This is a genomic window from Paracidovorax oryzae ATCC 19882, from assembly GCF_000687165.1.
GTDB lineage: Bacteria > Pseudomonadota > Gammaproteobacteria > Burkholderiales > Burkholderiaceae_C > Paracidovorax > Paracidovorax oryzae.
In genome coordinates this window covers 1-57671 of the sequence record NZ_JMKU01000001.1, presented here as the reverse complement: position 1 = coordinate 57671, position 57671 = coordinate 1, and the positions used below count along the sequence as shown (strand labels likewise).

The 57671-nt window shown below is 67.4% G+C and carries 50 protein-coding genes and 1 tRNA gene (1 of these 51 running past the window's edge); 42 read left to right on the top strand and 9 right to left on the bottom strand.

The window, feature by feature from the left end:
* The 11 genes from T336_RS0100255 to T336_RS0100205 form a co-directional block, all read left to right on the top strand.
* On the top strand, window positions 1-359 hold the end of the coding sequence (locus tag T336_RS0100255; RefSeq protein WP_026431067.1) for a 3-(methylthio)propionyl-CoA ligase. It extends 1282 nt beyond the left edge of the window; only the last 359 of its 1641 coding nucleotides appear in the window; the start codon falls outside the window, past its left edge; its stop codon occupies window positions 357-359.
* Window positions 360-505: 146 nt separating this feature from the next.
* Window positions 506-1741 carry a branched-chain amino acid ABC transporter substrate-binding protein gene (locus T336_RS0100250; RefSeq protein WP_019703489.1) on the top strand — a complete coding sequence of 412 codons (1236 nt, stop codon included), beginning with the start codon at window positions 506-508 and terminating at the stop codon, window positions 1739-1741.
* A 121-nt stretch (window positions 1742-1862) separates the two neighbouring features.
* Window positions 1863-2816: a branched-chain amino acid ABC transporter permease gene (locus T336_RS0100245; protein WP_019703490.1), complete on the top strand. Its 954-nt coding sequence runs from the start codon at window positions 1863-1865 to the stop codon at window positions 2814-2816.
* A 4-nt stretch (window positions 2817-2820) separates the two neighbouring features.
* A complete protein-coding gene (locus tag T336_RS0100240) occupies window positions 2821-4143 on the top strand; it encodes a branched-chain amino acid ABC transporter permease (RefSeq protein WP_019703491.1) in 1323 nt (440 codons plus the stop codon).
* The gene (locus T336_RS0100235; protein WP_019703492.1) at window positions 4140-4934 is read left to right on the top strand and encodes an ABC transporter ATP-binding protein; all 795 of its coding nucleotides are present in this window, start codon (window positions 4140-4142) and stop codon (window positions 4932-4934) included. Before T336_RS0100240 ends, T336_RS0100235 begins: the two co-directional genes overlap by 4 nt.
* A gap of 1 nt (window position 4935) precedes the next feature.
* Entirely contained in the window at window positions 4936-5631 is a 696-nt protein-coding gene (locus tag T336_RS0100230; RefSeq protein ID WP_026431066.1) for an ABC transporter ATP-binding protein, read from the top strand.
* 144 nt (window positions 5632-5775) lie between these two features.
* A complete protein-coding gene (locus T336_RS0100225) occupies window positions 5776-7008 on the top strand; it encodes a SpoIIE family protein phosphatase (protein ID WP_026431065.1) in 1233 nt (410 codons plus the stop codon).
* A gap of 40 nt (window positions 7009-7048) precedes the next feature.
* Window positions 7049-7609 carry a SiaB family protein kinase gene (locus T336_RS0100220; RefSeq protein ID WP_013594777.1) on the top strand — a complete coding sequence of 187 codons (561 nt, stop codon included), beginning with the start codon at window positions 7049-7051 and terminating at the stop codon, window positions 7607-7609.
* A 33-nt stretch (window positions 7610-7642) separates the two neighbouring features.
* On the top strand, window positions 7643-8032 hold the full coding sequence (locus T336_RS0100215; protein WP_019703496.1) for a DUF1987 domain-containing protein: 390 nt from the start codon (window positions 7643-7645) through the stop codon (window positions 8030-8032).
* A 3-nt stretch (window positions 8033-8035) separates the two neighbouring features.
* Window positions 8036-8788, top strand: a complete 753-nt coding sequence (locus T336_RS0100210; RefSeq protein ID WP_019703497.1) for a GGDEF domain-containing protein — start codon at window positions 8036-8038, stop codon at window positions 8786-8788.
* The gene (locus tag T336_RS0100205) at window positions 8785-11034 is read left to right on the top strand and encodes a putative bifunctional diguanylate cyclase/phosphodiesterase (protein ID WP_035225038.1); all 2250 of its coding nucleotides are present in this window, start codon (window positions 8785-8787) and stop codon (window positions 11032-11034) included. Before T336_RS0100210 ends, T336_RS0100205 begins: the two co-directional genes overlap by 4 nt.
* Here T336_RS0100205 and T336_RS0100200 read toward each other — a convergent pair.
* On the bottom strand, window positions 11007-12293 hold the full coding sequence (locus T336_RS0100200) for a glycoside hydrolase family 5 protein (protein ID WP_051647008.1): 1287 nt from the start codon (window positions 12291-12293) through the stop codon (window positions 11007-11009). The genes T336_RS0100205 and T336_RS0100200 overlap by 28 nt on opposite strands.
* Before the next feature lie 399 nt (window positions 12294-12692).
* Between T336_RS0100200 and T336_RS0100195 the strand changes: the two genes are divergently transcribed.
* From T336_RS0100195 to T336_RS0100150, 10 genes are all read left to right on the top strand, one after another.
* On the top strand, window positions 12693-14792 hold the full coding sequence (locus tag T336_RS0100195; protein ID WP_026431062.1) for a 3-hydroxyacyl-CoA dehydrogenase NAD-binding domain-containing protein: 2100 nt from the start codon (window positions 12693-12695) through the stop codon (window positions 14790-14792).
* Between the two features lie 43 nt (window positions 14793-14835).
* Window positions 14836-16011, top strand: coding sequence for an acetyl-CoA C-acyltransferase (locus tag T336_RS0100190; protein WP_019703501.1), 1176 nt, complete (start codon window positions 14836-14838; stop codon window positions 16009-16011).
* Window positions 16012-16018: 7 nt separating this feature from the next.
* Entirely contained in the window at window positions 16019-16480 is a 462-nt protein-coding gene (locus T336_RS0100185) for a PaaI family thioesterase (protein ID WP_237711538.1), read from the top strand.
* Window positions 16481-16588: 108 nt separating this feature from the next.
* Complete coding sequence (locus tag T336_RS0100180) at window positions 16589-18484, top strand: acyl-CoA dehydrogenase (RefSeq protein ID WP_019703502.1); 1896 nt, start codon at window positions 16589-16591, stop codon at window positions 18482-18484.
* 88 nt (window positions 18485-18572) lie between these two features.
* A complete protein-coding gene (locus T336_RS0100175) occupies window positions 18573-19364 on the top strand; it encodes an SDR family oxidoreductase (protein ID WP_019703503.1) in 792 nt (263 codons plus the stop codon).
* Between the two features lie 86 nt (window positions 19365-19450).
* Window positions 19451-19867 (top strand): PaaI family thioesterase, encoded by a 417-nt coding sequence (locus T336_RS0100170; RefSeq protein ID WP_026431061.1) that lies wholly within the window; start codon window positions 19451-19453, stop codon window positions 19865-19867.
* A 58-nt stretch (window positions 19868-19925) separates the two neighbouring features.
* Window positions 19926-20942 carry an NADP-dependent oxidoreductase gene (locus T336_RS0100165; protein WP_019703505.1) on the top strand — a complete coding sequence of 339 codons (1017 nt, stop codon included), beginning with the start codon at window positions 19926-19928 and terminating at the stop codon, window positions 20940-20942.
* Entirely contained in the window at window positions 20942-21412 is a 471-nt protein-coding gene (locus T336_RS0100160) for a GNAT family N-acetyltransferase (protein ID WP_019703506.1), read from the top strand. The genes T336_RS0100165 and T336_RS0100160 overlap by 1 nt, the downstream gene beginning before the upstream one ends.
* Window positions 21413-21446: 34 nt before the next feature.
* The gene (locus T336_RS0100155; protein ID WP_019703507.1) at window positions 21447-22403 is read left to right on the top strand and encodes a glutathione S-transferase family protein; all 957 of its coding nucleotides are present in this window, start codon (window positions 21447-21449) and stop codon (window positions 22401-22403) included.
* Complete coding sequence (locus T336_RS0100150; protein WP_019703508.1) at window positions 22400-23305, top strand: SDR family oxidoreductase; 906 nt, start codon at window positions 22400-22402, stop codon at window positions 23303-23305. Before T336_RS0100155 ends, T336_RS0100150 begins: the two co-directional genes overlap by 4 nt.
* A gap of 47 nt (window positions 23306-23352) precedes the next feature.
* Here T336_RS0100150 and T336_RS0100145 read toward each other — a convergent pair whose 3' ends face one another.
* From T336_RS0100145 to yedA, 4 genes are all read right to left on the bottom strand, one after another.
* Entirely contained in the window at window positions 23353-24111 is a 759-nt protein-coding gene (locus T336_RS0100145; protein ID WP_019703509.1) for a 3-hydroxyacyl-CoA dehydrogenase, read from the bottom strand.
* Window positions 24112-24239: 128 nt separating this feature from the next.
* On the bottom strand, window positions 24240-25292 hold the full coding sequence (locus T336_RS0100140; protein WP_026431060.1) for a Fe(3+) ABC transporter substrate-binding protein: 1053 nt from the start codon (window positions 25290-25292) through the stop codon (window positions 24240-24242).
* Between the two features lie 233 nt (window positions 25293-25525).
* Window positions 25526-25831: an SWIB/MDM2 domain-containing protein gene (locus T336_RS0100135; RefSeq protein ID WP_011795954.1), complete on the bottom strand. Its 306-nt coding sequence runs from the start codon at window positions 25829-25831 to the stop codon at window positions 25526-25528.
* Between the two features lie 223 nt (window positions 25832-26054).
* On the bottom strand, window positions 26055-26984 hold the full coding sequence (gene yedA, locus T336_RS0100130) for a drug/metabolite exporter YedA (RefSeq protein WP_026431059.1): 930 nt from the start codon (window positions 26982-26984) through the stop codon (window positions 26055-26057).
* A gap of 93 nt (window positions 26985-27077) precedes the next feature.
* Here yedA and T336_RS0100125 point away from each other — a divergent pair, with 93 nt between their 5' ends.
* Window positions 27078-27569, top strand: coding sequence for an Lrp/AsnC family transcriptional regulator (locus T336_RS0100125; RefSeq protein ID WP_019703512.1), 492 nt, complete (start codon window positions 27078-27080; stop codon window positions 27567-27569).
* Between the two features lie 22 nt (window positions 27570-27591).
* Here the strand turns inward: T336_RS0100125 and T336_RS0100120 are convergent, their stop codons facing one another.
* The gene (locus T336_RS0100120) at window positions 27592-28548 is read right to left on the bottom strand and encodes a DMT family transporter (protein WP_019703513.1); all 957 of its coding nucleotides are present in this window, start codon (window positions 28546-28548) and stop codon (window positions 27592-27594) included.
* 63 nt (window positions 28549-28611) lie between these two features.
* Between T336_RS0100120 and T336_RS0100115 the strand changes: the two genes are divergently transcribed.
* The 11 genes from T336_RS0100115 (at window position 28612) to T336_RS0100065 (ending at window position 38912) form a co-directional block, all read left to right on the top strand.
* Window positions 28612-29040 carry a gamma-glutamylcyclotransferase family protein gene (locus T336_RS0100115; protein WP_026431058.1) on the top strand — a complete coding sequence of 143 codons (429 nt, stop codon included), beginning with the start codon at window positions 28612-28614 and terminating at the stop codon, window positions 29038-29040.
* A 250-nt stretch (window positions 29041-29290) separates the two neighbouring features.
* Window positions 29291-30610 carry an isocitrate lyase gene (gene aceA, locus T336_RS0100110; protein ID WP_013594797.1) on the top strand — a complete coding sequence of 440 codons (1320 nt, stop codon included), beginning with the start codon at window positions 29291-29293 and terminating at the stop codon, window positions 30608-30610.
* A gap of 278 nt (window positions 30611-30888) precedes the next feature.
* A complete protein-coding gene (gene thrS / locus T336_RS0100105) occupies window positions 30889-32808 on the top strand; it encodes a threonine--tRNA ligase (protein WP_026431057.1) in 1920 nt (639 codons plus the stop codon).
* An 87-nt stretch (window positions 32809-32895) separates the two neighbouring features.
* Complete coding sequence (gene infC / locus T336_RS0100100; RefSeq protein WP_081483844.1) at window positions 32896-33486, top strand: translation initiation factor IF-3; 591 nt, start codon at window positions 32896-32898, stop codon at window positions 33484-33486.
* A 180-nt stretch (window positions 33487-33666) separates the two neighbouring features.
* Window positions 33667-33870: a 50S ribosomal protein L35 gene (gene rpmI / locus T336_RS0100095; RefSeq protein ID WP_008904041.1), complete on the top strand. Its 204-nt coding sequence runs from the start codon at window positions 33667-33669 to the stop codon at window positions 33868-33870.
* Between the two features lie 26 nt (window positions 33871-33896).
* Complete coding sequence (rplT, locus tag T336_RS0100090) at window positions 33897-34259, top strand: 50S ribosomal protein L20 (RefSeq protein ID WP_011795945.1); 363 nt, start codon at window positions 33897-33899, stop codon at window positions 34257-34259.
* Between the two features lie 114 nt (window positions 34260-34373).
* Complete coding sequence (pheS, locus tag T336_RS0100085) at window positions 34374-35426, top strand: phenylalanine--tRNA ligase subunit alpha (protein ID WP_019703518.1); 1053 nt, start codon at window positions 34374-34376, stop codon at window positions 35424-35426.
* A 73-nt stretch (window positions 35427-35499) separates the two neighbouring features.
* On the top strand, window positions 35500-37938 hold the full coding sequence (gene pheT, locus T336_RS0100080; RefSeq protein WP_026431056.1) for a phenylalanine--tRNA ligase subunit beta: 2439 nt from the start codon (window positions 35500-35502) through the stop codon (window positions 37936-37938).
* Window positions 37938-38303: an integration host factor subunit alpha gene (locus tag T336_RS0100075; RefSeq protein ID WP_020425073.1), complete on the top strand. Its 366-nt coding sequence runs from the start codon at window positions 37938-37940 to the stop codon at window positions 38301-38303. The genes pheT and T336_RS0100075 overlap by 1 nt, the downstream gene beginning before the upstream one ends.
* Window positions 38304-38415: 112 nt before the next feature.
* Window positions 38416-38808, top strand: coding sequence for a MerR family transcriptional regulator (locus T336_RS0100070; RefSeq protein WP_019703521.1), 393 nt, complete (start codon window positions 38416-38418; stop codon window positions 38806-38808).
* Window positions 38809-38835: 27 nt separating this feature from the next.
* Window positions 38836-38912: transfer RNA gene (locus T336_RS0100065), tRNA-Pro, on the top strand.
* Between the two features lie 212 nt (window positions 38913-39124).
* Here T336_RS0100065 and T336_RS25805 read toward each other — a convergent pair.
* Window positions 39125-39283: a DUF3309 family protein gene (locus T336_RS25805; RefSeq protein WP_019703522.1), complete on the bottom strand. Its 159-nt coding sequence runs from the start codon at window positions 39281-39283 to the stop codon at window positions 39125-39127.
* A gap of 226 nt (window positions 39284-39509) precedes the next feature.
* Here T336_RS25805 and T336_RS27270 point away from each other — a divergent pair, with 226 nt between their 5' ends.
* Window positions 39510-40298, top strand: coding sequence for a hypothetical protein (locus T336_RS27270; protein ID WP_244883839.1), 789 nt, complete (start codon window positions 39510-39512; stop codon window positions 40296-40298).
* A 169-nt stretch (window positions 40299-40467) separates the two neighbouring features.
* On the top strand, window positions 40468-41031 hold the full coding sequence (locus T336_RS0100050; RefSeq protein ID WP_026431055.1) for a sugar O-acetyltransferase: 564 nt from the start codon (window positions 40468-40470) through the stop codon (window positions 41029-41031).
* 49 nt (window positions 41032-41080) lie between these two features.
* On the opposite strand, the gene T336_RS0100045 is transcribed toward T336_RS0100050, so the two are convergent.
* Window positions 41081-42916 carry an ABC transporter ATP-binding protein gene (locus T336_RS0100045; RefSeq protein ID WP_026431054.1) on the bottom strand — a complete coding sequence of 612 codons (1836 nt, stop codon included), beginning with the start codon at window positions 42914-42916 and terminating at the stop codon, window positions 41081-41083.
* A 247-nt stretch (window positions 42917-43163) separates the two neighbouring features.
* Here T336_RS0100045 and T336_RS0100040 point away from each other — a divergent pair, with 247 nt between their 5' ends.
* From T336_RS0100040 to T336_RS0100030, 3 genes are all read left to right on the top strand, one after another.
* Window positions 43164-44438 (top strand): SLC13 family permease, encoded by a 1275-nt coding sequence (locus T336_RS0100040; protein ID WP_026431053.1) that lies wholly within the window; start codon window positions 43164-43166, stop codon window positions 44436-44438.
* 202 nt (window positions 44439-44640) lie between these two features.
* On the top strand, window positions 44641-47763 hold the full coding sequence (locus T336_RS0100035; RefSeq protein WP_026431052.1) for a bifunctional diguanylate cyclase/phosphodiesterase: 3123 nt from the start codon (window positions 44641-44643) through the stop codon (window positions 47761-47763).
* A 10-nt stretch (window positions 47764-47773) separates the two neighbouring features.
* On the top strand, window positions 47774-48109 hold the full coding sequence (locus tag T336_RS0100030) for a YnfA family protein (RefSeq protein ID WP_026431051.1): 336 nt from the start codon (window positions 47774-47776) through the stop codon (window positions 48107-48109).
* Window positions 48110-48157: 48 nt separating this feature from the next.
* Here T336_RS0100030 and xopAP read toward each other — a convergent pair whose 3' ends face one another.
* Window positions 48158-49318 carry a XopAP family type III secretion system effector gene (gene xopAP / locus T336_RS0100025; protein ID WP_244883838.1) on the bottom strand — a complete coding sequence of 387 codons (1161 nt, stop codon included), beginning with the start codon at window positions 49316-49318 and terminating at the stop codon, window positions 48158-48160.
* Window positions 49319-49660: 342 nt separating this feature from the next.
* On the opposite strand from xopAP, the gene smc reads away from it, so the two are divergent.
* The 4 genes from smc to T336_RS0100005 form a co-directional block, all read left to right on the top strand.
* Window positions 49661-53188, top strand: a complete 3528-nt coding sequence (gene smc, locus T336_RS0100020) for a chromosome segregation protein SMC (protein ID WP_026431049.1) — start codon at window positions 49661-49663, stop codon at window positions 53186-53188.
* Between the two features lie 66 nt (window positions 53189-53254).
* Window positions 53255-54379, top strand: coding sequence for a cell division protein FtsZ (locus T336_RS0100015; RefSeq protein WP_026431048.1), 1125 nt, complete (start codon window positions 53255-53257; stop codon window positions 54377-54379).
* 58 nt (window positions 54380-54437) lie between these two features.
* A complete protein-coding gene (gene ligA, locus T336_RS0100010; RefSeq protein WP_026431047.1) occupies window positions 54438-56636 on the top strand; it encodes an NAD-dependent DNA ligase LigA in 2199 nt (732 codons plus the stop codon).
* 301 nt (window positions 56637-56937) lie between these two features.
* The coding region (locus T336_RS0100005; protein ID WP_026431046.1) for a type VI secretion system Vgr family protein at window positions 56938-57671 on the top strand (734 nt) is incomplete at its 3' end.

The following is a 57671-nucleotide window of genomic DNA, read 5'->3' as shown; positions in this document are numbered from 1 at the left end:
CCGACGGCTACATGCAGATCACGGACCGCAGCAAGGACGTGATCAAGTCCGGCGGCGAATGGATCAGTTCGATCGACATCGAGAACATCGCCATGGCGCATCCGGCCGTGGCGATGGCGGCCTGCGTGGGCATGCCGCACCCGAAGTGGGACGAACGGCCCATCGTGGCCGTGGTGCGCCGCCAGGGCGCGGAACTCACGCGCGAGGAACTGCTGGCCTTCTACGAGGGCAAGACCGCGAAATGGCAGATCCCGGACGATGTCGTGTTCCTGGACGCGATCCCGATCGGCGCGACCGGGAAGATGCTCAAGGCCAAACTGCGCGACCAGTTGCAGGACTACCGCCTTCCCGGGCTCTGAGCGGGAAGGGGCGGCGCGGGCCATGGGGCCGGCCGCCGCGAGTCGCCTGCGGGATAGGCGCTAGGGTGAATCCCTGAACACCGCAGCGTACCTCGCCTGTACGCTGCGGCGTGTTCGGTGACCCCCAATACGCAAGGAGACAGGCGATGAGATTTGCTATCAAGCTGGTGACTGTATCTGCCATGTTGGCGACCGCAGGCGGTGCCTTTGCCCAGAAGGGCGAAACCGTCAAGATCGCGTGGCTCGACCCGCTCTCGGGGCTGATGGCCGCGGTGGGCACCAACCAGCTCAAGAGCTTCCAGTTCCTGGCCGAGGAGTTCAGCAAGAAGAACGCCTCGGGCGTGAAGTTCGAGGTCATCGGCATCGACAACAAGCTCAGCCCGCAGGAGACCACGAGCGCGCTGCGCTCCGCGATGGACCAGGGCGCGCGCTACGTGGTGCAGGGCAACGGCTCGGGCCCCGCGCTCGCCATCATCGACGCGCTGGAAAAGCACAACGCGCGCAATCCCGGCAAGGAGGTGGTCTACCTCAACTACGCCGCGGTCGATCCGGACCTCACGAACAGCAAGTGCAGCTACTGGCACTTCCGCCTGGATGCCGACACGTCGATGAAGATGGAGGCCATGACCACCTTCATGAAGGACCAGCCCGACATCAAGAAGGTCTATCTCATCAACCAGAACTACGCGCACGGACAGCAGGTATCCAAGTACGCCAAGGAGAACCTGGCCCGCAAGCGGCCCGACGTTCAGATCGTGGGCGACGACCTGCATCCCCTGGCACAGGTGCGCGACTTCGCGCCCTACATCGCGAAGATCAAGCAATCGGGCGCCGACACGGTGATCACCGGCAACTGGGGCTCCGACCTCGCGCTGCTGATCAAGGCGGCCAATGACGCGGGCCTGAACAACGTCAACTTCTACACCTACTACGGCGGGGTGACGGGTTCACCCACGGCCATGGGATCGGCCGCCGCCGGGCGCGTGTACATGGTCTCGTACAACCACCTGAACCTGCCCGGCGACATCGGCCGCGTGGTGGCCGACTACAAGAAGAAATTCAACGACGACATGTACACGGGTGCCGTCTACCATGCCTTCGCGATGCTGGACGCGGGCTTCGTCAAGGCCAAGAGCACCGATCCCGTGAAGGTGGCGCAGGTGCTCGAAGGCATGAAGTTCAACAGCTTCAACGGCGAGGTGGAGATGCGCAAGTCAGACCACCAGCTGCAGCAGGGCCTCTTCGTCTCGAAGTGGGAGAAGGCGGGCGGCAAGTACCCCTATGACGCGGAGAATACGGGCTACACCTTCGTGCCCGTGAAGTACTACGAGCCCTACGTGGCGAGCACGCCCACCTCGTGCCAGATGAAGCGGCCTTCCTGACCGCACGGCCCCGCCGCGGGGCCTTCGCATCGGACGGGCCCGGAAGACCGCCATTCCGGGTCCGGCCTCCGGCCTTTCCTTCTCCTCCCGCCTTCCCGCAGCGCCTCGCGGCCTGATCCCGATGAACCTCGAGTTTTTCGTCATCTCCCTGCTCAACGGCGTGAGCTACGGGCTCCTGCTGTTCATGCTGAGTTCCGGGCTGACGCTGATCTTCAGCATGATGGGTGTGCTCAATTTCGCGCACACCAGCTTCTACATGCTCGGTGCGTACCTCGCCTATTCGATCTCCGGCGTGGTGGGCTTCTGGCCCGCGCTCTTCATCGCGCCGCTGGTCGTGGGCGCACTGGGCGCGGCCTTCGAGCGCTATGCGCTGCGGCGCGTGCACAAGTTCGGCCACGTGCCGGAACTGCTCGTGACCTTCGGCCTCTCATACCTGATCCTGGAGATCGTGCAGCTCGTCTGGGGCCGCTCCACCGTGCCCTACGGCCTGCCGGCGCAGCTGCAGGGGCCGCTCTTCTCGCTGTACGGCACGCAGTTCCCCAAGTCGCGCTCGTTCGTGATGCTGGTGGCGATGCTCATGCTGGTGGCCGTCTGGCTGGTGCTCACCCGCACGCGCATCGGCCTCGTCATCCAGGCCGCGCTCAAGCAGCCCGAGATGGTGGAGGCGCTCGGCCACAACGTGCCGCGCGTGTTCATGCTGGTGTTCGGTGGCGGCTGCGCGCTGGCCGGGCTGGCCGGCGTGATCGGCGGCAACACCTACGTCACCGAGCCGGCCATGGCGGCATCGGTCGGATCGATCATCTTCGTGGTGGTGGTGGTGGGCGGCATGGGCTCGCTCGCCGGTGCCTTCCTCGCCTCGCTGATCATCGGGCTGGTGCAGACCTTCGCAGTGGCGCTCGACTACTCGCTGGCGAGCGCGCTGCGCTCCTTCGGCATGGCGGTGACGGACCAGACCTTCGGCTACCCCGTGCTCAAGCTCACCATTTCGCAGGTCGCGCCGATCCTGCCTTACCTGTTCCTCGTGCTGATCCTGATCTTCCGCCCGAAGGGCTTGCTCGGAACGCGGGAGGACTGACACCATGGCCATGCATCCATCTTCCGGCGTCTACCGTTTCCGGCCGCTCGACATCGGCCGTGCCGTGGTCTGGGGCGCGTTCGGGCTCGCACTCATCGTGGCACCCAAGGTGTTCACGAGCAGCCTGGCGCTCACCATGCTCGCGCAGATCGGCTACCTCATCATCATCTGCCTTTCCTACAACATCCTGCTGGGGCAGGGCGGCATGCTGAGCTTCGGACACGCCGTCTATACCGGCCTGGGCTCCTTCATGGCCGTGCACGCGATGAACTGGGCGGGCAAGGGTGCGCTGCCCGTCCCGCTCGTGCTGATCCCGCTCGTGGGCGGGCTGGCGGGCATGTTCTTCGCGGTGCTGCTGGGCTTCGTCACCACGAAGAAATCCGGCACCACGTTCGCGATGATCACGCTGGGAATCGGCGAGCTGGTGGCCTCCATGGCGCTGATGTTCCCCGAGGTGTTCGGCGGCGAGGGCGGCATCACGACCGACCGCGTGTATGGCAAGGGGTTCTTCGGCATCACGTTCGGCCCGGCCATCCAGGTGTACTACCTGATCGCCGCCTACTGCTTCGTCTGCACGGCGCTCATGTTCGCCTTCACCTGCACGCCGCTCGGCCGCATGCTGAACGCGGTGCGCGACAACCCGGAGCGCGTGGAGTTCATCGGCTACAACACCCAGCGCGTGCGCTACTACGCCTTCATCATCTCCGGCTTCTTCGCCGGCATCGGCGGCGCGCTGGCGGCGATCAATTTCGAGATCGTCACCGCGGCCGACAGCGTGAGCGTGATGCGCTCGGGCTCCTACCTGCTGTTCACCTTCCTCGGTGGCGCCACCTTCTTCTTCGGGCCCATCATCGGCGCGGTGCTGCTGGTCTTCGCCTCCGTGCTGCTGTCGGAGCTCTCCAAGGCCTGGCTGCTCTACCTGGGACTGGTGTTCCTCTTCATGGTGATGTACGCCCCCGGCGGCATCGCGAGCCTGATCATGATGAACCTGCGCGTCGCGCGCCATGGGCGGCTGAAACCGCTATTGCCAGGCTACCTCGCGCTGGCCTGCTCCGCACTCGTTGCGGTCGCGGGTGCCGCCGCGATGATCGAGATGACCTACCACCTGCAGCTCAACGCGGCGCTCGGGCCGCAGATCGGATTCCTGGGCATGACCCTCGACGCGCGCAGTGCCGCCACCTGGATCGGAGCCGGCCTCGTGTTCGCCGTGGGGCTGGGCCTGTTCGAGGTATGCCGCAGGCGCTTCGCCCGGGCCTGGGGGGCCACGCAGGAGGGCATCGAACGCGACCTGCAGTCGGGCCTCTCCGGCCGGGGAGGCCGCGCATGACGGCCATCCACAACACTTCCGGGGCACCGGCGCTGGAGCTGCGCGACCTGCGCAAGCGCTTCGGCAAGACGGAAATCATCCGCGGCGCCAACCTGTCGGTGCGGGCCGGCGAGCGCGTGGCGATCATCGGCCCGAACGGCGCGGGCAAGTCCACGCTGTTCAACCTGATCAGCGGGCGCTTCGGGCCCACGAGCGGCGAGGTGCTGCTCAACGGGCAGCGCATCGACGGCAGGGCGCCGTACGAGATCAACCGCATGGGACTGTCGCGCAGCTTCCAGATCACCAACATCTTCCCGAAGCTGAGCGTGTTCGAGAACCTGCGCTGCGGCGTGCTCTGGAGCCTGGGCTACCGCTACAGCTTCTGGCGCTTCCTTTCGCGGCTCCACGACGCGAACGCCCGGGCGGAGGAGCTGCTGGGGCAGATCCACCTGGAATCCAAGCGCGACACCCTGGCCATGAACCTGACCTATGCGGAACAGCGCGCGCTGGAGATCGGCATCACCATCGCCGGCGGCGCGAACGTCATCCTGCTGGACGAACCCACGGCAGGCATGAGCAAGAGCGAGACCGCGCGCTTCATCCAGCTGATCCGGGAGGTGACGCAAGGGCGAACGCTGCTCACGGTGGAGCACGACATGGGCGTGGTCTTCGGCCTGGCCGACCGCATCGCGGTGGTGGTGTACGGGGAAGTGATCGCCTTCGACACGCCGGAAGCCGTGCGCGCCAACCCGCGCGTGCAGGAGGCCTACCTGGGATCGGTGATCGCTGCAGAGCAGGCGGAGGGCCACTGAGATGCTGCACATCGACAATCTGCATGCCTACTATGGCAAGAGCCACGTGCTGCACGGCGTGGGCTTCGACGTGGCGCCCGGCGAGATCGTGGCCCTGCTGGGCCGCAACGGCTCGGGCCGCTCCACCACGGCCAAGGCCATCATGGGCCTGGTGCACTGGGAAGGCACGCTGGAGTGGAAGGGGCAGGGGCTCACCGGCCGCAAGCCCTACGAGATCGCGCACCTGGGCCTGGGCTACGTGCCCGAAAGCCGCGACGTGTTTCCCAACCTGACCGTGCACCAGAACCTGCTGCTGGGCCAGAAGGGCCGGGGCAAGGGCAGCCGCTGGGGCTTCGACGACATGTACGAAATGTTCCCGCGCCTCAAGGAGCGCCAGCACACCGAGGCAGGGGTGATGTCCGGCGGCGAGCAGCAGATGCTGACCCTCTGCCGGACGCTCATGGGCGATCCGGACCTCATCATCATCGACGAGCCCACCGAGGGCCTGGCCCCGAAGATCGTCGAACTGGTGGGCGAATACCTGCAAAAGATCCGCGAGCGTGGCGTGTCGGTGCTGCTCATCGAGCAGAAGCTCACCATCGCCATGCGCATCTCCGACCGGGCACTTGTCATGGGCCACGGCAGCATCGTCTTCGACGGCACGCCCGAGGGCCTGCGCGCGGACACGGCGGTGCGCAAGGAGTGGCTGGAAGTGTGAGCCCGGCCCCGCCGGCATCGCCGCCAGCGGGAAACGGTCGTGTCATTCAGGACTGTCATTCCGGCGCGGCGGGTCAGATAGTTGTCATCAAACGGAAATGTTTCGTCATTAACATTTTTTGACATCATTTCCGGCGCCGCAGGCATGTCCGAATCCCGTGCGTATCTGACCGAATTCCGCCCCCGTTTCCGTCCCCCGAGCGCCGCGGATCTCTGCACCCCGGTGCCCAGCATGACCGCCGGGCAGACCAATGAGGAGGTCATGGAGGTGTTCAGCCGCCACCGGGATCTCGCCGCGCTGCCCGTGGTGGAGGGCGAGCGGCCCATCGGCCTCATCAACCGCAACATCTTCCTCTCGCAGATGAGCAAGCAGTTCCGCATGGAACTGTATGGCCGCAAGAGCTGCATTGCCTTCATGGACAAGGAGCCCCTCGTCGTGGATGCGTCGATGGACATCGACACGCTCACCCGCCGCACGGTGGAATACGGCGAGAAAGCCCTGTCCGACGGTTTCATCATCACGCGCGAGGGCGCGTTCGCCGGCGTGGGCAACGGCCTGCAGCTGATGCGCGTGGTCGCGGACCTGCAGGCGTCGCGCAACCGGCAGATCATGCACAGCATCGAGTACGCCAGCGTGATACAGCAATCCACGCTGCGCACCTCCCGGGAGACGCTGGCGCGCGCCTGTCCGCAGGCCGACCTGGTCTGGGAGCCGCGCGACGTGGTCGGCGGCGACTTCTACCAGTTCTGCCTGGCGGGCGGCGGCTGGTTCGGCGCCGTGGCGGATTGCACCGGGCACGGCGTGCCCGGCGCCTTCATGACGCTCATCGCCTCCACCAGCCTGGGCCAGGCGATCGAGCGGCACGGGCCGCGCGACCCGGCCTGCCTGCTGGGCAGCGTGAACCAGAGCATCAAGCAGGTGTTGGGGCAGGTGGACGGCAAGGACGAGACACCGGGTTCCGACGACGGCATGGACGCTGCCTTTTTCTGGTATGAACCCACGGCCGAGCGGCTGGTGTTCGCCGGTGCCCGGCTCTCGCTCCATGTGCTCAGGCCCGGCGCCGATGCAGTGGAAACCACCGATGGCCAGCGCAAGGGCGTGGGCTACGTGGACAGCGGGATGGACTACGCATGGCAGAACCAGGTCCTGCACCTGCCGGCAGGCAGCCTGGTGTTCATCGCCACGGACGGGCTGACCGACCAGGTGGGCGGCCCGCGCGCCATCGCGCTGGGCAAGCGCCGTGTCCGCGAGCTTCTGCTGGGCCACCGGGACGCCCGCCCGGAAGACGTCAACCGCGCCGTGCGCGAGGCCCTGCATCAATGGCAGGGCGAACACGGCCGCCGCGACGACGTGACGTTCCTGAGTTTCCGCACCTGAAGCCGGCCGCCATCCACGACTCCCGCACCAAGGCCTTCCCATGATTTCCAGCAAATACGGCCCCTTCTTCAGCGTGGCCCGCGAGCACCAGGTCATTTTCTACTACGTGGGCTACTTCTCCCAGCACATCGTGGCTGCCATGGCGGACGCCGTGAAGCTGCAGCTGGAGGTGGCCGGCATCGCCGGGCCGACGCGGCGCAAGCTGTTCTCGTCCTTCATCGAGATGGCGCAGAACATCATCCACTATTCCTCCGACTCCCTGACGCCGCCCAGCCAGACGGAAGGGGAGCTGCGCCATGGCTCGGTCTGCATCCGCCGCGAGGCCGATGGCCGGTTCCTCCTGCTGTGCGCGAACCCCATCGAGGCAGCCGCGGCCGACGAGCTGCGCGCCAAGCTCGAACAGCTGTGCAGCATGACGCTCGACGAGATCAAGCAGGCCTACCGCCAGACCCTGCGCGAGGAAACGCCCTCGGGCAGCAAGGGGGCGGGGATGGGATTCCTGACCGTCGCCCGCGACGCGAGCGCGCCGCTGGAATTCGACTTCGAAGCCGCCCAGGGCGCGGCAGGCACGCCGGTCTTCTATCTGAAGGCCGCGATCTGAAGTCGCGGCGGCAGCCCCCAAGCAGAGAACACCATGGACAATCTTTACATCGCACCGACCCCCAGCTCCCCCGAGGTGGACTTCCAGTTCGACAAGCACACCCTCCACCTGCGCGGCGAGTCCTATCCCGAGAACGCCGCGGCGTTCTACGGCGACGTCATCGCGCGCCTGCGGGAATACCTGTCGCAGCAGCGGGAGCAGCGCATCGAAGTGCACATCGCGCTGGCCTACTTCAACAGCTCCAGCACGAAGATGCTGTTCAACCTCATCGACGCGCTGAACGACGCGGCGGAAGAGGGCAACCCCATCGCGCTGCACTGGTACTACGACGAAGAAGACGACACCATCCTCGAATTCGGCCAGGAACTGAGCGACGACTTTCCCGACCTTGAATTCACCAGCCATCCGGTGATGCCGTCCTGAGCCATGGACACCATGGCCACGCCCCCCGATCTCTTCGAGTCCGAAAACCGCGCGCTGCTCGCCGCCCGCGCTGCCTACGAGGCATGCCATGCGCCCGCGCACGCAGAGGATTGCCGGCAGGCGCTGGGCGGGCTGCTCGCCGCCTATGAACGGCTCCTGCGCGAAACACGCCGGCTCGTGCGGCGCAGCGACCGTGCCGAACTGGAAATGAACCAGCTCAACCAGCAGCTGACGGAACTGGCCGAGCAACTGCACTACCGGGCCACCCACGATCCGCTCACCGGCGTGCTCAACCGCGCGGCCATCATCGAGCAGGTCAACGGCCAGTTCGAGGCCGGCAGCGTCGCGCTCATCGTGCTGGACATCGACCACTTCAAGAAGGTGAACGACAGCTTCGGCCATCCCGTCGGGGACCGGGTCATCCGCGGGGTGGTGGACTGCCTCAAGAGCGTGGTGCCCGGATCGGCGCAGATCGGCCGTGTCGGCGGGGAAGAGTTCACGGTGCTGCTGCCCGACGAGCACGGGCAGGCATGCGAGCGCGTAGCCGAGGCGGCACGCGAAGCCATCGAGGGCTTCGACTTCGGCCTGCCGGACGGCAGCCGCGTCACCGCCAGTTTCGGCGTGAGCTGGCTGCCCGGCGGCTGCGTGTTCGACGATGCCTACGGGCTCGCCGACGAGGCGCTCTACGGCGCCAAGCGCGCTGGCCGCAACCGCGTCGTGTGCGCGGATCCGGCGACGCACGCGCCGGGCCCATGAGCATCCAGATCGGGATGGACAGCCTCGTCGCAGAGCCCGACTGCCCACCGCTCACGGCGCCATGCCCGGACCCGGCGTGGCAGGTGCTGGTCGTGGACTGCGACCCCGGCATGCATGGCATGGTGCGCGGGGCGTTCGAAGGCCTGGAACTGCTGGGCCGTCCACTCGCCTCCCTGCACGCGTCCACCCGGGCGCAGGCGTGCGCGATGCTGATCGCAGGTTCCGGCATCGCGGTGGTGCTGCTCGGCGCCCTCGCGGACGGAGACGCCGGCGATGGCGAAATGCTGGACTTCATCCGCCACACGGCCGGCCTGGGCGATACCCGCATCGTGCTGTGCACGGCGCAATCGGGCCAGGCGCCGGACCAGGACACGCTGCTGCGCTACGACATCAACGACTTCCGCGCGAAGGCCGAGCTCGCGCAGGGGCGGCTGCTGCCCGTGGTCCTCGCTGCCATCCGCTCCTATGATCAGCGCTGCTCCATCGAGGCCAGCCGCCGCAGCCTGGAGCTCATCGTGCGGTCCAGCGCGGCGCTGCTGGAGCAGCCCGACCTCCAGGCATTCGCCGCGGGCGTCATCACCCAGCTCGACGCCCTGCTGGACGGCGCGGCGCGGGGCATGGTGTGCATGCTGCACGGTGCCTCGGCCGACAGCTGCCGGGTGGTGGCCGCGACGGATGCTTTCGCCGCGTTCTCCGGCCGCGCCCTGGACACGCTGCCCGACAACCGCTGCCGGCAGCTGCTGGCCCGGGCGCTCAAGTTCTGCCAGAACATCCATGGAGAAGAGGGCGGCATCGCCCTGTACTTCGGCGACCGCAGCGAGCGCGGCATGGCCGTCTTCGTGGACACGCCCTATCCGCACAGCGCGCTCGACCGCCAGTTGCTGGATGTCTTTTCCATCAACATGCGGACCCTGCTGCTCAACCGCGACCTGCTGGACCGCCTGCGCCGATTCGCCTACTACGACCCGCTGGTCCGCTTGCCCAACCGCGCCCACTTCGTCGAAAAGGTGGATGACTGCGTGCGGCGCGGCGGGGCGCAGGACCACATCCTCGCGCTGATCGATATCGACGATTTCAGCGCGGCGAACGATGTGATGGGCCACACCTTCGGCGACCGGCTGCTGGAGGCCGCGGCCCGGCGCCTGGCCGATGCGCTGCCTCCGGGCGTGCTCCTGGCGCGCGTGGGCTCGGACACCTTCGGCGTGCTGGGCGAGGCCCGGCACGTGGCGCTGCCGCAATTGCTGCAGTGCATGCAGCCGCCGCCGGTCGTGGACGGCGTGCCGCAGAAAGTGTCGCTCACCTGCGGATACGTGCACCTGCCCTCGGGCGCCCAGGCCGGCGCAGACCTCGTCAAGGACGCCACCATTGCCCTGAAACGGGCCAAGCGCGACCACCGCGGCCAGCACCTGCAATACCTCGAACACATGGGCCGCGAGGCACGGGACCGGGCGATGCTGCTGTCGGACCTGCGCGCGGCCATCGACGAGGCGCAGCTGTTCCTGGTCTACCAGCCGCAGCTGCACCTGGGCACGGGCGCCCTCGTGGGGATGGAAGCCCTGCTGCGCTGGCGCCTGCCCGACGGGCGGTTCGTCTCCCCGGACGATTTCATTCCGATCGCCGAACATTCGGGCCTCATCGCGCCACTCGGGCAGTGGGTGCTGTCCACCGCCTGCCAGAGCCTGAGCGACCTGGCCCGCGAAGGCCTGGCGCCCCCGCATATTTCGGTGAACGTGTCAGTGGTCCAGCTGCAGGACCCGGCATTCCCCGACGCCGTGCGGGCGGCGCTGGCCGCCAGCGGCCTGCGCGGCAGCCAGCTGGAGCTGGAAATCACGGAGTCCGTCGCGGTGGTGCCCACCCAGCTGCTGCAGTCCACGCTGGCCTCGCTGCGCGCCCATGGCGTCAGCATCGCCATCGACGATTTCGGCACCGGCTACTCGTCCCTGAGCTACCTGGAGCGGCTGCCGCTGGACCGCATCAAGATCGACCGCAGCTTCGTGCGGCGGCCCACCGGGGCACAGGGCGCGCGCATCGCCGAAATGATCGTGCGGCTCGGGCACCAGCTCGGGCTGCGCGTGATGGCCGAGGGCATCGAGGACGCGGCCACCTGGGAGTCGCTGCTGCGCATGGGGTGCGACGAGGGGCAGGGCTACCACATCGCCGTGCCCATGGACCTGCCGCAACTGCGGACCTGGCTCGCGGCACGGCCCGCGGCGAGGGGTCAGTTCGAGCGCAGCGGCGGCAAATAGGTTGCCAGGCGTTCCTTGAAGAAGGGCTGCACCGCCGCGATGTTGCCCTTGACCGCGATGGTGTCCGCGCCGGTGTCCCGGCTCATCCCCAGCGAGTCTCCATCCGGCCAGCCCGGGCCGAAGCACCATTGCGTGCTGGGCACGTTGCTCCGCTGCAGGAGCTGCAGCATGCGCCGTGTCGCCACCTCGGCGCTCGCGTTGTTCTCCGGATAGCCGTGCTCGCCCAGGAAGCCGCGCTTGCCGTTGTCCTGCAGCCATTGCAGGAAATTCGCCACCATCTTCTCGCCGGTGTCCGGGGCCACGGTTTCCTGCGGGTTCTTCCAGGCACCGCCACCCTGTCCGTTGCTGTCCAGGTAGTTGTGGGCCTCGTACACGATAAGTCCGTACGGGTCGGGGATGGTCGCCAGGTCGTTCGAGTATTTCACCCATTCGCGGGCCGTGGCGAATTCGTTGCCGCAGATGAAGACGAAATGCTTGCGGTCGTAGTCGAAGACGCGCGCGGCCGTGCGCGTCGCGGTGCGCTGCCAGAGCGCCCGCATGTCCAGCGCGCTGCCATTGGCGGTCGTCTCCTTGCCGGTATAGGGCTCGTTCATCAGGCCCCAGCCGAAGATCGCCGGGTGGTCGCGGAACCGCTGCACGAGGCGCAGCCACAGGTCCGGCAGGCCGTCCTCGGTGTAGAGCTTGCAGCCCTGCGTGCCGATCACGCGGTATTCATAGAGCTTGAGCAACTGGTCGCGGCCGTCGAAGTAGGCGACGTACTCGAAGTTGCCCTTGGCGTAGGTGCCGTTCCAGACCGACGGCGCTGCCGGATCCGGCACGGCCCGGCCGTCCGGCCCCACGAGCTGGCCCCCCTGGATGCGGTAGCCCTGCAGCGCGGCCACCCGCGTCGGCAGGCGCATGTAGTCGTGCAGTTCCAGGATCGCGCGCTTGCCCTGGGCGGCCAGCCGGTCCAGCACGTCGCTCACTTCCTTCACGTAGGCCGCATTCAGCGGCAGGCCCTGGCCGGTACTGAAGCGCTGCGCCGTGGTCGGCAGGCGGAACAGCGGGCAGTCTCCGGCCGCGGCGATGTGCTTGTCCGAGATGTCCCGGTAGTGCGTTCCGATCTGAGCGTTCTCCACGAAACTGTTCGAGCCCAGGCCCGACAAATTCATGCCCGCCAGTGGCAGCGACCCGGTGGCGGCGTGTCCTGCCGACCAGCCGGCCGTGGCGGCCCAGGCGGCGGCACCCAGCCCGCCCTGGAGCACGGAGCGGCGAGGCATGTCTGCAGCGGATGCCGCGGATGGATCCTGCCGGGAAACCCGGCGTGGTGGAATGGCCATGGAAAAACCTTTCAATGGAGGGTGGACGGGAGACGGGGCAGCGCGCCTGAGCGGCCGTGCGGCATTGGCAGGGCGCGGCCGGCGCGCCCCGTGGGGCAAGGCGCGAGACGGCCCCTGGTGGAGGTCCTCCGCGCGAACGCCACCTTAGCGGCGGACCTGCGGCACGGCTGTAACTGCCTGTTGGCCGTGGCCTTTGCGCCACCGGTGCGCGCGGCGCGCCGTCCCTCCCGGCCAGGCTTTCTGTCCCAGCCGGGACAACCCTGGCTGGCATCCTCGTCCGGACTCTCTAGAATCAAAAAGCACGACCGTTCTTTTCCATACCAAACCAAGGGACAAGCAATGACCGCTGAATACCAAGTCCACGGCGATGTAGCCGTGATCACCCTGGCCAACCCGCCCGTGAACGGGCTGGGCCATGCCACGCGCAAGGGCATCACCGACGGGCTGGCCCGTGCGAATGCCGATGCGGCCGTGAAGGCCATCGTCGTCACGGGGGCCGGCGGCGCGTTCTCCGGCGGCGCGGACATCAAGGAATTCGGCACGGACAAGGCCATGCAGGAGCCCAACCTGCACTCGGTGATCCGCGCGGTCGAAGGCTCGGCCAAGCCCGTCGTGGCTGCCATCCACACCGTGTGCATGGGCGGCGGCCTGGAGTTGGCCCTCGGCTGCCACTACCGCATCGCCGCGCCCGGCTGCAGCATGGCGCTGCCCGAAGTGAAGCTGGGCCTGCTGCCGGGCGCGGGCGGCACCCAGCGCCTGCCGCGCGTCGTCGGCGTGGAGGCTGCGCTCAACATGATCGTGAGTGGTGAGCCCGTGAAGAGCGAGCTGATCGGCGGCATGCCCGGCCAGAAGCTGTTCGACAAGATGGCCGCCTCGGCCGAATCGCTCGCCGAAGAGGCCCTGGCCTTCGCGCGCAGCGTGGCCGACGCGCGCCCGCTGCCGCTGGTGCGCAACCTGCCGGCCAAGCACCCGCAGGGCGATGCCTACTTCCAGTTCGCCCGCAACATGGTCAAGGGCATGGCGAAGAACTTCCCCGCGCCGCTCAAGTGCGTGGACGCCGTGGAAGCCGCCACCAAGCGCAAGTTCGAGGACGGCCTCGCCTACGAGCGCGAGCTGTTCGTCAACCTGATGTGGACGCCCGAATCCCGCGCGCTGCGCCACCTGTTCCTGGCCGAGCGCGCCGCGAGCAAGATCCCCGACGTGCCGTCGGATACCCCGAAGCGCGAGATCCGCAAGGTGGGCGTGATCGGCGCCGGCACCATGGGCGGCGGCATCAGCATGAACTTCCTGAACGCGGGCATTCCCGTCACCATCCTGGAGACCAAGCAGGAAGCGCTGGACCGGGGCCTCGCCACCATCCGCAAGAACTACGAGGCGCAGGTCGCCAAGGGCAAGCTCAAGCAGGACAAGTACGAGCAGCGCATGGCCCTGCTCACCCCCACGCTGAGCTATGACGACCTGAAGGATGTGGACCTCGTCATCGAGGCCGTGTTCGAAGAGATGGGCGTCAAGGAAACCGTGTTCAAGAAGCTCGACGAGGTCGCCAGGCCCGGCGCCATCCTGGCTTCCAACACCTCCACGCTCGACGTGGACCAGATCGCCGCCTTCACGAAACGCCCGCAGGACGTGGTCGGCATGCACTTCTTCAGCCCCGCCAACGTGATGAAGCTGCTGGAGGTGGTGCGCGGCAAGGAAACCGCCAAGGACGTGCTCGCCACCGTGATGGCGCTCGCCAAGAAGATCAAGAAGACGGCCGTGGTCTCGGGCGTCTGCGACGGCTTCATCGGCAACCGCATGATCGAGCGCTACAGCCAGCAGGCCGGCTTCCTGCTGGACGAAGGCGCCACGCCCCAGCAGGTGGACAAGGCCATCGAGAAGTTCGGCTTCGCGATGGGCCCGTTCCGCATGGGCGACCTCGCCGGCAACGACATCGGCTGGGCGATCCGCAAGCGCCGCGCCGTCGAGCGTCCGGACATGAAGTACAGCCGCACGGCCGACAAGCTCTGCGAACTGGGCCGCTACGGCCAGAAAACGGGCGCCGGCTGGTACGACTACAAGCCGGGCAAGCGCGACGCCATCCCGAGCGACCTGGTGAACAAGATGATCGAGGACCACCGCAAGGAACTCGGCATTACCCCGCGCAAGATCAGCGACGAGGAGATCGTGCAGCGCCTGGTCTATGCCCTGGTGAACGAGGGCGCGAAGATCCTGGAAGAGGGCATCGCGAGCAAGTCCGGCGACATCGACATGGTGTACCTCACGGGCTACGGCTTCCCCATCCACCGCGGCGGCCCGATGCACTACGCGAGCGAAGTGGGCCTCTTCAACGTCGCGCAGTCGATGCAGCGCTTCGCGCAGAACCCGCTGGACGATGCCGCCGCGTGGGAGCCCGCGCCGCTGCTCTCCCGCCTCGCCGCCGAGGGCAAGGCCTTCGCCTGACCCGCGCCGTCCGCATGTTTGCAAAGAACCAGGGAATCCGCACATGACCTCCGCAGTGATCGTTTCCACCGCCCGCACGCCGCTCGCCAAGAGCTGGAAGGGCTCCTTCAACATGACCCACGGCGCCACGCTCGGCGGCCATGCCGTGCAGCACGCCGTCCAGCGCGCGGGCATCGACGGCGCAGAAGTCGACGACGTCATCATGGGCTGCGCCAACCCCGAAGGCGCTACCGGCGCCAACATCGCGCGCCAGATCGCGCTGCGTGCCGGCCTGCCCGTCACCACCTCGGGCATGACGGTCAACCGCTTCTGCTCCTCGGGCCTGCAGACCATCGCGATGGCCGCGCAGCGCGTGATCGCGGGCGAGGCCGACGTATTCGTCGCCGGCGGCGTGGAGAGCATCTCCTGCGTGCAGCAGGAAATGAACACGCACATGCTGCGCGACCTCGAACTCGCCAAGGCCAAGCCCGAGATCTACTGGAGCATGCTGGAGACCGCCGAACAGGTCGCCAAGCGCTACCACATCGGCCGCGACGCCATGGACGAATACGGCGCCGCCAGCCAGCAGAAGGCCTGTGCCGCGCAGGCCGCCGGCAAGTTCGACGACGAGATCGCGCCCATCACCGTCACGGCAGGCGTGGCCGACAAGACCCTCGGCCTGATCACGAAGCAGGTCACGGTGAGCAAGGACGAAGGCACGCGCGAAGGCACGACCAAGGAAGGCATCGCCGGCATCAAGCCCGCGCTGCCGGGCGGCGTGATCTCTGCCGGCAACGCGAGCCAGTTCTCCGATGGCGCCGGTGCCTGCGTGATCACGAGCGAAGACTATGCGAGCCGCAAGGGCCTCAAGCCCCTGGGCCGTTTCCTCGGCTTCGCCGTGGCAGGCTGCGAGCCCGACGAGATGGGCATCGGCCCCGTCTTCGCCGTGCCCAAGGTACTCAAGAAGCTGGGTCTGACGGTGCAGGACATCGACCTGTGGGAGCTGAACGAAGCCTTCGCCGTGCAAGTGCTGTACTGCCGCGACAAGCTCGGCATCCCGGCGGACCGCCTGAACGTGAACGGCGGCGCCATCGCCCTGGGCCATCCCTACGGCGTGAGCGGCCAGCGCCTCACGGGCCATGCGCTCATCGAAGGCCGCCGTCGTGGTGCCAAGCGCGTCTGCGTCACGATGTGCATCGGCGGCGGCATGGGTGCCGCCGGCGTGTTCGAAGTGTTCTGAGCGCGCCATGTCCAGGAGCCCGGAGGAGGCGGCCATGCCGCGCAGCGATGCCGAATGGCTCGCCCATGGACGCGACGTGCTGGCCCGGCAGCCCTTCAGCCAGTTGCTGGGGGCCGAGCTGGCCGCCTTCTCGCCGTCGCGCTGTGAACTGCGCCTGCCCGTCACGCCGCAGCTGCTTCAGCAGCACGGCTTCGTGCACGGCGGCGTGGTGAGCTACCTGGCCGACAACGCGCTCACCTATGCGGGTGGCGCGGCGCTGCAGGTCCCCGTGGTCACCTCCGAGCTCAAGGTCAACTACCTGCGGCCGGCCCGCGGCGACTGGCTGGTCGCACGGGCGGAAACGCTGCACTGCGGGCGGACCCAGGCCGTGTGCCGGTGCGAGGTCTATGCGGTCGCGGATGGGGTGGAGAAGCTCTGTGCCGCGGCGCAAGGCACCATCGCGGCGCTGCCCTCCCGGCCCGGCGGCTGATCCTTCGCTTCCCGCGCCGCGCCGGCGGGTCCGGCACGGCGTCCCACCTTCGTTCCCCGGCCGCCCGGCCCGCGTGCGGGCCCGGCCTTTCCCTGCGGAAATGCGTCCATGCCATTGCGTTCCACCCTCGACTTCCTGCTCCACGACTGGCTCGATGCCGCCGCGCTCACGCAGCGGGAGCGATTCGCCGACCATTCCCGTGAAACCTTCGATGCCGTGCTGGATACCTGCGAACGCATCGCCCGCGAGAAATACGCCCCGTTCAACCGCCTCGTGGACACCGAAGAGCCGCGCATGGAAGACGGGCGCGTCGTGCTGCCCCGCGCCACGCACGAGGCCCGCAAGGCCTACGCCGAATCCGGCATGCTGAGCGCCGCCCAGGATTACGCCATCGGCGGCATGCAGCTGCCCTACACCCTGGAGTCCGCGGCCAACAGTTTCTTCGCGGAAGCGTCGATCAGCATCGGCTCCAACCTGCTCACCGTCGGCAACGCCAACCTGCTCATGGTGCACGGCACCGGGGCGCAGCGTGAAGTCTTCGCGCTCAACGAATTCAACGGGCGCTGGTCCGGCACCATGTGCCTCTCCGAGCCCCAGGCAGGCTCCTCGCTCTCCGACATCGCCACGCGCGCCGTGCCCGACGGGGACGATTTCGAGTCCGACCCGCTCGGCCCCCGCTACCGCCTGGCCGGCAACAAGATGTGGATTTCCTCCGGCGACCACGAGATGACCGAGAACATCGTCCACCTCGTGCTGGCCAAGATCCCCGGGCCGGACGGCCGCCCGGTGCCCGGCGTGAAGGGTATTTCGCTCTTCATCGTGCCCAAGCACCTGGTGGACACCTCCGGGCAGCTCACCGGCGAGCGCAACGACGTGGCCCTGGCAGGCCTCAACCACAAGCTCGGCTGGCGCGGCACCACCAACACGCTGCTCAATTTCGGGGAAGGCACGTACCCCGTCCGGGCAGGGCAGGGGGCAGGCGGGCTGGACGGCCGCGGCGCAGGCGCCATCGGCTACCGGGTGGGCGGGCCGGGCGACGGCCTGAAGTGCATGTTCCACATGATGAACGAGGCACGCATCGGCATCGGCATGGCCGCCACCATGCTCGGCCTGGCCGGCTACCGCGCCAGCCTGCAGTACGCCAGGGACCGCACCCAGGGCCGGCCGATCGTGCCGCGCTCTGCAGGGGGCGACGGCAAGGCCGGCAAGGACGCCTCGGCACCCCCCGTGCGCCTCATCGAGCACGCCGACATCCGGCGCATGCTCCTGGCGCAGAAGAGCTATGGCGAAGGTGCCCTGGCCCTCAACCTCTACTGCGCTCGCCTCGTGGACGAGCAGCACACCGGCAGCCCCGAAGCCGCCGACGAAGCGCGCCTCCTGCTGGAAGTGCTCACGCCCATCGCCAAGAGCTGGCCCAGCGAATGGTGCCTGGAGGCCAACTCCCTGGCCATCCAGATCCACGGCGGCTACGGCTACACGCGCGACTTCCCGGTGGAGCAGTACTGGCGGGACAACCGCCTCAACATGATCCACGAAGGCACCCACGGCATCCAGGCGATGGACCTGCTGGGCCGCAAGGTGGTCATGGAGGGCGGCCGCGGCCTGCAACTGCTGGCGGGCCGCGTGAACGCCACCATCCAGCGCGCCATGGAGCGGCCCGAACTCGCCGCACATGCCAATGAGCTGGCCCGCGCGCTGTCCGAAGTCGGCGCCGCCACCAAGGCGGCCTGGGCCACGGGCGAGCCCGCCGAAGCGCTGGCCAACGCCGTGCCCTACATGCAGGCGGCCGGGCACATGGTGCTGGCGTGGATATGGCTGGACATCGCGGTCGCCGTGCTCGCCCGTGCTGCGGCATCTGCGCCATCCCTGGCGGCCGATGACGCGGGCCGGCTGGGCGCCATGCGGTATTTCTTCCGCTACGAGCTACCCAAGATCGGCGCCTGGCTGAACGTCGTCCGCACCCGCGACATGACGTGCGCCGAGATGCCCGAGGACGCGTTCTGACCCGATCGCGCAGGCGACAAGCCACCGCGTTTGTGCCCCCCACAATGCCCGCAAACCCCAACCCGGATACCCATAAGGAGACCAACCCATGACCCGCACGGTCCAGCAACTTTTCGATCTTTCCGGCAAGACCGCCCTCGTCACCGGCGGCTCGCGCGGCCTCGGGCTGCAGCTGGCCCAGGCGCTGGGCGAGGCGGGAGCGAAGATCATGCTGACGTCCCGCAAGGCGGCCGACCTGGAGGAATCCGCAGCCACGCTGCAGGCCGCCGGCATCGACGCGCGCTGGATCGCCGCGGACTGCGGGCAGGAGGCCGACATCCAGCGCCTCGCGCAGGAAACGCTGCAGCGCATGGGCGATATCGACATCCTCGTCAACAACGCGGGGGCCAGCTGGGGCGCTCCTGCCGAGGACCATCCCACGGCGGCGTGGGACAAGGTCATGAACCTCAACGTGCGCGGCTACTTCCTGCTGTCGCAAGCCATCGCCAAGCACAGCATGATCCCGCGCCGCAGCGGCCGCATCATCAACGTGGCCTCCATCGCCGGCCTGGGCGGCAACCCCATCCAGATGAAGACCATCGCCTACAACACCTCCAAGGGTGCCGTGATCAACTTCACGCGTGCGCTGGCGGCGGAGTGGGGCGTGCACGGCATCAACGTGAATGCCATCTGCCCGGGGTTCTTCAAGACCAAGATGGCCTCGGTGCTCATCGAAACCCTGGGCGAGCAGAAGATGGCCGAGCACGCGCCATTGCGCCGGCTGGGCGACGAGGAAGACCTCAAGGGCCTGTGCCTGCTCTACGCCTCGGATGCCGGCAAGCACATCACCGGGCAGTGGATGGCCGTCGATGGCGGCGTCAGCGTGGTGACCGGAGGCTGAAGCCGCACCGCTTGCAGCGCACCGCCGCCCGCCGGCCGCGTTCGCTATGCTGGCAGCTTCCCCCTGACCCTGATGGAGTATTCCCCGTGTTGAGCTTCGGCGCCGAAATTCCCTTTGTCAGCCACCTCGGATTCACCCTGCACCATATGCAGGGCGGAGAATCCGAGTTGCACTACACCGCGCAGCCGGACCATCTGAATTCCTTCGGCGTCACCCACGGCGGCGCCACCATGACCCTGATGGATGTCGCCATGGCCACGGCGGCCCGCAGCGACGTGCCGTCAGACATCGGCGTGGTCACCATCGAGATGAAGACCAGTTTCATGCAGGCGGCCCGCGGGCCGCTGGTGGCGCGGGGCAGGCTCCTGCACCGCACGACCGCGCTCGCGTTCACGGAAGCCAGCATCTACGACGCCGAAGGCCGCCTCTGCAGCCATGCCACCGGCACCTTCAAGTACATGAAGCGGCCCGCACAGCCCGCAGCATCGGTGCCCACCGACTGACCCGTCATCCACGCCGTTTCCCACGTCCATCCGTTCCCCGAATACAAGGAGATACCCCATGCCACGCAACCAGCAGATCCTCCTGGACAACCGCCCGCAGGGCGAAGCCACCACCGGCAACTTCAAGCTCGTCGCCACCGACACGCCCGCGCTGCAGGACGGCCAGGTGCTCGTGCGCCACCATTACCTGAGCCTGGACCCGTACATGCGCGGCCGCATGAACGACAGCAAGAGCTACGCCGCATCCCAGCCCCTGGGCGAAGTCATGATCGGCGGCACCGTCGGCGAAGTGGCGGAAAGCCGCCACCCCAAGTTCGCCGTGGGCGACAAGGTCGTCGGCATGGGCGGCTGGCAGGAGTGGAGCGTGGTGGACGGCAATGCGCCCGGCATGCTGCGCAAGGTGGACACCACCCACGTGCCGCTGTCGCACTACCTCGGCGCGGTGGGCATGCCCGGCGTGACTGCCTGGTACGGCCTCGTGAAGATCATCGAGCCCAAGGCCGGCGAGACCATGGTGGTCAGCGCGGCCTCGGGCGCCGTGGGCAGCGCGTTCGGTGCCCTCGCCAAGGCACGCGGCTGCCGAGTGGTGGGCATCGCCGGCGGCCCCGACAAGTGCCGCTACGTGACCGAGGAACTGGGCTTCGATGCCTGCATCGACCACCGCGAGCACGGCGACCTCAAGAGCATGTCCCAGGCCCTGAAGCAGGCCTGCCCACAGGGCATCGACGGCTACTTCGAAAACGTCGGCGGCTACATCCTCGACGCCGTGCTGCTGCGCGCCAACGCCTTCGCGCGCGTGGCCGTTTGCGGGCTGATCGCCGGCTATGACGGCCAGCCCCTGCCACTGCAGAACCCAGCCCTCATCCTCATCAACCGCATGAAAGTGCAAGGCTTCATCGTCAGCGAGCACATGGAGATCTGGCCCGAGGCCCTCAAGGAACTGGGCGGGCTGGTCGGCGCCGGCAAGCTGCGTCCGCGCGAGACCATTGCGGAGGGTATCGCCGCCGCGCCGGAAGCCTTCCTGGGCCTGCTCAAGGGCAAGAACTTCGGCAAGCAGCTGGTCAAGCTGGTCTGATGGCCGCGTCCCTGCTCTGGCACTGGTCCCGCTTCGACGATCTCGGCGTGCATGCGCTGCACGACGCGCTCGCCCTGCGCTGCCGCGTTTTCATCCTGGAGCAGGGCCCCTACCAGGACCCCGACGAAGCCGACAAATGCGCCTGGCACCTGCTCGGGCGTGACGCTGCAGGGCGCCTGCAGGCCTACCTGCGCGTGGTCGATCCCGGGGTGAAGTACGCCGAGCCGGCCATCGGCCGCGTGGTCACGGCGCCCGAGGCCCGCGGCACGGGGGCCGGCCGCATGATCGTGCACGAAGGCCTCGCGCGCTGCGCGGCCGCATGGCCGGGCAGGGCCGTGCGCATCAGCGCGCAGGCCCACCTGCAGCGCTTCTATGGCGAGGCCGGTTTCACCACTGTCTCGCCCGAGTACCTGGAGGACGGCATCCCCCACGCCGAGATGCTGTGGACACCGACCTCCGCTCCGGCGTAACCTGCGCCTGCCCGGAAACCCACCAGGAGAAGCCATGGCCCCGTCCCTGCCCGAACCCATCCTGCACCACTATCCCTCGTCGCCGTTCTCGGAAAAGATCCGGCTCGCCCTCGGCTTCAAGCAACTGGCCTGGAAGTCGGTGCTCGTTCCGAGCATCGCGCCCAAGCCCGACGTGGTGGCGCTCACGGGCGGATACCGCCGCACGCCGTTCCTGCAGGTCGGCGCCGACATCTATTGCGACACGGCCCTCATCTGCGACGTGCTGGAACACCTGCAGCCCGAGCCTGTGCTGTATCCCCTGGCCCTCAAGGGCGTGTCGCGCGTGTTCGCCCAATGGTCGGACACCACGCTGTTCTGGGCCGCCATGGCCTACAACCTCCAGCCCCGGGGCGCGGCCGAGCTGTTCGCCAACCTGCCACCCTCGGCCGCGCAGGCCTTCGGTGCCGACCGCAAGGCCATGAGCGCCGGCATGAACCGCCTGCGCCCGCAGGACGCCTCGGCCGCCTACCGCTCCTACCTGCGGCGCATCGCACACATGGTCGAGGAGCATGACTACCTCTTCGGCGCCGAGCCCTGCGTGGCCGATTTCGCCGCCTATCACCCGCTGTGGTTCACCCGGCAGTGCGTCCCGGTGATGGCCGACATCTTCAAGGCTACCCCTGCCGTGCTGGAATGGATGGACCGCATCGCCGCCATCGGCCATGGTCGCATGGAGAAATTCAGCGCCCAGGATGCCATCACGGTGGCTGCCGGGGCCGAGCCGCTGCCGCTCCTGGACGACGTCTTCCAGGACGAGCACGGCATACCGCTGGGCGCGCACGTGTCGATCGCCGCTGAGAGCTTCGGCACCGAACCGACCGAAGGCCGCCTCGTCGCCGCCACCCGCACGCGCTACACGCTGGCACGCACCGATCCGCGCGCGGGCACGCTCCACGTGCATTTCCCGCGCATCGGCTACACGCTTACTTCCACGGAGACAACCACACCATGATCGAAGACTTCCAGGGCAAGACCGCCGTGCTCACCGGCGCGGGATCGGGATTCGGCCTCGAATGCGCCCGCATCGGCGCGCGGCGCGGCATGCGCCTCGTGCTGGTCGATGTGCAGCAGGACGCGCTGGACCAGGCCGAGGCCGAACTCCGGGCGGCCGGTGCCGACGTGCTGGCCAGGCGGGTGGATGTCTCCGACGCCGCGCAGATGGAGCGCCTCGCGTCCGACGTCCGGGAGCGTTTCGGTGCACCGCATTTCGTCTTCAACAATGCCGGCGTGGGGGCTGGGGGTCTGGTCTGGGAGAACACCGTCGCCGACTGGAACTGGGTGCTCGGCGTGAACCTGATGGGGGTGGTGCATGGCGTGCGCCTCTTCACCCCCATGATGCTCGATGCCGCACGGCACGACCCGGCCTGGCGCGGCCACATCGTCAACACCGCCAGCATGGCCGGACTGCTCACGCCCCCGAACATGGGCATCTACAACGTGAGCAAACATGCCGTGGTGAGCCTCACCGAAACCCTGTACCAGGATTTGGCGCTGGTCACGGACCAGATCAGCGCCAGCGTGCTCTGCCCGTACTTCGTGCCCACCGGCATAGGCCGCAGCGAACGCAACCGGCCGGATGCGGTGACCGCGCCCCCCACGCGCAGCCAGCTCATCGGCCAGGCCATGACGGACAAGGCCGTGGGCAGCGGCAAGGTCACGGCCGCCGAGGTGGCGCAGATGGTGTTCGACGGCATCTCCGCCAACCGCTTCTACCTCTTCAGCCACCCCCAGGCGCTCGGCAACGTGCAAAGCCGCATGGAAAGCATCGTGGGCATCCGCAATCCGCCGGACCCGTTCCTGGAGCGCCCCGACATCGGCCAGCGCCTGCGCGAGCAACTGCGCGCGTCGGCCTGACTCCCGCGCCCTGTCCCGTCCTGGCGGCTGCCTCCAGCCCGGCCCCTTCAGCGCGGCGCGAGGCGGATGGCACCGTCGAGCCGGATCACCTCGCCATTGAGCATGTCGTTCTCGAAGATGTGGCGGGCCAGCCGGGCATAGTCTTCCGGCGTACCGAGGCGGCTCGGGAAGGGCACGCCCGCCGCCAGCGCGTCCTGCACTTCCTGCGGCATGCCGAACAGCATCGGCGTGCCGAAGATGCCGGGCGCGATCGTCATGTTGCGGATGCCGTTGCGCGCCAGGTCGCGCGCGATGGGCAGCGTCATCCCCACGATGCCGCCCTTGGAGGCGGAATAGGCCGCCTGGCCGATCTGGCCGTCGTAGGCTGCCACGCTGGCCGTGGAAATCAGCACGCCGCGCTCGCCGGTGGACTCGGGCTCGTTGCGGGACATGGCCTCGGCCGCGAGGCGGATCATGTTGAAGCTGCCGATCAGGTTCACCGTCACCGTCTTGGCGAACAGCGCCAGGCCATGGGCGCCATTCTTGCCCACCGTCTTCTCGGCGGGGGCGATGCCGGCGCAGTTGACCAGTCCCATCAGCTTGCCCTGCGCCACGGCCTGTGCAACAACTGCCTGGCCGTCGGCCTCGCTCGTCACATCGCAGCGCACGAAAGTGCCGCCGATATCGCGCGCCACGGCTTCGCCCTTGTCCGCCTGCATGTCCGCGATGACCACGCGACCGCCCGCGGCGGCGAGCATGCGTGCCGTGCCTTCGCCCAGGCCCGACGCGCCGCCCGTGACGATGAATACCTTGCCCTGGATCTCCATGGAACTGTCTCCTTGATGGTTTGACGTTGACGTAAACGTCAATTATGAACCAGGAAACCGGCATGCCACACGCACGAAAGCCCGGCAGGCCGGGCTTTCGTGGGAAGAGGGGTGGCGCAGACCGAGGCTTATTTGAAACCCACCCGGTCCAGCATCTGCTGCACCTTGGGCATGTGCTCGCCCACGGCGCTGATCGGGATCGTCTCGCTCTTGAACGGCTGGCCGCCGGTCATCGCGCGCAGCGCGGGATTCTCGGACACCACGCCCTTGGCCGCCGGCCACTCGTTGTTGCCGTTCGCGAAGTAGTTCTGGGCCGTGGGGCTGGCCAGGTACTCGAGGAACTTGACCGCATTGGCCTGGTTCTTCGAATACCGTGCCACGGCGCCGCCCGCGATGTTCATGTGCGTGCCCCACGACTGCTGGTTGGGAAACACCACCGCCACCTTGCTGGCCACGTCCTTGTCCTCGGGCTTGTCCGACCGCATGATGCGGGCCAGGTAATAGCTGTTGGTGACGGCGATGTCGCATTCGCCCGCCGCCACGGCGCGGATCTGGTCGGTGTCACCACCCTTGGGGGGACGCGCCAGGTTGGCGACCACGCCCTTGAGCCAGGCTTCGGCCTTCTGCTCGCCCAGATGCTCCGTCACCGCACCAAACAGGCTCAGGTTGTAGGGGTGCGAGCCCGAGCGGATGCAGATCTTGCCCTTGTTCTTCGGGTCGCCCAGCTCTTCGTAGGTGTCCACGTCGTCCTTGTTCACCTTCGCCTTGTTGTAGACGATGACGCGTGCGCGGGTGGAAAGGCCGAACCAGGCGATGCCGCCATCGGCAGCGGGGCGGGCGCGCAGGTTCGCGGGAATGGCGTCTTCCAGTGCCTTGGACTTGATCGGCAGGAAGAGGCCGTCCGCCTCGCCGCGATAGAGGCGGGCCGCGTCCACCAGCAGGATCACGTCGGCCGGGGATGCCGAGCCTTCGGCCTTCAGGCGCGCCATGATCCCCGCGTCATCGGCATCCACCCGGTTGACCTTGATGCCGGTGGCCTGCGTGAATCCGCTGTAGAGCGCCTCGTCCGTTGCGTAATGGCGGGCCGAGTACAGGTTCACGACCTGTTCCTGGGCGAGCGCGGTGCCGGCGACGGCCAGCAGGCTGGCGGATGCGATGAGGCTCAGGATGCGGTTGCGCATGCGGTGGTTCTCTCTTTCTAGGTAGTCGGTGGAGGATGGTTCCGAAAGAGCGGGGATGATATGGCAGACGCGAATCATTCGCGATAAAGACCGGCGCCAGCCCATGGCATTGCGCGGCGGCCCTGGCATCCACGGCCATCACGCGGGCAAAGAAAAAGCCGGCAGGGCCGGCTTTATCTCGGGGTGGCGGCCGGAAACCGGCTGCCTTCGGCCCCGCATGGGGCCGGGGCACGTCACTTCACGTGCTTGCCGATCAGGCCGGCCATCTCGAACATGGAGACCTGCGGCTTGCCGAACACTTCCTTCAGCTTCGCGTCGGCGTTGATCATGCGCTTGTTGGCGGCGTCCTGCAGGTTGTTGGCCTTGATGTAGGCCCACAGCTTGCTGATGATCTCCGTGCGGGGCAGCGGGTCGGAGCCGACCACGGCGGCCAGCGCCGGGCTGGGCGTCAGGGCCTTCATGAAGGCGGCGTTGGGCGTGCGCTTCTTGGCGGGCGCCGCGGCCTTGTCGGCAGCCGGAGCTTTCTTTGCAGTTGCCATGTTGGTTTTTCCTTGTTGGGAGTGAAATAGCGGTGACCCAGCGAAAACCTGCTGTTCACTGGTTCGGCGAATGCTAATGGCAAAAAAACGCCTTTCCAAGGGAAGCGCGCGTTTTTTTGCCTCCAGTTGTTGCGACCCGACCATCGAAAGCGGCGTACGTTTCGAGGTGCGGAAAATCAAGCCCTGCGATACGTCCTCCGAGGCCGGTGGCCCCGACCGGCTCCTAACGGTTCCGTGTGCGGCGCTGGCCCAGCAGGATCATTCCCACGGCGAGCAGGATCACCGCACTGGCCCATCCCTCGCGGGCGGACATCGTTTCTCCAGCCACCGCGCTGCCCAGGGCGAGCGCCACCGCAGGGTTCACGAAGGCATAGCTGGACGCCAGCGCCGGGCTGGCATGGGCGAGCAGGTACAGGTATGCGCTGAAGGCGACCAGGGAGCCGAACACCACCAGATAAAGCCAGGCGGCCAGCGCGGCGGTGCCGGGCGGCCAGGCGGGGCGCTCTCCCAGGACGAAGGAAACCGCCATGAGAACGGCCCCGCCGCACAGCATCTCGCTGGCGAAACCCATCGGTCCGGGTGCCAGGGGCAGCCGCGTGGTGGAGAGCACCGAGCCGAGCGACCAGCAGGCCGTGGCCGCCAATGCACACACTACGCTGGCCGGGGCCGCGGAGAAACTCTCGCCCCGCATCAGCAGCGCCACTCCCAGCGCGCCGAGGCACACCCCTGCCAACTCCCAGGCCCCCGGGCGGCGCCCCCAGAACAGGCCCCAGCCGGTGACCATCAGCGGCACGGAGGCGACGCAGGTGGCGATCAGCCCCGAACCCACGTGCAGGCTGGCCGTGGCGATGAGGCCCATCCCGGCCCCGAGCATGAGGCTGCCCACGATGAACGCATTGCGCCATTGCCGGGCCGAGGGGAGCAGGGCGGCGACTCCTGCCCTGCGGCCCCGCCAGGCCATGAACAGCGCCAGCAGCGCGCCCGCCAGCAGGAACCGGGAGCCCATCTGGAAGAAGGGGGGAAAGCTCTCCAGTGCCAACCGGATCGCCAGGTAGGTGGAGCCCCATACCAGGTAGCAGCACAGCAGGGCCAGCACGGTGCCCGCCGGGATGCGGGACACGGGGGAAAGCGTCGGAGCGGTAGTGGTCGGCATGGCCTCTATCCTATGAAAGCTGCCGAGCAGGCAACAGGGCCATTCAAAGGTTCATGGGCTGTCTTGCCAGTGTTTTCATGGCCAAATGGCGGGATGACCGAAAAGACCGAAATCGACGGCTACGATGCCCGCATCCTCGCGGCACTCCAGCAGGACGGCCGCATCACCATGGCCGAACTGGGGCGGCAGGTGCACCTCAGCCAGCCTGCGGTCACCGAACGGGTGCGCAAGCTCGAAGCGGCCGGCATCATCCGGGGCTACGGCGCCCGGGTGGACCATGCGGCCCTAGGCTATGGCATCCGCGCCATCATCCGGGTAGGGCGCGCGGAATATGCGCGCGTCGTGCGGCTCATCGAGCAGACGCCCGAGGTGGTCAATGCCTACAACGTGACCGGCGACGACAGCTGGATCCTGGAGATCGCGGTCATCGACGTCAGCCACCTCGACGCGGTCGTGACCGCGTTCTGCCTGCTGGCCGAAACCTCCACCTGCATCGTGCTCAACGCCCCGCGGGAAAACGCCCCGGTGCTGCCGGCCCGCCGCGACAGCATCAGGCCACCCATCCGCAAGGTCACCGGCCGCTGAGGCCGCGGGGCAGGCCGTCCGCTCAAGCCTGCGGAGGCTGCCGCCCGGACGCCGGCGGTTTCCGGCGCCCGGGCAGCGTGGCCAGCACCACGCTCGCCACCGCGATCCCGAAAGCCAGCAGCTGCAACGGCGTGAACCGCTCGCCCAGCACCACCACGCCGACCAGTGCCGCGCTCACCGGCAGCATCACGGTGAAGACGCCGCCCTGCGCGGCGGGCACGATCTTCAGCCCGGTCATCCACAGCCAGACGGTCCACACGCTGGCGGCCAGCGCGTAGAACACCAGCAGCAGCCACATACCGGGCTTGAGCGACGAGAAATCGAACTGCAGCGCCGCATACAGCCCCATGGGCGTGGCCAGCAGGAACCCCCACAGATTGATCAGCGCCGTGATGCGGCGCGGACCCAGCGTGCCCGTGAGCTTCTTGCCGATCACCGAATACGCCGCCTCGCAAATCACCGCGCCGATCAACAGCAATTGGCCGAGCCAGACGAGGTGGCGGGGCTGGGCACCGCCCTGCGTGCCGGTACCGGCATGCGCACCACCCCCCGGCTGGGCCACGGAAAACAGCGCGATGCCCAGTACCGCGAGGCCCACGGCGGCCCAGGTTCGGCGGGGCACCTGCTCCTTCAGGAAGAACCAGCTCATCACCGCGACCGCCGCCGGAATGCCTGCCATGGTGACGCCGGCAGTGACCGCGCTGGTCAGGCCGACGCCCGAGATCATGCACAGCGTGAAAAGGAAATTGCCCAGGAACGATTCCAGGAACAGCAGGCGGCGCACCTGCGGTGACATGGGGGGCTCGTCCGCCGGCTTGCGCAGCCACGACAGCATGCCCAGACCACCGATCCCGAACCGCATCCATGCCAGCAGGAAGACCGGCAGCGCTTGGGACAGGGGCTTGGACAGTGCGACGTAGCTGCCCACCAGGATCATGCTGAGGGCAAGGCAGAGATAGGCGACGGGGCGGCTGGGCATGCGGCGATCGCGGCCCGGATCGATAGACTGAAGGGCCGACGCTGATTTCTAGGACCACGCATCATGCCTCAGCCGCCGCACGCCGGTTCTGCTCGCCACGTATTCGTCTACGGCACTTTGCGCCGCGGAGGAAGCAACGACATCACCCAGCTCGATCCTCCACCGGTCCCCGTCGGCACGGCTGCGGTTCCCGGCGTGCTCTACGACCTCGGTGCCTATCCGGGTATCGCGCTGACCGGCCCCGCGTCCGAAGGAGAAGGGCGGGTGCCCGTGCTGGGAGAGGTCTATGCCATCACCCCCGCGCTGGAGCGCTGCCTGGACCGGATCGAGGAGATCTGGCCCGAACCCTCCGGCGAATACGTCAAGCGCGAAGTGGTGGTTCGCCTCAGGGAGGGCGGGGCGGAGCTCCCGTGCCTGATATACGAGATTTCTCCCGCTCACCTCCATGGCGCGCCAAGGCTGCTGCATGGCGACTGGATGGCCACGCGCTGAAATTTCGCCCATGAAACTCCCCTGCCACATTGTGAAAATTGACAATGCTGCGGTGCCGCATAATTTCTCGATACGAGAAAATGCATTTCATAATTCAAAATACTCGCGCTAAGCCATTGATTTTGAAGGTAAAAATTTTATGTCTTATATAAGACATAAGAGCTTGCATGGGTCTTCTACAAGACCTACAGTTGTCTCCAAGGACGGCACACACCGCCTTCGTGTTTCCACCCACTTCCTGGAGATGACCATGCCCCAAACCTTCAATGAGCAACTGAGCCGTGAACAGCAAATCGCCGCCCTCGAAAAAGACTGGGCGCAGAACCCCCGCTGGAAGGGGATCAAGCGCGGTTACAGCGCTGCCGATGTCGTGCGGCTCCGCGGCTCCTTCCAGGTCGAACACACGCTGGCGCGCCGCGGTGCTGAAAAGCTCTGGAACCTCGTCCACAACGAACCTTATGTGAACTGCCTCGGCGCGCTGACCGGCGGCCAGGCCATGCAGCAGGTCAAGGCTGGCATCAAGGCGATCTACCTGTCCGGCTGGCAGGTGGCGGCCGACAACAACGAGTACGCCGCGATGTACCCCGACCAGTCGCTGTACCCGGTGGATTCGGTGCCCAAGGTCGTGGAGCGCATCAACAACAGCTTCACCCGCGCCGACGAAATCCAGTGGGCCAAGGGCGTGAACCCCGGCGACGCAGGCTTCATCGACTACCACGCCCCCATCGTGGCCGATGCCGAGGCCGGCTTCGGCGGCGTGCTGAACGCCTATGAGCTGATGAAGGCCATGATCCGTGCCGGCGCTGCCGGCGTGCACTTCGAAGACCAGCTCGCATCGGTCAAGAAGTGCGGCCACATGGGCGGCAAGGTGCTGGTGCCCACGCAGGAAGCCGTGCAGAAGCTCATCGCCGCGCGCATGGCCGCCGACGTGTACGGCGTGCCCACCCTGGTCATCGCCCGCACCGACGCCGAGGCCGCAGACCTCATCACCAGCGACTACGACGAGAACGACAAGCCCTTCCTGACGGGTGAGCGCACGGCCGAAGGCTTCTACAAGACCCGCAAGGGCATCGACCAGGCCATCAGCCGTGCCGTGGCGTATGCCGAATACGCGGACCTGGTCTGGTGCGAGACCGGCACGCCGGACCTGGAGTTCGCCCGCAAGTTCGCCGAGGCCGTGCACGCCAAACACCCGGGCAAGCTGCTCGCATACAACTGCTCGCCGTCTTTCAACTGGAAGAAGAACCTCGACGACGCGACCATCGCCAAGTTCCAGCGCGAACTGGGCGCCATGGGCTACAAGTACCAGTTCATCACGCTGGCCGGCATCCACAGCATGTGGTTCAACATGTTCGACCTGGCGCAGGACTACGTGAAGCGCGGCATGTCCGCCTATGTGGAAAAGGTGCAGGAGCCCGAATTCGCGGCCCGCGAGCGCGGCTACACGTTCGTGTCGCACCAGCAGGAGGTGGGCACGGGCTACTTCGACGAGGTGACCACCGTGATCCAGGGTGGAAAGTCCAGCGTGACCGCGCTGACCGGCTCCACCGAGGAAGAGCAGTTCCACTGACCTGCCCGTTGACCGGCCGCCGCGGACGGGCCCTTGCGGACCGCCCGCGGGCACGGGTTAGAATGCCTGCATCAACCATTTGCAAGGGCGAGAAAGGCATGACGGTTATGACACCGCGAACTACGGAGACCCCCTCCCGCAGCCGCTAGGCTGCATGTTCGCGCCTGCACGTCACTCACTGTTGCCTGCACCCCCGAAAAAGCGCGGACATCGTTCCGCGTTTTTTTTCGCCTTCGCTTTTCTCGCGCATCCTCCCCGTCGAACCAAGGCTCCAGCACATGATCCGGATCACGCTCCCCGACAACTCCCAACGCGAATACGCCGGCCCCGTCTCGGTGGCCGACGTAGCCCAGTCCATCGGGCCGGGACTCGCCAAGATGACCGTGGCAGGCAAGGTCGATGACCGCCTGGTGGACGCCAGCGACGTGATCGACCACGACGCGCGCCTGCAGATCATCACCCCGCGGGACCAGGAAGGGGTTGAGATCATCCGACACTCCTGCGCCCACCTGGTGGGCCATGCCGTCAAGCAGCTCTACCCGACGGCGAAGATGGTGATCGGCCCGGTGATCGAGGAAGGCTTCTATTACGACATCGCCTACGAGCGCCCCTTCACGCCCGAGGACCTCGCGGCGATCGAGCAGCGCATGAAGGAGCTCATCGCGCAGGACTACGACGTCGTCAAGAAGATGACGCCCCGCGACGAGGTGATCCAGGTCTTCCGCGAGCGCGGCGAGGACTACAAGCTGCGCCTCGTGGAGGACATGCCCGACGAGAAGGCGATGGGTTTGTACTACCACCAGGAATACGTGGACATGTGCCGCGGCCCCCACGTGCCGAACACGCGATTCCTGAAGGTGTTCAAGCTGACGCGCGTCTCCGGCGCCTACTGGCGCGGCGATGCCAAGAACGAGCAGCTGCAGCGCATCTACGGCACCGCCTGGGCCGACAAGAAGGACCTGGAGGCGTATATCAAGCGCATCGAGGAAGCCGAAAAGCGCGACCATCGCCGCCTCGGCCGCGAACTTGACCTGTTCCACATCGACGAGCACTCCCCCGGCACGGTCTTCTGGCACCCCAAGGGCTGGACGATCTGGCAGGGCGTGGAGCAGTACATGCGCCAGGTTTACCGCGACAACGGCTACCAGGAGGTCAAGGGCCCCCAGATCCTCGACAAGCACCTCTGGGAGAAGACGGGCCACTGGGACAAGTACCGCGAGAACATGTTCACGACGGAGAGCGAGAAGCACGACTACGCCCTCAAGCCGATGAACTGCCCCGGCCACATCCTGATCTTCAACCAGGGCGTGAAGAGCTACCGCGACCTGCCGCTGCGCTACGGCGAGTTCGGCCAGTGCCACCGCAACGAGCCCACGGGTGGCCTGCACGGCATCATGCGCGTGCGCGCCTTCACGCAGGACGACGGCCACATCTTCTGCACCGAAGACCAGATCCAGCAGGAGTGCATCAACTTCACGACCCTGCTGCAGAAGGTCTACAAGGATTTCGGCTTCACCGACATCATCTACAAGGTGGCGACGCGCCCTGAAAAGCGCATCGGCTCGGAGGAAAGCTGGGACAAGGCCGAGAATGCCCTCATCGAAAGCCTGAAGGCCTCGGGCTGCGACTACCAGATCGCCGTGGGCGACGGTGCGTTCTATGGCCCGAAGCTCGAGTACACGCTGCGCGACGCGATCGGCCGCCACTGGCAGTGCGGCACCATCCAGGTGGATCCGTCCATGCCGGAGCGCCTGGGTGCGGAATATGTGGGGGAAGATGGCCAGCGCCACCGTCCCATCGTGCTGCACCGCGCCATCGTCGGCAGCCTGGAGCGTTTCATCGGCATCCTGATCGAGCAGCACGCGGGCGCGCTGCCCGTCTGGCTGGCTCCGGTGCAGGTGGCGGTGCTCAACATTACCGGCGCGCAGGACGATTACTGTCGCGAAATTGCCGCAAAGCTCCAAAAAGCGCTGCCGAATCAAGGCCTTAGGGTGGAGCTGGATCTGCGCAACGAGAAGATTACGTATAAAATACGAGAGCATTCGTTGCAAAAGCTGCCCTATATCCTCGTCGTGGGTGACAAGGAGAAGGCGGCTGGTGCCGTTGCCGTGCGGGCGCGGGGTAACCGTGATCTGGGTGTGATGCCGCTGGAGGCGTTCATTTCCCTGATCGGGCAGGACATCACCGACAAGGTCTGATGCATTGCCGGGTACGCCGCAGGGATCCCGCCGTGCTGCGGCGTATCGCCACATTTTTCGTGGCTTGTTGATTGAAGGAATACAGCCATCGCTACTGAATTTCGTGACCGTCGCCAGCGCGAGGAGCGCAAGCACCGCCTGAACCGTGAAATCATGGCTCCCGAGGTTCGCCTCTCCGGGCCGGACAACGAGCCGCTCGGGGTGGTCAGCCTCATGGAAGCCCTCCGCATGGCGGGCGAGCTGGATGTGGACCTGGTGGAGATTGCCGCTACGGCCAACCCTCCCGTGTGCCGCCTTGTGGACTATGGAAAGTTCAAGTACCAAGAGCAGAAGCGCGCGGCCGAGGCCAAGGCCAAGCAGACGGTCATCGAAATCAAGGAAGTGAAGTTCCGTCCCGGTACGGACGACGGCGACTACAACATCAAGCTGCGCAACATCCGTCGTTTCCTCGCCGAAGGTGACAAGTGCAAGATCACGCTCCGCTTCCGCGGCCGTGAAATCACCCACCAGGAAATCGGACTCGCGCTGCTCAACCGCATCCGCGACGACCTCGGGGACACGATCCTGGTCGAGCAGTTCCCGAAGCTCGAAGGGCGCCAGATGATCATGATGATCGCGCCCGGCAAGCGCAAGCCTGCCGCGAAGCCGGCAGCGGAAGGTGCGGCAGCCTCCACCTGATGGTGGGCCTGCCTTGAAGGAATGTTCCCAGGAGCACGCGAGTGCTGCCGGGACATGGCAAGGGTCTCACGACCCTGCCGCGGCATCCCATGGGGCGCCGCACAAGAAGTGGCTCGGGGCCTGCAAGTTTGCGGATGGGTCTGCAAACGCCTCGCGAGCACGACAAAAAGGAGCATTGAAATGCCCAAAATGAAGACCAAGAGCAGCGCGAAAAAGCGTTTCCGCGTTCGTCCCGGTGGCACCGTCAAGCGCGGTCAAGCCTTCAAACGTCACATCTTGACCAAGAAGACCACCAAGAACAAGCGCCATCTGCGTGGTGCGGTTGCTGTGCACGAGACCAACATGGGCTCGATTTCACAGATGCTGCCCGGCATGGGCGTTTAATTGACTGACGAACAAGGAGTACACACATGCCTCGCGTCAAACGTGGTGTAACGGCACGCGCCCGTCACAAGAAAGTCCTGGCCCTCTCCAAGGGTTTCCGCGGCCGCCGCGGCAACGTCTTCCGCATCGCCAAGCAGGCGGTGATGAAGGCAGGCCAATACGCCTACCGTGACCGTCGTACCAAGAAGCGCGTGTTCCGCCAACTGTGGATCGCCCGTATCAATGCCGCTTCCCGCGAACTGGGGCTGACCTACAGCCAGTTCACGAACGGCCTGAAGAAGGCTGCCATCGAGATCGACCGCAAGATGCTGGCCGACCTCGCGGTGCACGACAAGGCTGCCTTCGGCAGCATCGTGGAACAAGTCAAGGCCAAGCTGGCCGCCGCTTGATCTCACGATCGGCAGCTATCCTCTCCGGGTAGCTGCCTGCGCAACAACAGCAAGGGCTAGGGCTTGAAAAGGCGCTAGCCCTTGTTTATTTCTCCAAGACGACAAAGAGTTGGTATGAACGAGCTGGATTCCCTGGTAGATGCCGCCCGCAGGATGTTCGCGGACGCGGCCACGCCCACCGACCTGGAAAATGCCAAGGCCCAGTTCCTGGGCAAGGCCGGGCGAGTGACCGAACTCCTCAAGGGCCTGGCCCAGCTGCCTGTCGAGGAGAAGAAGTCCCGGGGTGCCGCGGTGAACGTGGCCAAGCAGGCCATCGAGCAGGCCCTGAACGAGCGCCGCCAGGCCCTGGCCGACGCCGAACTGCAGGCGCAACTGCAGGCCGAGGCGCTCGACGTGACGCTGCCCGGCCGGCAGCGGGGGCAGGGCGGCCTGCATCCCGTCTCGCTCACCCTGGAACGCATCGAGGGCATCTTCGGATCCATGGGTTTCGACGTGGCAGACGGGCCGGAAATCGAATCCGACTGGTTCAACTTCACTGCATTGAACACGCCGGAGGACCATCCCGCGCGCTCGATGCACGATACCTTCTACGTGGAGGGCGGCACGGCGTCCGCCCCGCTGCTGCTGCGCACGCACACCAGCCCGATGCAGATCCGCCATGCCGTCCAGCATGTGAAGAAGCACCGCGCGTTGCTGGACGCCGGCCAGCCCATGCCCGAGATCCGCGTGATCGCCCCGGGCCGTACCTACCGGGTGGACAGCGATGCTACGCATTCGCCGATGTTCCACCAGTGCGAAGGGCTCTGGATCGGCGAGAACGTCAGCTTCAAGGACTTGAAGGTCGTGTTCACCGCCTTCTGCCGAACCTTCTTCGAAAGCGACGATCTGGTGCTGCGGTTCCGCCCGAGCTTCTTCCCGTTCACCGAGCCGAGCGCCGAAATCGACATCCAGTTCCAGGAGGGTCCGCTGGCAGGCCGCTGGCTGGAAGTGGCGGGCTCCGGGCAGGTGCATCCCAACGTGGTGCGCAACATGGGGCTCGATCCCGAGAAGTACATCGGTTTTGCATTCGGCATGGGCCCCGACCGCCTCACCATGCTGCGCTACGGCGTCAACGACCTGCGCCTGTTCTTCGACGGCGACATCCGCTTCCTCTCGCAGTTTCAGTAAGCGCTGAACCCCTTTTCGACTTCGCCGTGCGGGCCCGGCCCCTGCGGCGCCGGCCGCTCCTTTTGAACCGACTATGCAATTTCCTGAATCCTGGCTGCGCGAATTCTGCAACCCGCCCCTGTCCACGGCAGAGCTGGCCGAAACCCTCACCATGGCGGGCCTGGAGGTGGAGGACCTGTCCCCCGTCGCGCCCCCGTTCCACGGCGTGGTGGTGGGCGAGATCAAGGAAGCGGTGCAGCATCCCAATGCCGACCGGCTGCGGGTGTGCCAGGTCGATGTCGGCCAGCCCGCTCTGCTGAACATCGTCTGCGGTGCGGCCAACGCCCGCGTGGGCATCAAGGTACCCTGCGCCACGGTGGGTGCCGAACTGCCTCCGGGCGAGGACGGCAAGCCTTTCGCCATCAAGGTGGGCAAGCTCCGCGGCGTGGAGAGCCAGGGCATGCTCTGCTCCGCGCGCGAACTCAAGCTCTCGGAAGACCATGAAGGCCTGTTCGAGCTGCCGGCGGATGCACCGGTGGGGCAGGACATCCGCCAGTACCTCGCACTCGACGACACGCTGTTCACGCTCAAGCTTACGCCCAACCTGGCGCACGCCCTGAGCGTGTACGGCATCGCGCGCGAAGTTTCAGCGTTGACGGGCGCGCCGCTGCGCGAGCCCGTGTGCACCGCGGCGCCGGTGGGCAGTGACGAGGTGCTGCCCGTCAAGATCAGTGCGCCGGACCTGTGCGGCCGCTTTTCCGGCCGTGTGGTGCGCCACATCAATGCGATGGCCTCCACGCCGCGCTGGATGCTGGACCGTCTCGCACGCTGCGGCCAGCGCGGCGTGTCGCCGCTGGTGGACATCTCCAACTATGTGATGTTCGAACTGGGCCGGCCGTCGCACATCTTCGACCTGGAGAAGATCCATGGCGGGCTGGAGGTGCGCTGGGGCCGCGAAGGCGAGTCGCTGAAGCTGCTCAATGGCGCCACGGTCGATGTCGATGGCCAGGTCGGCGTGATCGCCGACGAACGGCAGGTGGAGTCGCTGGCCGGCATCATGGGCGGGGACGCCACCGCGGTGTCCGACGATACGCGCCACATCTACATCGAGGCGGCCTTCTGGTGGCCCAAGGCGGTGGCGGGCCGGTCGCGCCGCTTCAACTTCTCCACCGATGCAGGCCACCGCTTCGAACGCGGCGTGGACCCTCGGTTGACGGTGGAGCATATCGAGCGCATCACGCAACTGGTGCTGGAGATCTGCGGCACGCCCGAGACGGTCTGCGGCCCGATCGATGACCAGGCGCCGAACCTGCCGCAAGCGCGGCCGGTGACGCTGCGGGTCGAGCGCGCGGCCAAGGTGATCGGCATGCCGCTCACGTTGTCGCAGTGCGCCGATGCCCTGCGCAAGCTCGGATTGCAGCCGCAAGAGGGTGAAGGCTGCCTCACGGTCACGCCGCCGTCCTATCGTTTCGACATCGCGATCGAGGAGGACCTGATCGAGGAAGTGGTGCGCATCGTGGGCTATGGCCAGCTTCCCGAGACGCCGCCCCTCGCCCCGATCACGCCCAAGCTGCGGCGTGAAGACCGGCGCAGCGCATTCGCGGTGCGGCGGGAACTGGCGGCCCTCGGCTACCAGGAAACCATCAATTTCAGCTTCGTGGAAGAGCTGTGGGAGCGTGACCTCGCAGCCAATGCGGAACCCATCCGCCTGCTCAATCCCATCGCCAGCCAGATGAGCGTCATGCGCTCGTCGCTGCTGGGATCGCTGCTGCAGGTGCTGAAGTTCAACCTCGACCGCAAGGCACCCCGGGTGCGCGTGTTCGAACTGGGCCGCGTGTTCCTGCGCGATGCGGGCGTGGCTAGCTCCGACACCACGGTCGAAGGTTTCCACCAGCCCATGCGTGTCGCGGGCGCGGCCTACGGAGCAGGGGATGTGCTGCAGTGGAGCCGCAAGGACGATGCAGTGGACTTCTTCGACGTGAAGGGCGACGTGGAAGCGCTGCTCGCTCCACGCAAGGCCGTATTCGAGCCCGCCGAACATCCGGCCATGCACCCCGGGCGTTGTGCGCGGGTGCTGCTGGAAGGGCGCAGCATCGGCTTCGTTGGCGAGCTGCATCCCAAGTGGCGCCAGCAATGGGATTTCGCTCAGGCTCCGGTGCTGTTCGAACTCGAGCTGGACGCGGTGCTGGCGCGCGATGTCCCGCGGTTCGCCGCGGTGGGCAAGCAGCAGGCCGTGGAACGCGACATCGCCATCGTCGTGTCCGAGCAGACGACCCATGCGGACGTCATGCGCGTGATCGGCAGCGCGCTGCCCGCCACGCGCCTGCGCTCGTCGGTGCTCTTCGACGTCTTCCGGCCCAAGCGCGGCAAGGATGGCGAGCCCGTGGCCGGCTTTGGCCCCGGGGAGAAAAGCTTCGCGGTGCGACTGGCCCTGGGCGACGGCGTGACGGCGCTCACCGACGCGGAGATCGACGAATCGCTGCAGGCGGTTTTGCGGCAGCTGGAGCAGCAACTGGGGGCGCGACTGCGGTGATGACTTTGACCCACACTTCCAAGGGCTCGGACATGATGGAACTGGCCGTGGAGAGCCTGGAGACGCCTGCGCTGACCAAGGCGCAGCTCGCGGAACTGCTGTTCGACCAGATCGGCCTGAACAAGCGGGAGTCCAAGGACATGATCGACGCGTTCTTCGACCTGATCGCGCAGCGCCTGGTGGATGGCCAGGACGTGAAGATTTCCGGGTTCGGGAATTTCCAGATACGCACCAAGGCACCGCGCCCGGGGCGCAACCCGCGCACGGGGGAAGCCATTCCGATCCAGGCGCGCCGGGTGGTCACCTTCCATGCCAGCACCAAGCTGAAGGAGCAGATCCAGGGCGGCGGGTCGCCAGCCGCCTGACGAGGACGGGGCGCGTACACACCTTTCGGCCGGCACTTGATTGAGCCGCTGGCGCGTTCCCCGGCCCTGCAGTACCCTTCCCGCCGTCCGCTTCTACCCTTTGCGCACTCCCATGGGCACGCCGCTTCCTTCCATTCCCGCGAAAAGGTACTTCACCATCGGCGAAGTTGCCGAGCTGTGCGGAGTCAAGCCCCATGTGCTGCGGTACTGGGAGCAGGAGTTCACGCAGCTGCGCCCCATGAAGCGCAGGGGGAACCGCAGGTACTACCAGCACCACGAGGTGCTGATGATCCGGCGTATCCGGGAGTTGCTGTATGACCAGGGCTTCACGATCAGTGGGGCGCGCAACCGCCTGCAGGAGGTGGACAGCCATGGAGAGGGTGACGAAGGCGATGTGTCCGTGGCGTCGGGCAGCGCAGGCGCTGACGCGGAGCGCGGCGGCCTGTCCCTGGAAGGGCTGCGGAAAGAATTATTGGAAATTCGTGCACTTTTGTCCGGCCACTGATTTTTTGCCATATAATCTAAGTCTTGTCGGCGTGTAGCGCAGCCTGGTAGCGCACTTGCATGGGGTGCAAGGGGTCGCGAGTTCGAATCCCGCCACGCCGACCATTGATGTGAGAGGCCCAGCTTTGAAAGAAGCTGGGCCTTTTTTCTTTGTCGGGCCTCACGTACCGACCTCGCCTTGCTCCAGGGCGGCGGGATCTACCCGGAGCTGTGTTCCCCGCAATCTGCCCGCCATCAAAAAAGGCCCGGTGCCTTGCACCGGGCCTTGTCGCTTGCGGCCTCTTGCAGAGGTCCTGGGGGAAGCTGCCGGACTACTGTCAGATGCGTCCCATCAGCAGCAGGATGAGCAGGATCACGACGACCAGGCCCACGCCGCCGCTGGGCCCGTAGCCCCATGCGCGACTGTGGCCCCAGGTCGGCAGCACACCGATCAGGATGAGGATCAGGATGATGAGCAGGATGAGGGAGATCGACATGGTGTTGCCCTTACATATGTTGTGGAGAGATGGTGTGACGCATTGTTGAAGGGGGCCGGGCGGCACGTGGCAGGCCGGAAGCGCTGGCGTGCGTAGGAGGGGATCGACGCAACTGGCGCAGGCGCTGCTTCTTCTTTCGCATGCACGGGGCCGGCTTCGCTGCGACCGTGCCCCCGGTATGTCGTGCCCTGCACACTGGGTCGCAATACATCCATCGTCTCTGTCCATGAACGCACGCACCGGCGCTATCTCATCTCCGTTGTCGGCTCTGCGCCAGCCGCTGTCCAGGGAGGCAGATGCCACGCCTCCGCCACCGCGCCCCGAATCACGGAAGGGCCCCGATGCCCCGGCAGGGCTGGCCGGGCGTGAGCGGCCTGCGTCCATTGGGGGGCAGGCGGCCCTGCCGCCGCGTGGCGGCCGGGTGCTCGCGAGTCCCTCCAGTCTGCGGGGTAATGCGCTGTTCCAGCGGCAGCGTGCTTTGCACAACCCGGAGGAAACGCCAGCGGCGGCGTCCCACCAGGAGGCCACTCCGGAAAGCACGGAGAAGCCGCCATTGCCCGCGCACGGCCGTCCTGCGGCGGTTACGGCGCATCACGCCGCGCCCCCACCGCGCGAGGACGGCGGCGAGCCCACCGAGGCCCTGCCCGCGTCCCACGGAAAAGCAGACGGACATGCCGGCGAGGACATTCCATTCGACGGAGAGGGCGGCATGCCGCATGGAGAGGGGCCGGGTTTCCCGATGCCCCACTTCCCGCCGACTCCATCCCACCCGTCTTTCGGCCATGGTGACGATGATCCGGAAGACGGCGAGGAGGACCCGCACCGCCCCGACGGTTCCACACGACGTGCCATCTCGGCCCAGGAGCAGCAGATCGCGAACCAGAATGCGCTCACCGAAGCCTCCGTGCGGGCGCAGATGCAGGCAGCGCTCAACGAATTCACCATCAAGAGCAGTGAGGGCGTTGCCAAGGCCATCAAGTCGCTGGGCAAGTCCCAGGCAGATCTGATCACCTGACGCATGCCCTCGGCTGCGTGCCCGCAGACAGGCGCAGCAACTGTTGCCGCCAGCAGCTGCTCGGCAGAAGTCCAGGGGCAGCCTGGGCCACCGCAGTGAACCGGTGCGGCCGCCGCAGATCGGGCGGGTCTCCGACAGGCTCATCTTCTGTAGCCCCTCAGAATGATTCATGGCGACCGAAAAACAGAAAATGCTGGCCGGCGAGCTCTACCATGCCGGCGACGCGGAGTTGCAGGCCGACATGGCCGCCGCGCGCCGCTGGATGGCGCGCTACAACGATATGGCGGCCCATGCCAGCCTGGATGCGCGCGGGCGGCACATGCTGCTGCTGGAGGGCCTGGGGTCCGTCGGTGAAGGTACGGCGGTGCGGCCGCCGTTCCATTGCGACTACGGTTTCAACATCCACCTGGGATCGGGCGTGTTCCTGAACTTCAATTGCGTGATCCTCGACGTGGTGGAAGTGCACATCGGCGACGGAACGCAGATCGGGCCCGGCGTGCAGATCTACGCGGCGGACCATCCCCGCGACGCGGCCATCCGCGCCACCGGGCTGGAGTCGGGCCGGCCGGTGCGCATCGGCCGTGACGTCTGGATCGGCGGCGGGGCGATCCTGCTGCCGGGCATCACGGTGGGGGATGGGGCGGTGATCGGTGCGGGCAGTGTCGTCACGCGCGACGTGGCGTCCGGCGCCACCGTGGGCGGCAATCCCGCGCGGCCGCTGCGCCCCCGCTGAGGGGTACGTCGCAAGACAGCCGTCCGGCGGTTTTCCCCCGCAGCGGCGGTCAGGCGCCGTCCGGCTCTCCCAGGAAGCCGCCGCTCTGGTGAGCCCACAGCCGGGCATACACGCCGCCCTGGGCCAGCAGTTCGGCATGCGTGCCCTGCTCGGCGATGCGGCCGGCGTCTAGCACGATGAGCCGGTCCAGCGCCGCGATGGTGGAGAGGCGGTGGGCGATGGCGATGACGGTCTTGCCCTGCATCAGGGTGTCCAGGCTCTGCTGGATGGCGGCTTCCACTTCCGAGTCGAGCGCGCTCGTGGCCTCGTCCAGCAACAGGATGGGCGCGTCCTTCAACATGACCCGCGCGATGGCCACGCGCTGGCGCTGGCCACCCGACAGCTTCACTCCGCGTTCACCCACCTGCGCCTCGTAGCCGCTGCGGCCCTGCAGGTCGGTGAGCTGATCGATGAAGGCAGCAGCTTCCGCGCGGTCGGCGGCCTCGTGCATCTGCGCGTCCGTGGCATCGGGGCGGCCGTAGAGGATGTTGTCGCGCATCGAGCGATGCAGCAGGGACGTATCCTGCGTGACCATGCCGATGGACTGGCGAAGGCTGTCCTGGGTCACGTGAGCGATGTCCTGGCCATCGATGAGCACGCGGCCGGCCTGCACGTCGTGGAAGCGCAGCAGCAGATTCACGAGTGTGGACTTGCCTGCTCCGGAGCGTCCGATCAGGCCGATGCGTTCGCCGGGCCGGATGGTCAGGTGCAGGTCGTCGATCACCGGGCGGCCCGGCTGGTAGCCGAAGGTCACGCCCTCGAAAGTCACCTCGCCGCGCGTCACCGCCAGGTGGCGGGCGTCCGGCGCGTCCACCACGGTGCGGGGGCGGGTGAGCGTGTTGATGCCGTCCTGGATGGTGCCGACGCTCTCGAACAGCGTGGTCACTTCCCACATGACCCAGTGCGCATGGCCCGAGACCCGCAGCGCCATGGCCGTGACCGCCGCCACCGCGCCCGCGCCCACCTGGCCCATCGACCAGAGCCACAGCGCCGTGCCGCAGGCCCCCAGGATCATGCCCACGACCAGCACGTGATTGACGATCTCGAAGGTGCTGACAAGACGCATCTGCGCATAGCCCGTGTGCTTGAAGGCGTCCATGGCCGCGCGGGCGAATTCCGCCTCGCGCCGCGTGTGGGAGAACAGCTTGACGGTGGCGATGTTGGTGTACGCGTCGGTGATGCGGCCCGTCATCACGGAACGGGCATCGGCCTGCGCCTTGCCCACCTTGCCCAGCCGTGGCACGAAGTACCAGCAGGCGGTGGCGTAGCACAGCACCCACAGTGCGAAGGGTACGAGCAGCCGGGCGTCGAAGCCGGCGGCCAGCGCCAGGATGGTGACCAGATAGACGCCCATGCCGATCACCACATCGGTGGTCGTGAAGATCATGTCGCGCACGGCCAGCGCCGTCTGCATGATCTTCGTCGTGATGCGGCCGGCGAACTCGTCCGCGTAGAACGACATGCTCTGTCCGAGCATCAGGCGGTGGAAGTTCCAGCGCAACCGCAGCGGGAAGTTGATGGCGAGCACCTGGTGCTTCACGCTTGTTTGCAGCACCACCAGCCCGATGCTGGCCGCCATCAGGCCTGCGATCAGCCAGAGCGCCCCCCGGTGCTCCGTCCAGAGGCTGGCGGGGGTTGTTCCGGACAGCCAGTCCACCAGGTGCCCGAGCACAGAGAAAAGGAACGCCTCATAGACGGCGATGGCCGCCGACAGCCCCGCCATCGCCATCACATGGCCGCGCAGGCCCTGCGTGCAGGCCCACACGAAAGCCATGAAGCCCTTGGGCGGCAGGGTGGGTTCGGTGGAGGGGTAGGGGGGGACGCGGTTTTCGAAGTACTGGAACACGGGCAGGCTCACTCCTGATCAGGTCGCAATGGTAGGTGCGCTGCGCGCCGCACATGCGGGAGGGGTCAATCGGCGCCATGTAGGCCAAGGTCGCGTTCTGGGCGGCAAGGGCCATTCCTGCCGATGGCCACGGCCGGGTTCCCTAGAATCCGCGTCCGGCAGGTGGCACAGCCCCTGCGATAGAACCATACAACAGCGCGCGCCGGGAGCTGTCCTGCCGGCCGCGCACAGAAAGGAATCGCTTTCCATGCTGACAATGGCCCATCCCGGGTGGACGTGGGGCGTGATCGCCGTTGCCACCGCCGCCGTCATCCTGCGGCCCGCGCGCGTTCCCGAGGCCGTGTGGGCCGTGGGGGGCGCACTCGTGCTCGCCGTGTCCGGCCTGCTGCCCTGGACGGAGGCATGGAAAGGCGTGCTGCGCGGACACGACGTGTATCTGTTCCTGGCCGGCATGATGCTGCTGTCGGAAATGGCACGCCGCGAAGGGGTGTTCGACTGGCTGGCCGTCGAGGCGGCACGCCGGGCGCGAGGCTCGGGCGAGCGCCTCTTCGCATGGGTTTTCGGCGTCGGCACGCTGGTGACCGCGACGCTGTCCAACGATGCCACGGCCGTCGTGCTCACGCCGGCGGTGATCGCCGTGGCGCGGGCCGTGGGCGCGGCGCCGCTGCCGTATCTGCTGATCTGCGCCTTCGTGGCCAATGCGGCCAGTTTTCTCCTGCCCATCTCCAATCCAGCCAACCTGGTCCTGTGGGGCGGGGGGCAGATGCCGTCGCTGCCCCATTGGCTGGCGCTGTTCGGCCTGCCGTCCGTCGCGGCGATCGGCGCTACGTACTGGGTCCTGAAATGGCGCGTCCGGCGGGACATCGACCGGCCCGTGGCCGCCGAGGTGCCAGCCCGTCCGCTGGGTGCCGGCGGCCGCCTTGCCGCTGCAGGGCTGGCGGTGTCGGCGGTGGTACTCGTGGGGTGCGCCTGGTGGCGGATTCCGCTGGGCGCTCCGACGCTGGGGGCGGCGCTGCTGACGTTGGCGCTGCTGCGGGTGGGCTGCGCCCACCAGGTGGGGCCGGTGTTGAAATCGGTGTCCTGGGGCGTGCTGCCGCTGGTGGCCGGACTCTTCGTCTTCGTGCAGGCACTGGAAGTCACCGGGGTGGTGGGGCACCTGGCCCGCATGCTGGCCGAGGCTGCGGCGGCCGCGCCGCTGGCCGCTGGCCCGGTGCTCGGTGCGCTGCTGGGTTTCGGCGCCAACCTGGTGAACAACCTGCCGGCCGGCCTGCTGGCCGGTGCCGCCCTGGAGGCTGCCCATGCCGCAGAGCCGCTGCGGGCCGCGGCACTCATCGGTGTCGATCTCGGCCCCAACCTGTCCATCACCGGTTCGCTTGCGACCCTCCTGTGGCTGGCGGCCCTGCGGCGGGAAGGGATCGAGGTGAGTGCGCTGCAGTTCCTGAAGTTCGGCGCCTGGGTGATGCCTCCGGCGCTCGCGGCAGCCCTTCTGGTGCTGATGGGCATGATGGCCGCCGGGCTGTAGGCGGCTGGCGCCGGCCCGGGCATCCCGGCAGGACAGGGGTACCCATGAAAGCTATGGAGGCGGGATACATGATTGTCACAAAAAAGCCCAAACGGCCCCAGCTCGCAAAAACGGCGTTCCGTTGAAGCTATCCTCAGACGTTTCATCCCAACCCGCTGTGCCGCATCCACGTGCTCCGCGCGTGCTCCGTTTTCCGCCGCCCATGCCTTCGCCCCTCGCTTTGCGCCTGCCTGCACGGTTTCCGTGGCTGGGCATTTCCGCGGTGCTGCTGGCCCTGGGCGTGGGGGCCGGGCTCTGGCAGTGGCAGCGGACTTCCGTGGACACCATTGCGCAGGCGCGTTTCGAGCGCAAGGCGTCGGCGGCCACCGTCGCGCTCGATACCCATGTCGGGCGCTACCTCGGGCTGCTCACCGGGGTGCGCGGGCTCTTCATCGTCAATCCCCACCTGACCCGTGCCGAGTTCGACAATGCGTTGCGCGAGCTGCGGCTCTGGCCCCAGTACGCAGGTATCGTCAATCTGGCATTCACGCGCTACGTGCTGAACGCCGACAGGGCCGCGTTCGAAGCTTCGGTGCGGGCGGATGCCTCCCTGACCACCGACGGCATGCCACCGTTCGCCATCCGCCCGGAAGGCGATCGCCCGGACTACTACATCGCGGATTACGTGTGGCCGCGGTCGGGCAACATGGGGGTCGTCGGGCTGGACATAGGGGCCATACCTGCCACCATGGAGTCCGTGCGCTACAGCCGCGACAGCGGCAGCGCCATCGCTTCCGCTCCTTATGACATGCTGCAGGCCTCCGAGCACCGGGCCGCATTCAGCCTGCGCCTGCCGGTGTTCATCGACGGCGCAGGAGGCGGCCAGCGCTATGTGGGGTCCGTGGCGGCCGCTATACGGTTCCATGACCTGGTCAGCGCGCTGCGCGAGGAGGGGCGCCTCACGGGGCTGGGCCTGGGGGTGCAGGATGTCGGCTCGGTGCGGGGCGCGCTGCCCGCCGGCACCCGGACCATGCTGGAGCTGCCTGCCACGGCGTCCGGCGCGCATCGCTACGAGCGCGAACTGCAGATCTACGACCGGCGGTGGAAGCTGACCTTCGTTTCGCAGGACAGCTTCCTATCGCCCGCCGAGCAGGCGGTGCCCTGGCTGGCCGCAGCGGGAGGTGCGGTGACCACCTTGCTGCTCGTGCTTCTGGCAGCCTCCTGGCGCTGGCGCCACGCCGCGCTGAAAGATCCTTTCCAGACGCTGTTCGACCAGGCCGCGGTGGGGGTGGCGCAGGTGGATACCGCAACGCGGCGCTTCGTGCGCGCGAATGCGCGTTTCTGCCAGATCCTGGGCTATGAACCTCAGGAGCTGCTGGCCCTCACCGTGCGCGATGTGACCCACCAGGACGACCAGGCCGAGACCGAGGCCGTGATCGACCGCCTCGCGACGGGCGGGCAGCAGGAATACCGGTACGAGAAGCGCTACCGCCGCAAGGACGGCCAGATGGTCTGGGCGGAACTGCGCCTGGCGCCAATGCGCAACGACCGCAGGCAGCCGGCCCAGCACATCGCCGTGGTGCAGGACATCAGCGACCGCAAGCAAATGGAAGCGGCGCAGCGCGACAGCGAAGCGCGGCTGCGGCAGATCCTCTACCGTCTGCCGGTAGGGGTCTGCCTCGTCGCGCGGGACGGAACACTGAGCTTCCGCAACGAGCGCTTCGAGCAGATCTGCCGCCATTCCGACGCAGTGCCTTCCACGGTGCGCGAGTGGTGGGAGGCGGTGCAGCCGGACGCGCTGCGCCGGGAGCAGGCCATGGCGGACTGGGACGCCGCCTGCATTGCCGCGCGTGCCGGCGATGGTACGCTGCCGTCGCGCGAATACGCCATCACCTGCGGCGACGGCTCCGTGCGCACGGTGGACATGGCCGGGGTGTTGCTGGATGGTGCCTGCCTTATCACGATGGTGGACCTGAGCCAGCACAAGGCCGCGGAAGAGGAGATCCACTACCTGGCCTACTACGACCCCCTGACGCAGCTTCCGAATCGGCGGTTGCTGGTGGACCGGCTGCAGCAGGCACTGGCTGCCAGCGTGCGCCGCGGACGGTGCGGCGCGGTGCTCATGCTGGATCTGGACAATTTCAAGACCCTCAACGAGACCCAGGGGCACGAGCGCGGCGACATGCTCCTGCGCCAGGTGGCCCAGCGCCTGCGTGGCTGCGTGCAGAACGAGGATACGGTGGCACGGCACGGGGGCGACGAGTTCGTGGTGGTGCTGGAAGACCTGGGCCAGAGCCCGCAGGGCGCAGCTGCCCGGGCGGAGGAGATGGGGCAGAAGATCCTGGCGGCGATGCGCCATCCGTTCATGCTGGAGGGCGAGGCCCACCATACGACGCTGAGCATGGGCGTGACCGTGTTCCAGGGGGCGCGGGAGACGGTAGACGAGCTGCTGCAGCGCACGGACCTCGCCATGTACCAGGCCAAGGCCAGCGGCCGCAATGCACTGCGTTTCTACGATCCGCAGATGCAGGCATCGGTCGCTGCGCGTGCGGCCCTGGAAACCGACCTGCGGGACGGCCTGGGCCGTGGCGAATTCGAGCTGTTCTACCAACCCCAGGTGCACCACGGCCACATCGTGGGAGCCGAGGCCCTGCTGCGGTGGCGCCATCCGGCCCGCGGTTTCGTTTCGCCTGGCGAGTTCATTCCGCTCGCGGAGGAAACCGGGCTCATCCTCCCCCTGGGGGAATGGGTGCTGCGTGCAGCATGCGAGCGGCTGGCCCAATGGTCGCGCCATCCGGTGCTGTCCCAGATCAGCCTGTCGGTGAACGTGAGCGCACGGCAGTTCCACCAGGGCGGCTTCGTCGGGCAGGTGCTCGCGGCGCTGGCCGGCACGGGCGCGGAAGGGCGCCGCCTCAAGCTCGAGATGACCGAAAGCCTCCTGCAGCAGGACCTGGAAGACACCATCCAGAAGATGCAGCAGTTGCGCGCCTATGGCGTGGGGTTTTCCCTGGACGATTTCGGTACCGGATATTCGTCGCTGGCCTACCTCAAGCGCCTTCCGCTCGATGAGCTCAAGATCGACCAGAGCTTCGTGCGCGATGTGCTCACCGATCCGAACGACGCTTCCATCGCCCGGACCATCGTGGCGCTGGGCACCAGCCTGGGCCTGCGGGTCATCGCCGAGGGCGTGGAGACGGAGGCGCAGCGCGTTTTCCTGGAGCGCAACCATTGCCACGCCTGGCAAGGTTATCTGTTGAGCCGCCCGGTAAGTGCGGACGACTTCGAGCACCTGGTCCTGTCGTTCCCGCCAAAGGATGGTGCTGGCGCGCCTCCGGCAACGCACTGAGGTGGCAGGCGTGGCGGAACTCAAGACCCTCTTGCTGTACGCCGTGACGGCGCTGGCGGAAATCGCGGGGTGCTACCTGCCGTGGCTGTGGCTGCGCCAGGACCGCAGTGCCTGGCTCCTGTTGCCGGGTGCTGCGTGCCTGGCCCTGTTCGCCTGGCTGCTCACCCTGCATCCAGCAGCAGCCGGACGTGTCTATGCCGCCTATGGCGGGGTGTACGTGGCCGTGGCGCTGGGGTGGCTCTGGGCGGTGGACGGCATCCGGCCCGACCGCTGGGATCTCGCCGGCGCGGCGGTGACGCTGGCGGGCATGGCCGTCATTGCCTTCGCGCCCCGCGGCGCGGCCTGAAACCCGGGCACCCCGGCCGCGGGCTCCGGCGGTCGCGGCGGTTGCGCTTTAATCGAAGAGCGCCCGCAGCTCGCTGGCGGACATACCTTGGCCGATGGCCTGCTTCCAGGGCGACAGGTCGTGATTCGCCGCGGGATTCCAGCGGCTGGCGGGCCGGTCGGCGCAGGTGGCGATCATGGCATGGGCAAGGTCCGTGCGGTGCACGCGGCTGCCCTGCAGGTGCGACCACGCCGGGTGGCGCATGCCCAGCGGCATGGACTGGATGGGGTCCTGTTCCCGAACGAACTGGCGCAGCGCGAACCGCATTCCGGGATTGCTGCCCAGGCGCAGTTCCAGTGCCTCCTGGAATCTCCCCTCGATCCCGTCCGGTGCGATCCTGGGGGGATTGAACGCGTAGGTACTCACTTGGCCGTCGATTTCCTTGTGCCGCAGGAAGTTGGCGATGTCCACTCCCGCGAGAATGCCGACTGCCGCACCCAGGCTGTGGCCCGTCACCGAAACCGACAGCATCCGGCCTGCATCCCTGGCATCGGCTGCGCTGGTGGCCAGAAGCGACCGCAGCGTGCGCCCCCCCGCCCGGGATGCCCGGGCCTCTTCATGCCAGCGGTCCTGCCAGCCCATGCCCACGGCCCCGAGGGCCGGCAGATGATCGCCGAACGGATTGCGGTGCGGCCGTGTCCACTGGCTGCTGAAGTCGCAGAGCAGATCCTTGCGGTCGTCCATGCGCGTGCCGGAAAAGGCCAGGACCAGCACTTCGGCATCCTGCGTGGCGCCTTTCCAGCACCGCAGGGCGGGCGTGGACCATGTGGACTCGAAAACCAGTCCTCCCACGGCCGGAATCCGGCTGGAGTCCTCGGTGTAGGCATGGCCTGAAAGGGCGCGCATGCATTCGAGCACTTCGCGCCGCATCCGCTCCAGGGCCGCGGGAGAAATGGAAGCGTGGCCGCCGCCCTTGGCCGGGGCCGCCGGCAGGTCCACGCAGGCCAGCGCCTGGCCCAGATCCACCTGGGCCAGGTCGATGTCACCCGGAGGGTGTGCGACGCTGCGTGGCGGGGCCGGATGGGCCGGGCCAGGGCGAGCGGCGAACGGGTCATCGGCCATGCGCGGTGCGGCTCGGGGCGGCAGTTGCATGCCGTTCCCGGGAAGCCTGCGCTGCCGTCCCGCACCGAGGGGCGCAGCCTGCAGGGCAGGCGATGGCGACTGTGGCATGGTGGAGGGGCGTATGTTGCCCCGGGAGGAAAGGGGGGGGATGGTCATATCGGGCGGGTGATCGGGGGGATGCTGCAGGAACGCCGTGGTAGGGCGAATGCTTCCGTTGTTCTGCTTGGCGGAATTCAACGACAGACCGCATTGCAGCATCGGCATGCCAGGTACCGGCCCTGGCGGGCGAAGCACCGGTGGCACGCACGAAGCCCGAAACGGCTGGCGGGCCGGTGGGCCACGGTATCATCCGTCGCTGCCCGGCAGACATGGGAGGCTTTGCCGTCCCTCCGTTCCGGAAACTGCCTTGCCGCCCCTCGCCACGCTGCACCCACGCCTGCCGCCCCATCCGTGCGCCTCAATTCCATCAAACTCGCCGGCTTCAAGTCGTTCGCCGAACCTACGCATTTCGTGCTGCCGGGCCAGCTCGTAGGCGTGGTGGGGCCCAATGGCTGCGGCAAGTCCAACATCATGGATGCGGTGCGCTGGGTGCTCGGAGAGTCCAAGGCGAGCGAGCTGCGCGGCGAATCGATGCAGGACGTGATCTTCAACGGGACCACGCACCGCAAGCCCGCCAGCCGATCGAGCGTGGAACTGGTCTTCGATAACGCGGATCACCGGGCCGGCGGGCAGTGGAACCAGTACGCCGAGATTGCCGTCAAGCGCGTGCTCACGCGGGAAGGCAACAGCAGCTACTTCATCAACAACCAGCCCGTGCGCCGCCGCGACGTGCAGGACGTGTTCCTGGGCACCGGCCTGGGGCCCCGCGCGTACGCCATCATCGGGCAGGGAACGATCAGCCGCATCATCGAATCGCGTCCGGAAGAGCTGCGGCTTTTCCTGGAGGAGGCGGCAGGTGTCTCCAAGTACAAGGAGCGCCGCCGCGAGACCGAGAACCGCCTGGCTGACACGCGCGAGAACCTCACGCGCGTGGAGGACATCCTGCGGGAGCTGAACGCGAACCTGGAGCGCCTGGAGAAGCAGGCGGAAGTGGCGGCCCGCTACAACGCGCTGCAGTCGGACGTGACGCTGCGGCAGCACCAGCTCTGGTTCCTCAAGCGCGCCGACGCGGAAGCCGAACAGACCCGCGTTCGCACGGAAGGGCTGCAGGCGGTAAACGATCTGGAATCCCGCATGGCCGATCTGCGCCATGTGGAGGCGGATCTTGAAACCATCCGCCAGGCCCACTATGCCGCCGGCGACCAGGTCAACCAGGCGCAGGGCCGGCTCTACGAGGCGACCGCCGAGGTCGGCAAGCTGGAGGCTGAGATCCGGTACGTGGTGGAGGGCCGCCAGCGCGTTGAGCAGCGGCTGGCCCAACTGGCCGAGCAGATCGTGCAGTGGTCGACCCGCAAGGAAGAGGCCGAGGCCGAGATGGAGAACCTCGCCGGTGCCGGCGTGGATGCGGAGGAGCGCGCGGAAATGCTCGCTGCCCAGGTCGAAGAGCAGGCGATGCAGATGCCCGACCTCGAGGAGGCCCTGCGCCAGGCGCAGCAACGCTCCGAGGCGCAGCGCGCGACGGTGGTGCAGGTGCAGCAGCAGATCCAGGTGCTTGCCGCCGAGCAGCGCAGCCTGCAGGAACAGCGGCGCCAGGCGGAGTCGCGGCACGAGCGCCTGCGTGCCGACCGCAATGCGCTGGCGGCCCCTGACGAAGCGCGCCTGGCCAACCTGAACGGGCAACTGCAGGAGGCCGAGGAAGCCGCCGAAATGGCGGAGGCGCGGCAGTCCGAACTGCAGGACAGCGTGCCCCAACTGGACGAGGAGCGCCGCCAGCGGCAGCAGGCCGCTAACGCCGAAGGTGCCCGCCAGGCGGACCTGTCTGCCCGGCTGGAGGCGCTCAAGGCCCTGCAGGAGAAGGTCCGCACGGACGGCAAGCTCAAGCCATGGCTGGCCCGGCACGGGCTGGACGGGCTGCAGGGCCTGTGGAGCCGGCTGCACATCGAGCCCGGCTGGGAGAACGCACTCGAGGCCGCGCTGCGCGAGCGCCTGGGCGCGCTGGAGGTCGGGCGCCTGGATACCGTCCGAGGATTTCTCGGCTCCGGTGGGCAGGATGCACCTCCCGCCCGCCTGGCGTTCTACAGCGCGCCCTCCGCGGCAGGGTCGTCCGGCACGGCGCCGGCCGCGCCACGGCTGGCCGACCTGCTGCGGGTGCCGGAAGCCGGCCTGCGTGCGGTGCTGGAGGACTGGCTGCAGGGATGCCAGACGGCCGTCACGCTGGACGAGGCGCTGGACCGCCGCACGCAGCTGCGGCCCGGCGAGGCGATCTACGTTCCGGGCGGGCATGCGGTCAGTGCGCACGGCGTGAGTTTCTATGCGCAGGATTCGGAGCAGTCGGGCCTGCTCGCGCGCGCCCAGGAAATCGAGCACCTCGAGAAAGAACTGCGGGCCCAGGCACTCATCCACGAGGAATCGCGCACCGCGCTCGTCCGCGCCGAGGCGGCCTATGCGGATGCTTCGCAGCGGCTGGTGACGGCCCGGCGCGAAGCCACGGAAGCCCAGGGGCGGCGCCACGAGTTGCAGGTCGAGAGCCTGCGCCTGAACCAGCTGGCAGAGCAGGCCCGGGCGCGGAGCGAGCAGATCGGCGCCGATCTGGCCGAGGTGGAGGCGCAACTGGCAGACCTCCAGGAGCGGTCGGTGGCTTCCGAAGCGCGTTTCGAGGAGCTGGACATGCAGCTCGCCGACAGCCAGGAGCGCCATGCCCAGCTGGGCGACCGGGTGATCGAGGCCGAACGGCGCCTGAACGAGTGCCGCGAGCAGCAGCGCGCCCTGGAGAGGCAGGCGCAGGAAGCGACGTTCTCCCGCCGCAGCCTGGAAGCGCGGCGTGCAGAACTGGCGCGCACCATCGACACCGCGCGCACGCAGGTCGCCTCCCTGGAGGACGAGCGCCAGCGCGCGCAGGATGAGATGGGCCGCCTGTCTTCGGCGGCGGCGCAAGGGGGCCTGCAGCAGGCGCTGGAGCTGAAGATGGATCGCGAGAAGGCACTGGCCGCGCAGCGCAGCGAGTACGACGATCTCACGGCCCGCCTGCGCGCGAGCGACGAACGGCGGCTGGAGCTGGAGCGCGCTCTCGATCCGCTGCGCCAGCGCATCACCGACTTCCAGCTCAAGGAACAGGCCGCCCGGCTGGGCCTGGAGCAATACACCAGCCTGCTCGCGGACGCGCAGGCCGACCTGGACGCCGTGGCGCGCTCCATCGAAGAAGGCGGCGTGCGGGCCGCCGGCCTGCAGTCCGAGATCGATCGGCTCCACCGCGAGATCACGGCCCTGGGCGCCGTCAACCTCGCCGCGCTGGACGAATTGCAACTGGCCCGCGAACGCAAGACCTTCCTCGATGCCCAGACCGAGGACCTGACGCTGGCCATGAACACGCTCGAGGATGCGATCCGCAAGATCGATGCCGAGACGCGCACGCTGCTGTCCGGCACCTTCGAGACCGTGAACGGGCATTTCGGCCGCATGTTCCCCGAACTGTTCGGCGGCGGACAGGCGCGCCTCATCATGACCGGGGACGAAATCCTCGACTCCGGCGTGCAGGTGATGGCGCAGCCTCCGGGCAAGAAGAACCAGACCATCCACCTGCTCTCCGGCGGAGAGAAGGCACTGACGGCCATCGCGCTGGTCTTCGCCATCTTCCAGCTCAACCCCGCACCGTTCTGCCTGCTGGACGAGGTGGACGCGCCGCTGGACGACGCGAACACCGAGCGCTATGCCAAACTCGTCGCGAGCATGAGCCGCGGCACGCAGTTCCTTTTCATCAGCCACAACAAGATCGCCATGGAAATGGCCGAGCAACTCATCGGCGTGACGATGCAGGAGCAGGGGGTTTCGCGCATCGTCGCCGTGGATATGGAATCTGCGCTGTCGATGGCCGAGGCCTGATGTCCTACAGCAAATCCGCATGAAGCAGGGCAGCCGGCCACCGCGTTACATCGTTTCACTCACACCATGAGCAATTTCCAACTCGGCCTCATCATCGCGGGTGGCGTGGTATTGGCCATCGTCGTCGCCTACAACGCCTGGACTACCCACCGCAATGCGCCCAAGCGGGCCAGTCCCCAGGAGGGGCCAGATGCAGGCGGCGCCGATACGCTGGTGCGCCAGGAGCCGGGCTTCGACCTGCCTGCCGGACCGGCCGGCGGCCTGTCCCCGGGAGCGCCGCTGCCGGCATCCGCGGGCGAGGCTCCTCAGGGTGGCCATGCCGTGGACTGGCAGGATTCGCTGCAGATGCCCGTGCCTCCCGCTGAACGCAGGGGAGGGCTCGACCCACTGATCGATGCCATCGCACCGATCATTCCCGAACAGGTCGTCTCCGGCGATGCCGCGCTGGCCGCGCTGCCGACCACCCGCAGGGCCGGCAGCAAGCCGTTCGCCATCGAAGGCTTCAACGACGCGGCCCAGCAGTGGGAAACACCCGTGCCGGGCCAGCGCTACACCCAGTTCCAGGCCGGCGTGCAGCTCGCCAACCGGGTAGGCGCTCTCAATGAGATCGAGTTTTCCGAGTTCGTGCTCAAGGCCCAGGGCTTCGCGGATGCGATCAACGCCACGCCTGATTTTCCCGACATGCTGCACGAGGTCGCTCGCGCCCGCGAACTGGACCAGTTCGCCAGCGACCATGACGCGCAGCTGGCGTTCTGCCTGCGCGCCCGCCATGCGGCATGGAGCCCGGGCTACGTCCAGCAGAATGCGCTGCGCCAGGGCTTCACGGCCGGCGCCATGCCCGGCCGCCTGGTTCTGCCGGCCGGGGGGCAGGGTCTCCCGCCGGTGCTCACGCTGAGCTACGACACCCAGGCCGCGCTGTCGGAGGATCCCGAGCAGTCGGCCATCCGCGACATCACGCTCAGCCTGGACGTGGCACAGGTCCACCGCAGCGAGCAACCTTTCGCCCGCCTGCGGGAGGTGGCTGCGTCCCTGGGCCAGGCCATGGACGGCGTGCTGTGCGACCAGAACGGTACACCGCTGCCGGCCATGACCATGGACCCGATCGCCGCGGACCTGGAGCTGCTCTACGACAAGCTCGACAGCCGCGAACTGTCGGCCGGGTCGGTACTGGCGCGGCGGCTGTTCAGCTGAACATCGCACGGCGGCCCGGCGGCGGCCCGCCGTGCCCCTTTTCCGAAAGACGATCGCCATGGCCGAACATCCCGACCTGTTTTTTGCTCCTGACCAGGACAACCCCGAGGACCTGGGCCGCCGCGTCGCCGCGCTGCGGGCGCAGCTGCACCAATGGGCGCACCAGTACTATGTGCTGGATGCACCCACCGTACCGGATGCTGAATACGACCGTGTCTTCCAGGCCCTGCAGGCACTGGAGGCGGCACACCCCGAACTCGTCACGCCCGATTCGCCCACGCAGCGCGTGATCGGTGCGGTGATGGAAGGCTTGACGCCCGTTCGCCACACGGTACCGATGCTCAGCATCCGCACCGAGACCGACACCGAGGCCAGCGGCGCCGAGACATTCGACGCCCGCGTGCGCCGGGAACTCAAGCTCGCGCCCGATGCACCGCAGCTCGAATACGTCGCCGAGCCCAAATTCGACGGCCTGGCCATGAGCCTGCGCTACGAGAACGGCCGTCTGGTGCAGGCCGCCACGCGCGGCGATGGCGAAGTGGGCGAGGACGTGACCCACAACATCCGCACCATCCGCCAGATTCCCCTCACGCTGCCCACCGGCGGCGACAAGGGCGTGCCGCCGGTGCTGGAAGTGCGGGGCGAAGTCTATATGCGCCGTGCGGATTTCGACAGGCTCAACGAGCGCCAGCGCGAGGCCGGCGGCAAGACCTTCGTCAACCCGCGCAACGCGGCGGCCGGTGCGGTGCGCCAGCTCGACTCGGGCATTGCCGCGCAGCGGCCCCTGAGCTTCTTCGCCTATGGCCTGGGCGACATCACTCCGGCGGCAGAGGGGGGACCCGACTTCGCCACCCACTTCGACATGCTCCAGCAGCTCAAGGCCTGGGGGTTCCCGGTCGCCGCGCAGGTGCGGACCGCGCTGGGCGCGGCCGAGCTGGTCGCTTTTCACCGGGAGGTGGGCGAGAGCCGCGACCGGTTGCCCTACGACATCGATGGCGTGGTGTACAAGGTCAACAGTCTTGCGCTTCAGCGCCAGCTGGGTTTCGTGACCCGCGAGCCGCGGTGGGCCGTGGCGCACAAGTACCCGGCGCAGGAGATGGTTACCCGCGTGGAGGGGATCGACGTGCAGGTCGGCCGCACCGGCAAGCTCACCCCCGTGGCGCGGCTGGCTCCCGTCTTCGTGGGCGGCGTCACCGTCACCAACGCCACGCTGCACAACCTGTTCGAGATCCGCAAGAAGGGTGTGCGGGTGGGCGACCAGGTCATCGTGCGCCGCGCGGGGGATGTGATTCCCGAAGTGGTGGGCACGGTGCCGGCAGCCCTGCTGCCCGTGGCGGGCGCGCTGCAGGGCTCCGATGCCCTGGTGGACGCCGCTTCCGGGGCCGATGGCACGGCATCCGGGGCCGATGCTGCGCGTGCCGCACCGAGGTCGCCCTACGTGCCGAACTTCCGCATGCCGCGCCATTGCCCCATCTGTGGCAGCGCGGTCGTGCGGGAGAAAGGCGAAGCCAACCACCGCTGCACGGGGGGACTTTTCTGCCCGGCCCAGCGCAAGGAGGCGCTGCTCCACTTCGCCCAGCGCCGGGCCATGGACATCGAAGGCCTGGGCGAAAAGCTGGTGGACCAGCTGGTGGAAGGCCAGGTCATCCGCACCCTGCCGGACCTGTACCGGCTGGGCCTGGCGGCACTCAGCAGCCTGGACCGCATGGCGGAGAAATCCGCGCAGAACGTGCTGGCGGCCCTGGAAAAGTCCAAGCACACCACGCTGCCGCGCTTCCTGTTCGGCCTGGGCATCCGCCATGTGGGCGAAGCCACGGCCAAGGACCTGGCGCGTCATTTCGGCGGCCTGGATGCCATCATTGGCGCCACCGTGGAGCAACTGCTCGAGGTGAACGACGTCGGCCCCATCGTCGCGGAGGCCATCCACACGTTCTTCGCGCAGCCGCACAACGGCGAGGTGGTCGAGCAGTTGCGGGCCTGCGGGGTCACCTGGCAGGAAGGGCCACCCGCCGAGCGCACCACCTTGCCGCTGGCCGGGAAAACCTTCGTTCTCACCGGAACGCTGCCTACCCTGAGCCGCGAGGATGCCAAGGAGCGGCTCGAAGCAGCCGGCGCCAAAGTCGCAGGTTCGGTCAGCAAGAAGACACACTATGTCGTGGCAGGGGAAGAGGCCGGCAGCAAGCTCGCCAAGGCGCAGGAGCTGGGGGTGCCGATCCTGGACGAGGCGGGCATGCTCGCATTGCTGCAGGGCGGTTGAGCCAGGTTGCAGTGGTGGTGCCGTGGCGGGGCACAGGCCCGCCGCGGTTTCAGGACCTGTCCCACTTCCGCCGATCCTGTGTGAAACCGGGCAGCCTGTGAGCGCGGTTTGCTCGAATTAATCGCTCTATACGATCATTAAGCCGTTTTTATCAAATTGACGGCCGAGTATTCATTAATCGAATAGGTATAAGTCCAAATATTCCATGATTGCCGGCGGAGCAATCACGGCTATGATTTGGCGCTCGCACCATTTCCTGAAACAGGAAACAAATAATACTTTTAATACGTTTGGTTGCATCATGACACGTCGAGTCACCATTCAAACGCCGCTGGGCGATGCGCTGAATTTCCGGGAACTCAAGGGCCGGGAGGAACTGAGCCAGGTCTTCAGCTTCGACATCGACCTGCTGAGCGAGGACAAAAGCATCGATCCCAAGGCGCTGCTGGGCAAGAGCGCCACGGTGGTGGTGGAGACCGAAGGCGGCGGCCGGCGCTACCTCGACGGGATCGTCACGCGCTTCGGCACGCAGGGGCAGGACCACCGCTTCTACGCCTACCGCCTGCGGCTGCAGCCCTGGATCTGGCTGGCCTCGCGCAAGAGCGATTTCCGGATATTCCAGAACAAGAGCGTGCCCGACATCATCGAGGAGGTGCTGGGCGTGTACGGATATCCGATGGAAAAGAAACTCAGCCGCAGCTACCGCACGTGGGAATACTGCGTGCAATATGACGAGAGCGACCTGCAGTTCGTCTCGCGGCTGATGGAGCACGAGGGCATCTATTACTACCACCAGCATGCGCAGGGCCAGCATACGCTGACGCTGGCCGACGACATCGTGGCCTCGCACCAGCCGCTGCCCGGGGCGGCCACGATTCCCTTCTATCCGCCCGAGAAGTCGGCGACGGCGGACCGCGAGAACATCCACGCCTGGGAGCTGCACGAGGAGATCCACTCGGGCCGCTTCTACAACGACGACTACGACTTCAAGAAGCCCAAGGCGGACCTGGCGAACATGCGGCAGATGCCGCCGGG

Bases quoted from the DNA above. Each gene is read 5' to 3' on its own strand.
- T336_RS25805 (WP_019703522.1), bottom strand. From the start codon at position 39,283: ATGTCGATCTCCCTCATCCTGCTCATCATCCTGATCCTCATCCTGATC.
- T336_RS0100165 (WP_019703505.1), top strand. From the start codon at position 19,926: ATGCCACGCAACCAGCAGATCCTCCTGGACAACCGCCCGCAGGGCGAA.
- pheS (WP_019703518.1), top strand. From the start codon at position 34,374: ATGAACGAGCTGGATTCCCTGGTAGATGCCGCCCGCAGGATGTTCGCG.
- yedA (WP_026431059.1), bottom strand. From the start codon at position 26,984: ATGCCGACCACTACCGCTCCGACGCTTTCCCCCGTGTCCCGCATCCCG.
- ligA (WP_026431047.1), top strand. From the start codon at position 54,438: ATGGCCGAACATCCCGACCTGTTTTTTGCTCCTGACCAGGACAACCCC.
- T336_RS0100220 (WP_013594777.1), top strand. From the start codon at position 7,049: ATGATTTCCAGCAAATACGGCCCCTTCTTCAGCGTGGCCCGCGAGCAC.
- T336_RS0100185 (WP_237711538.1), top strand. From the start codon at position 16,019: ATGTCCAGGAGCCCGGAGGAGGCGGCCATGCCGCGCAGCGATGCCGAA.
- pheT (WP_026431056.1), top strand. From the start codon at position 35,500: ATGCAATTTCCTGAATCCTGGCTGCGCGAATTCTGCAACCCGCCCCTG.
- rplT (WP_011795945.1), top strand. From the start codon at position 33,897: ATGCCTCGCGTCAAACGTGGTGTAACGGCACGCGCCCGTCACAAGAAA.
- thrS (WP_026431057.1), top strand. From the start codon at position 30,889: ATGATCCGGATCACGCTCCCCGACAACTCCCAACGCGAATACGCCGGC.
- T336_RS0100230 (WP_026431066.1), top strand. From the start codon at position 4,936: ATGCTGCACATCGACAATCTGCATGCCTACTATGGCAAGAGCCACGTG.
- T336_RS0100200 (WP_051647008.1), bottom strand. From the start codon at position 12,293: ATGCCTCGCCGCTCCGTGCTCCAGGGCGGGCTGGGTGCCGCCGCCTGG.
- T336_RS0100180 (WP_019703502.1), top strand. From the start codon at position 16,589: ATGCCATTGCGTTCCACCCTCGACTTCCTGCTCCACGACTGGCTCGAT.
- T336_RS0100120 (WP_019703513.1), bottom strand. From the start codon at position 28,548: ATGCCCAGCCGCCCCGTCGCCTATCTCTGCCTTGCCCTCAGCATGATC.
- T336_RS0100235 (WP_019703492.1), top strand. From the start codon at position 4,140: ATGACGGCCATCCACAACACTTCCGGGGCACCGGCGCTGGAGCTGCGC.
- T336_RS0100240 (WP_019703491.1), top strand. From the start codon at position 2,821: ATGGCCATGCATCCATCTTCCGGCGTCTACCGTTTCCGGCCGCTCGAC.
- T336_RS0100175 (WP_019703503.1), top strand. From the start codon at position 18,573: ATGACCCGCACGGTCCAGCAACTTTTCGATCTTTCCGGCAAGACCGCC.
- T336_RS0100145 (WP_019703509.1), bottom strand. From the start codon at position 24,111: ATGGAGATCCAGGGCAAGGTATTCATCGTCACGGGCGGCGCGTCGGGC.
- T336_RS27270 (WP_244883839.1), top strand. From the start codon at position 39,510: ATGAACGCACGCACCGGCGCTATCTCATCTCCGTTGTCGGCTCTGCGC.
- T336_RS0100035 (WP_026431052.1), top strand. From the start codon at position 44,641: ATGCCTTCGCCCCTCGCTTTGCGCCTGCCTGCACGGTTTCCGTGGCTG.
- T336_RS0100195 (WP_026431062.1), top strand. From the start codon at position 12,693: ATGACCGCTGAATACCAAGTCCACGGCGATGTAGCCGTGATCACCCTG.
- T336_RS0100155 (WP_019703507.1), top strand. From the start codon at position 21,447: ATGGCCCCGTCCCTGCCCGAACCCATCCTGCACCACTATCCCTCGTCG.
- T336_RS0100190 (WP_019703501.1), top strand. From the start codon at position 14,836: ATGACCTCCGCAGTGATCGTTTCCACCGCCCGCACGCCGCTCGCCAAG.
- T336_RS0100070 (WP_019703521.1), top strand. From the start codon at position 38,416: ATGGGCACGCCGCTTCCTTCCATTCCCGCGAAAAGGTACTTCACCATC.
- T336_RS0100225 (WP_026431065.1), top strand. From the start codon at position 5,776: ATGTCCGAATCCCGTGCGTATCTGACCGAATTCCGCCCCCGTTTCCGT.
- T336_RS0100125 (WP_019703512.1), top strand. From the start codon at position 27,078: ATGACCGAAAAGACCGAAATCGACGGCTACGATGCCCGCATCCTCGCG.
- T336_RS0100160 (WP_019703506.1), top strand. From the start codon at position 20,942: ATGGCCGCGTCCCTGCTCTGGCACTGGTCCCGCTTCGACGATCTCGGC.
- T336_RS0100135 (WP_011795954.1), bottom strand. From the start codon at position 25,831: ATGGCAACTGCAAAGAAAGCTCCGGCTGCCGACAAGGCCGCGGCGCCC.
- T336_RS0100245 (WP_019703490.1), top strand. From the start codon at position 1,863: ATGAACCTCGAGTTTTTCGTCATCTCCCTGCTCAACGGCGTGAGCTAC.
- T336_RS0100215 (WP_019703496.1), top strand. From the start codon at position 7,643: ATGGACAATCTTTACATCGCACCGACCCCCAGCTCCCCCGAGGTGGAC.
- T336_RS0100075 (WP_020425073.1), top strand. From the start codon at position 37,938: ATGACTTTGACCCACACTTCCAAGGGCTCGGACATGATGGAACTGGCC.
- rpmI (WP_008904041.1), top strand. From the start codon at position 33,667: ATGCCCAAAATGAAGACCAAGAGCAGCGCGAAAAAGCGTTTCCGCGTT.
- T336_RS0100205 (WP_035225038.1), top strand. From the start codon at position 8,785: ATGAGCATCCAGATCGGGATGGACAGCCTCGTCGCAGAGCCCGACTGC.
- T336_RS0100250 (WP_019703489.1), top strand. From the start codon at position 506: ATGAGATTTGCTATCAAGCTGGTGACTGTATCTGCCATGTTGGCGACC.
- T336_RS0100140 (WP_026431060.1), bottom strand. From the start codon at position 25,292: ATGCGCAACCGCATCCTGAGCCTCATCGCATCCGCCAGCCTGCTGGCC.
- T336_RS0100050 (WP_026431055.1), top strand. From the start codon at position 40,468: ATGGCGACCGAAAAACAGAAAATGCTGGCCGGCGAGCTCTACCATGCC.
- aceA (WP_013594797.1), top strand. From the start codon at position 29,291: ATGCCCCAAACCTTCAATGAGCAACTGAGCCGTGAACAGCAAATCGCC.
- T336_RS0100040 (WP_026431053.1), top strand. From the start codon at position 43,164: ATGCTGACAATGGCCCATCCCGGGTGGACGTGGGGCGTGATCGCCGTT.
- xopAP (WP_244883838.1), bottom strand. From the start codon at position 49,318: ATGCCACAGTCGCCATCGCCTGCCCTGCAGGCTGCGCCCCTCGGTGCG.
- T336_RS0100115 (WP_026431058.1), top strand. From the start codon at position 28,612: ATGCCTCAGCCGCCGCACGCCGGTTCTGCTCGCCACGTATTCGTCTAC.
- T336_RS0100210 (WP_019703497.1), top strand. From the start codon at position 8,036: ATGGACACCATGGCCACGCCCCCCGATCTCTTCGAGTCCGAAAACCGC.
- T336_RS0100150 (WP_019703508.1), top strand. From the start codon at position 22,400: ATGATCGAAGACTTCCAGGGCAAGACCGCCGTGCTCACCGGCGCGGGA.
- T336_RS0100015 (WP_026431048.1), top strand. From the start codon at position 53,255: ATGAGCAATTTCCAACTCGGCCTCATCATCGCGGGTGGCGTGGTATTG.